Raw genomic sequence first — 50,026 nt, forward strand, 5'->3', positions numbered from 1 at the left:
TAGAGCCATTACCTGACAGGTAGTTATGTCTACATCATTGAGCTGGTTTGCCGTTGGGGCGGGTAAAATCACCCTGGGAGCCAGACCCACAGCTGACTATATGCACGCGTTGCGAAAACAGGGCGTTACGCATATTGCCACTATTCAAACATCAGAAGAAAACAAACCTGAATTAAAAGCAGACGTTACCGCTGCTGCTATGCATTGGTTGTGGTTGCCGTTTAACGTGTCTGATATTTTTGTGCAAAACGACACGGAAAAAGCGTTTTTACAACAGTATTTACTGGAAGTGGCGCAAACATTAAAAGAGGGCGGCCGGGTGTATTTGCATTGTGACGGCACCTGCGAGCGTTGCAGGTTGTTCCTGTATGCGCTGTGTATTTACCTGAAAATACCTGCCAGCAGCGCTTACGCTATTGTACATAGTTTCGGTGCCGACAAAGCAAATCAGCTTTCGCGCCGGGAACTGCAACAAGCCGCAGCGATTGTTTAAACGAACAAAAAGATTCTATGGTGGGTTATTCCGGCACTGTAACCTGAATGCCCTGACCATTGCACAGTTGTGTGAGTGGGCTAATGGCCGGAGCAGGCAGCGCAATGTACATGGTTACTTCATTGGCATATTCGCAGTGGTCTACTACTCCCTGATGTTCGTTAACCACATGGCGCACAAATTGTTCGTGACGAAAATCAGCCCTAACCAGTACCTTGCTCAGGGTAACCTGCTCTTTTACCGTTAGGTTTTCCATTACCTGCTGGGCGGCTGACGAATAAGCCCGCACCAATCCGCCTGCTCCCAGTTTAATCCCGCCAAAGTAGCGCGTTACAATGATGGTGATATCGCCCACGCCTTTGTGTTGTAGCACGTTTAATATGGGCTTGCCTGCTGTGCCGCTGGGTTCGCCGTCGTCAGACATTGCGGCACTCGCCGGTGAGTGCGGATTGCCTAGTAAATAAGCCCAGCAATGATGGCGCGCGTCGGGGTATTGCTCGCGTTTACCGGCAAGGTATTGCATGGCCGTTTCGCGGTCTGGTGTGTATGCCGCAAAGGCAAAGAACTTACTCTTTTTTACTTCAAAGAGTAATTCTAAAGGAGTGTCTGGAACGGGATATGACATAGTGGGCGTAGTGTACACGCTTTTGGCGCGGTGCGGAATGTGTGGCCGCTATGGGTAATAAGCCAAATCTGAAGTTTGTTTGCGTAGGCCCCGGGGTTGCGATTATTTAGATCTCGGCCTGTTAGAGTAGGCCCCGGGTCAAGCCCGGGGTGACGGGAGGGGGGGATCTCCGCAGTTTGCCTCGTCATCCCCGCTACTTTATTCGTCATCCCGCTACTTTATTCGTCATCCCCGCGAAAGCGGGGATCTTGTTTGGCATCGGCACGTTGTTTGCGTAGGCCCTGGGGTTTCGATTATTTAGATCTCGGTCTGTTAGAGTAGGTCCCGGGTCAGGCCCGGGATGACAGGGGATCTTGAATGGCATCGGCACGTTGTTTGAGTAGATCCCGGGACGAGCCAGGGATGACTGAGGCTCTTGTGTGGCTCGGTAACGCTGTGGTATTACATACGGCGTTTATGCGCCATGCATTCCACTTCCAGCATGGAGCCCATAGCCAGGCCGTCTACGCCAAATGCACTGCGGGCCGGTAAGCTGCCTTTCGAAAAATATTGCACGTATACTTTGTTAAAATCGGGCCATTGCGCAATGTCGTCAATCATCACTGTGCATTTGAATACGTCTTCCATATCCAGGCCAATACTGTTGAGTGCGTTTTTAATGTTCTTCATTACCTGATGCGACTGATCGGTAATATTGTCGGCCAGTTTTCCGTTTTCATCGGCGGCAATCTGACCCGACAAATACACTATGTTGTCTACCTGGGTAGCCAACGAAAAAGGCATGTTAGGGTTGGGGTGAGGGTATCGTTTTAAGCCTGCTGATGCCGAGGCGCTCAGACTAAAAATTAAACACATCAGGGTTAACTTTATTAAGTTCACCTTGTACTCCTGTCGTTATGTTTTTATGTATTGTTGAGCGAAATATTGACGCTTGGTTACCTATGTTTGCTCAGGGTGCGGCAAACAACAAGGTTACGCAGTGTTATTTGGGCCAAACAACCGAATTTTGCGGTTATTCGCACCCGACCAAATTACGTCGGGTGCAAATGCGCCAAATGAAAGCGGTTACTTGTTATCGTAGCGCGCTTCGTATCGCAGAATCCTGCTGTTGGGATCGGCTATTACTACATCAAAGGGTGAAATAGACAACGTTACTGGCGAGGTTAAATCCAGTGTTTGTAGTTTGCCATTTACCGACACTTCCAGCGGCATTGGAAATGCCATATCACCTGGCGTTTTCCAGGCAAACGTAACGCTGTCTTGCGTACGGGTTTCTGTTAGTTCGGGTAAGGCTGGCTGATACAGGTAAACATTAAAGAACCAGTCCAGGTTTTGTCCGGTGCGTTTGTTCACAATATCAATGAAGTCCTGGGTATTGCGATACAGCGTGGAAAAATTCCCTGGTTGGGGTGAGTCTGTGCCGTAAACCAGTTCGCGTACTGAACTAAAGAAAGCCTCATCGCCAATCAGGTTGCGCAGTGTGTGTATGATCCACGAGCCTTTGTAGTAAATATCGAGTGCGGGGCCCACGCCGCGTTCGTATACCTGCTCAACTTCCAACAGTTTATTTGACACAATCGGGTGGGTGTTAATTAACCCTTTGCGCTGATTGTTCAGGTAGGTTTTATACGCCACATCGCCCGACAAATACTGGGCAAATAACGGCTGCATGTAGCTGCCAAGCCCTTCGTGGATCCACATGTGATCCCAGTTGTCGTTGGTTACCTGGTTGCCAAAATACTCGTGGGCAAATTCGTGCTGTAATAACCAGTCGAAACCAAATTCATCCTTCTTGTATTCGTTGCCATAGGCGTTAATGGTTTGGTGCTCCATACCCAGGTGCGGGGTTTGCACGACGCCGACTTTTTCATTGCCAAACGGGTAGGGACCAATCATTCGCTCGAAAAACGTGAGCATAGTAGGAATTTCATCGAACAGCACTTTTGCCTGCTGCTCTTTGCCTGGTAAATGGTAGTACACCACCGGGTAGCTGTTGCCATAAATGCTGTTGTACGTGGTTTCCAGTTTTTCGTAAGGCGCAATGTTGAGCGCAATTCCATAAGTGTTGTGCGCTGAACGGGTTTGCCAGTGGTAAGTGCGTGTATCGCCATTGTCGGCTACGTTCACTAACACGCCGTTACTGGCTGCCACCAACGGCTTGGCCACGGTAATGTGTAAATCCGTTTGCGCGGGTTCACCAAAGGGCTGGTCAATACATGGCCAGAACAGGTCGCAACCTTCGCCCTGCACGGCTGTGGCTAACCAATTCTCGCCTTCAGGTGTTTTTTCCCACATCACCCCGCCGTCCCAGGGGGCGCGAACCGGGATGCGCGGCTGACCTTTATACACAATGGTAACGGTGAGTGGGAAGGATACGGCCGACACCGGGGTAATTTGTAATTCTCCCCCCAAATTGCGGTACTGAGTATCGGCCAGGAAGTCGCCATTTACTGCTACGCTTTCTATGGTAAACACGCTATCAAGATCCACAGAGAAGGCTTCTCTGCTGCCTTGGCCTTCCAGTGTGAGTGTGGCATTGCCCATTAGCACTTTGTTACTAAAATCAAAGGCAAAAGATAAGTCAGCATGCTTCACGCTGAGCCCTTGTTGTAATTCGGCTACGTCACCACCACTTTTTAAACTGTAGGGAGTGGATTCCGGCCCACTGCTGGTTTGCAGCGTCTGGTTGCTGCCACAGGCAGACAGGGTGGCAATAGATACGGCCAGTGCTATGGCGGTTAGCTGTTTAATGCGGGTGTTAACCATGAACTATCTCTGTTGTTGTTATGTACGCCAGAGTATACAAAATTGATGTGTAAACAAGGTCAGGATAGGGTCAATTCCCGAAAATTTCTGGTAGAGGGCAGGTATGCTGCAAAGAATCAGCTGGTAGTTATTAATATCCCGTCTGACGCAGTTACCTCAAACGGGATAGTGGGATTATTCAAACAGCTCGCCGCGTAAGTCTTCTAAGGTGCTTAGCGTGTGCTCTTTGAGCAGTGTTTTAACTTTTTTAGATTCTCTGTTCATCCATGCGTCAAATATTTCCTGGTGTTCCCGGAAAGCGTCGGCTTCGCGATCAGGCGGATCAAGGTGTCTGCGCACATAACGTTCCGACAACAGGTGTACTTTAGTTAACAGCTCCTGCGTGATCTTGCGGTTGGCCGGTGCTGTTAAGGCCAGGTGAAACTCGCGATTAACGGTTACTGCCTGAGGAGAAATTTCGTACGCCATACTTTGTAAGCGTTTAAATATTTCTTCTACTTTTTGCCTGTCCTGCTGGGTGGCGCGTTTACAGCCCTGAGCGGCGGCTTCTGGTTCAAGTGTCTTGCGTAACTGAAACACATCTTCGGCTTCTGCCAGGCTAATTGGCCTGACAATAAATCCTCTGTTGGGATGTGAAATAAGCAAACCGTCTTGTTCTAACCGGGTCAGGGCTTCACGAAGCGGTATTTTACTCACGCCTAAATCCTGAGAGAGTGCGTCCTGACGAATGGGTTTTGCCGGGAACATGACATTGGCAAGTATCCGCTCACGAATGATTTCGTAAGCTTGTTCCGACAAGGTTTTAACCACAATTGACATCTATAAATTACTCCTAAGGAGAGTTTTTCTATTATCTTTTTTGTTATCGGCGACTGCACGAAATTGTGCGTTAAACACCATGTCATACAGTATACCATTTGAAAGTGAGTTACACGGCTATATGGTCTAAGTGGTTTATTTTTGAACAGTTGTGAATGATTTTTTTAGATTTGAAGGTATTTCGCAGTAATTTTTCATTCATTTATCGAATTTCCTGGGTAGAAATTTCCCTATTTGGGGGGAGCGTAAGCACATTTAGTTAGTAACTAACCTGTAAAACGCGGTGGGCAATAAATAGACTAAATTTGTTTAATGTTTAAACAAATTGATGTATAAAAGGCAGCTAATATTTGTTGCAATAATTACTTTGGCGACAAGTTATAAAACGTAACGACAGTCACGCCGTAGTGAAATGGATGCCACAAGCCGTTCCGGTGTTAAAAAATCGAATAATACTAAGCAAATAGCGTTGCTATTAAAGCGTTGTAGCGCGGTAAAACGGGCGAAATACAAATGGATAAAGCATCCTGGGAAGCGATCGGGCCTACCTGGCAGGATCGCAGTACTAAATTAAAGCAAATCATTGATATGCAAACCGCCATTGCCAAAGTTGGCATGGATTTATCATCGGTAATGCACCATATAGTGGAGTATTGCTGTGAACTGCTCAAATGCGACGGTGCTGCAATAGAGCTGCGCGAAGACAACCATATGGTATATCGGGCAACCAGTGGGATTGCAAATGCCCATTCCGGATTGCGATTGCCATTAAATGAGAGTTTGTCTGGATACAGTGTAAAAACGGGTGAACTGCAACTGTGCAATGATGTTGAACAGGATCCTCGTGTAAATTTAGCTGCCTGCCAGACCCAGGGCATTGAATCTATGCTGCTCATTCCTCTTGAACACTCCGGTGATTTTGTTGGCGTATTGAAAGTTCTGTCGCGTAAGAAGCACTATTTCACTATGGAACACGCTGCCATTCTGCGTCTGGTGTCGGAGCAGGTGGCGGCATCGATGTATTTTTGCCTGCGTTACTTACCAGATAACCTGGTCTATCAGGCTACCCACGACAGTCTCACCCAATTGAAAAACCGCTCTGCCTTTATGGAACGTTTGCGCCGGGAAGTACACGTAAATGGCTGTCGCTATCAGCATCGATTTGGCCTGATGATTATCGACATGAATGGCTTAAAACGGGTAAACGACGAATTTGGCCATCGGGCTGGCGACGCGATGCTGGGCGAAATGGCCAGACGCTTACAAAACACCTTCAGACCTACCGATCTGATAGCCCGCATAGGCGGCGACGAGTTTGGTGTTGTGGTGAGTAATATTCAAACCAGCGAGGCGCTTACCAGCGCTTCACAGCGCTTGAATGCTGAATTAGCGGCACCGCACAAATGTCATGGAAAGGAATTGAGCCTGAGTGCTTCGGTTGGCAGTGCCGCCTATCCGGATGATGCAAAACATGTTGAGCAGTTAATAGAGGTTGCCGATCAGCGAATGTATCAGCGCAAGCGTGCACATTACCAACAAGAATTTGCATAAATTTATAAATTACAATGGGTTGAAATGTTTTTTGCATTTACTGTACCGAAGGGTAAAATATGCAAAAGTAGTGGTAGCAGGAAACCTTTGTGACAAGTGGCCGTAAACGTGAATTTGACGCTGAAGTAGCGCTTGAAGCTGCCATGCAAGTATTTTGGCAAAAAGGCTATGCCGGGGCGTCGCTGGCCGATTTAATTGAAGGTATGGGCATTAACAAACCCAGTATGTACCGGGCGTTTGGCAATAAAGAGGCCTTGTTTGTGCAGGCCACACAGCGGTATCTTGAAACCCGCATGCAGCCCCATTTACAACTGCTGCAAGAAACGCAAGTACCATTGCGCGAGCGTATTAAAAAACACATGATGTCTATTATTTCCATGCAATGTAACGCGGAGCATGCTAAAGGCTGTTATCTGGTGTTATGTCAGTCTGAAATGATCAGCGGAAATGTGCCACCGGAAGCTGCTGAAATACTGGCTAAAGCCGATGCCTTGCCAAAGCAATTGTACACCGCGTTGTTCTCAGAATCACCCGAAGCGGTGGCGGCAGGCTTGCATTCACATGCTGAAGCGAATGCTCTGGCCCTATATACCTTACTTAAAGGCACCGCGTCCATGGCGCGCTGCGGTGCTGGGATAGCAGAGTTGGAATTCGCCGTAGACAGCATGCTAGATGGCTTATTTCAGCGCGATACCAAGCTCTCCTAGATGACTCACTTCCACCGTTGGCTGGATATCCCAAGGATCAAACACCATTTGCGGGCTGCGTTTAACCCATGCGGTTTGTAGCCCGCATTCGCTCGCCCCAATGACATCAAAAGGGTTACTTGAAATGAGCCAGGTTCGGTTGGCCGGGCAGTTAACCGAGTGCAGTAAATATTGGTAAATAGTTGGGTCGGGCTTAAACGTAGAAACGGCATCGGCCGTGATCACATTCGTAAAATACCCATCAATACCGGCATGCAATAGCAGGCTGTCTACTGCGACTTTTTCGCCGTTTGAAAATGCTACCAGTGTGTATTTCTCAGCCAACGTCTTCAGTGCTGGCTGTACATCAGTAAATGCGGGTAACCTCAAATACTTAGTCAGCAAGGTTTGTTGCTGTTCATTGCTCAAGGCTATTTGCAATTGCTGGCAGGTAAATGTCAGTGCTTGTGCTGTGCACAATGAAAACGGTTGATAGCGGCGCATAAGCCCGCGTCTGAACGAGTATTCAAGCTGTTTGTTTCGCCAGGTATGAGAAAACAACTCTGCTTTGTCACCCACCAGTAATGCCAGATCTGCCAACAGGCCATGGGTATCAATAAGTGTGCCGTACACATCAAATGCCAATACTGATTTCATCGTTATCTTCTCACTCGTCAGGTAGTCAGCTAAAAGTTGTTTGACTTTAACTTACCGATCGGTACAATTCAAATTTCTTTACGTACCGATTGGTACAAAATAGTTTAAAATAAGGAAACAGCAATGACATCTCTCACCATTCACACGATTGAATCCGCCCCTGAAGCCAGTAAACCTATGCTGGAAGAATCAGTGAAGGCCTTTGGTATGTTGCCGAATTTGCATGGCATTATGGCCGCATCTCCTCAGGTATTGGAAGGCTACAAAGCACTGCATGATTTATTTCAAAAAACGTCTTTTAATGCAGAAGAGTTAACCGTTGTATGGCAAACCATTAATGTTGAACATGGCTGCCATTACTGTGTGCCAGCACATACTGCAATTGCCCATGCGATGAAAGTGAGTGCAGAATTGACCGAGGCATTGCGCAATCAACAGCCAATGCCAACGGCAAAGTTGCAGGCGCTACAGGATATGACACTGTTAATAACCCGCAACCGGGGTGTGGTGTCGGCTACTGAATTGGACGCCTTTTATTCTGCTGGCTATGAAGAGCGCCATGTACTGGAAATTATTATGGGATTGGCGCAAAAAGTAATGAGTAATTACATTAACCACATTGGTCATACGCCGGTGGATGCGCCGTTTGCAAAGTTTAACTGGACTAAATAGTTTTTGCGCCAGCACTTTATTATTACCAATACGGCCGGATGTTACCGGCCGTATTGCTTAACGGGGTCGGCTGGATACTCGCAATCTGCGGTTTTCGCGTCAGCATTTACCACATACCAATTATGGCGATGTGCAAAGCCTACCTCAATCGCTTGTTCTGCGTTAAAACAGCTTTGTTGCAACTGCTCATCGGCCAGTAAAAGGTATCGCTTGCCGTCGCCATCTAGCCATTGATTCGCTCCCTGAAGCTGCACGTTTGTTGGTGTGTGATAGCCAAAGTGTGTTACCGGATAGGGTGAAAATAGAATGAATTGCTCCGCAAATTCAACCAGCGCAATCTGCGAATCATCAGGTATGTGTTGCTGCATACTGGCGAACACTGATTCGGGCGTGCGTATCGGGCCCATCAGGTGGTACCCCCAGGTGCTGTACAATATCCATAATCCACTAATGAGTATGGGCCAGCTCTTCCACATCGCTTGCCGGTATCCCACCAATAACGACACTGCACCTAACAATGCGGCAGTGATGAAAAAGCCTGCTGTATCTACATCGTAATCGGCCAGTGCGCGTTTTATCCAGTGCGCGTCGACTAATGCGCTAATACCTGCTGTAGCGAAAATCACAGTGAGCACGGCACATAAGCCAAATATCAATCTACTTAACCCACGGCGGCAAAGTAGCTCTGTGCAATAGGGCGCGGCAATTAACGCTAGCATAGGTACGGCGGGCATAATATAGACGCCGCGTTTACCCGGACTCAGGCTAAAGAAAAGGAGTAACAGAACTATCCAGCCTGCGGGGAGCAGAATACGGGCGTCCATTTGCCGGATGGCCCGCCACCATTTGGGGACCAGCCAGGGTAAAGCCACACTAACAGGCAGCCAGAATACGGGGATCACCGAAGTCAGGTAATACCAAAATGGTTTGATATGGTGCCAGGAGTCGGCGTAGCGGGTAACCGTTTGTTTAAACAGAATGTTATCGCGATACGCATGAAACGCAGGATTGTCGCTAACCGACACCAGGTAGTACATGGGGACAAACCACAGGGAAATTGCAAACAGCATAACCACCGGCCCAAGCCACCATTTTAACGCGGTTGCCCGGTAGGGACGCATTATCAGTGTGTTTTTAGTTTTTATGCGATAAAGCCAGTAGGGCACCAGCATAAGCGCGGGTAAAAAGCCCACGCCTTTTGTTATTACGCCCAGCCCCATGGAAAACCAGGCCAGGTAGTACCAGCGCCATAAGCCGTCGGTAAGCATAAAGCGCAATAAGCCATAGCAACCAAGGGTGATAAAGGCGCATACCAACGCGTCGATTTGAGCCGTTTTGGCTTGCAAGGTAAATTGCACAGTAAACAGCATTAACAAGCCGGCAATAAAGCCGGTGTTCACGTTCCATAAGCGACGGCCCAGATCGTAAACCAGCCATACGGTGGCAAGTCCTGCCAGTGCTGAGGGTAACAAAAATGCCAGTTTCAGATTGCCAGTGAGGGCATAAAACATCGCAATGGCCCACATAAAGACCGGGGGTTTATCAGGGTATATCTCGCCTCCCCGCATGGGGAAAAACCACTGGCCGGTATCTACCATATCGCGGGCGATAAGGGCAAAACGGGGTTCATCTGCAGGCCAGGGATCGCGAAGTCCTAATCCGGTTAAAATCAGGAGTGCGGCGAATGACAGTAATACAACGAGAGGGTACGCCTGATATACGGCAGGCGCTGCCATAGAGGGTGATTTCATCATACAGACTGCGAAGGTGATGTCGTGGAGGCGGCGCTGACTGATGTAGTGGTGTTGGATGAGGATACGCCAAGTCGCTCGGCTTTATATTGCTTATACAAATAAACCCCAAGTAGGGTAGATAAACCAAGCATGCCCACGCTTAAGCCAATTTTCCAGTAGGATTGCACCAGAATACCTTTGCCCATGAGTGCAAAAATAGCCATTTGCGGAATATAGCCAATCATTGAGCCGGTTATAAATACCCTGGCCGGTACATGACTTACACCCGCCACCAGGTTGGTAGCAAGATTATTTCCAAACGGCATCAGGCGGATAACGATGGTCATCAGAAAAGGCTTGATAGCAACGAAGTTGTCGAGTCTGGCAATTTTGCTGGCGTATTTTCTGCGTAAGGTACGTCGCGCAAACGTGCGGGAAAAGGCAAATACTGCGGCGCAGCTAACTGTTGTGCCAATCAGCGAGTACACCAACCCTTCACCGAATCCAAAGGCGTAACCAGCTAAAAATGCAGTAAGCTGACGCGGCAAGCCAATAGCAGTTAATGCGCCAGCCATGCCAACAAAATAGGCAATCCCCACCCAGCCGTTATTGCGTGTATTGACATCCACCCAATCCTGATTGAACGCCGCAACCGCAGGTAAATGTCGCACGAGTTCACTTACACCCACACAGGCAAGCAAGATAAACAGCAAATACACACTGTTTTTCACCATGGGTTGGAACTTATGTTTATTCATCTTCAAACACAACCTGCGCAATTTTGGCGCGTCTTTGTAGCCATAACACGCCAAACATATCAACTATGCCCACCCATAATCGGCTTAACATGGTGTAATTGGATGTGCCGTGTCTGCGATCGCGATGATTCACCGGGACCACTCGAATTTCACCGCCCTGGCGTTTTACCAGTGCAGGAATAAAGCGATGCATGTGATCAAAATACGGTAATTTCAGGAATGTCTCGCGAGGAAACAGCTTAATCCCACAGCCGGAATCAGGCGTGTCATCGTTTAGAAAACGACTGCGAATGCCATTTGCAATGCGGGATTGGAATCGTTTCCATGCGGTATCTTTGCGTTTTTTTCGGTAACCGGCAATACAAAAACACTGGGAAGAAGAGAAGGACTTTGCGGCGTCCAGTAATGCCGGGATATCAGCGGGATCGTTTTGACCATCGGCGTCGAGGGTAACAATCAGCTCGCCTTTGGCATGGTACACGCCGGTGTGCACAGCAGTGCTTTGACCTACAGAACAGGCATGTTTTAACACACGTAACTGGGGAAAACGACTCAGTGCCAGCGAACGTAGTACATGATAGGTGTTATCTGTGCTGCCGTCATCGACATAAATAACTTCAAAGGGGCAGTCGCTCCCCAAAGCAGCAACGATCTCACTGACCAGTGGTTCAATATTGTCCTGCTCATTTTTGGCAGGGATAACGACAGAAAGCAAAACGGCCACACTCTTATCTTTTTTATGTGCCTCAACTATAAAGAGGCAACCTTAAGGTAGGCTTAAGGTAGGATATATAAAACCATTTGTCTAATTACGAAACCAATCGTATTTGCTCGCGCAACCAGCGAATCGCTTCATCCTGCTCACTATTTTCATGCCAGTACATGTCGATATCCAGCCCTGGCAAGGTTACCGGGAGCGCAACAATTTCTAATGTTTCATCAAGCAATCCTTTTGCTATGGAAGTTGGAATAGTAAGTAAGTATTCGCTATTTTTTAATAAAAGCTTAGCGGTTTGATAGCTTTGGCAGCGCAATACCTGTTGGCGGTTAATACTTTGCTGTTGCAAATTGATGTCTTCAATAACCCGTCCGGTTGCCCGGTGACTCACCGTAATATGCTGGGCTGATAAATACTCCTCCTGTGTTAACGCTTTTTGATGGTGCCGACTGCGCAACACCACAAATTCGTCGGTGCTGAGTCGCTGATGTAACACGGGTTTGGATAACGGTAGTGCAACGTCAATGGCGATATCGGCCTGCCCGGTAGCCAGATGTCGGCTAATGTTGGGGCGATCCAGCGGGCGGCAGGCCAATTGCACATTAGGGGCAAGCGAGCGCATGCGGGTGAACAGCGCAGGAATAAACAAGGGTTCTAGTGCATCGTGGATCATAATGTTAAACCGCTGTTCACTGCTGGCAGGGTCAAATCGGGTAAATTGCTGTACCGCCATGCGCAACCCGTTCAAATGCGAGAGTAACAATGGCGCAATACGTCGGCACAGGCTGGTGGGTTGCACACGCGACGCTTTGCGTTCAAACAGGGGATCGTTCATATGCTCGCGTAATCGCTTTACGGCATGACTAATGGCCGACGGCGTGATAAACAGGCGCTCTGCGGCGCGTGTCATGTTTTGTTCTTCGTAAAGCGCTTCAAAAATTTTAAGAAGATTGAGATCCAACTGTTGAAGAGGTTTGTCTGGCATAGTGTGTACTGTGAATTAAATTCATAGTTTGAATGTACTGAATTTCACTTCATTCATCAAATGCAACTGGTTAGACTTGTTAACAAATAAACAACAAGCCGGTTGTGACCTTATGAATTTTGAGCACAGTGAAAGAAGCCGCGAGTACGTGGCTCGCGTCAGTGAATTTATGCAGCGTTACGTGCTGCCAAATGAAGCCCGCATCATGCAGGACAACCATGCGAATAATGGACATGGCAACTGGCGGCAGTGGCAGCTCAATCCCACCGTGCAGGAATTAAAAAACAAGGCCAAAGTTGAAGGACTGTGGAATTTATTTTTACCTGACGCAACGTTAGGGCAAGGGCTAAGTTGCGTGGATTACGCACCCGTGGCAGAAGCCATGGGGCAAAGCTTGCTGGCGCCAGAGATTTTCAACTGCAATGCGCCCGATACCGGTAACATGGAAGTGTTGTATCACTTTGGCAGCGAAGAGCAGAAAGCCCGTTGGTTAACGCCGTTGCTAAATGGCGAAATTCGCTCGGTGTTTGGTATGACCGAGCCCGACGTAGCGTCTTCCGACGCCACCAATATGCAGGTTACCATAACACCAGACGGCGATGAGTTGATTATAAATGGCAGTAAATGGTGGACAACCGGTTTAGGCCACCCCAATGCCAGAATTGCCATTGTGATGGGGCTATCTAACCCAGACGCAGAAAAACACAGCCGCCACAGTATGGTACTGGTGCCGCTGGATACCCCCGGACTCACGATTAAACGCATGCTAACCGCATACGGCGACTACGATGCCCCTTATGGTCATGGCGAAATGCATTTTGACAACGTGAGGGTACCTGCTTCACACATTATTATGGGGCTGGGGAAAGGTTTTGCCATTGCCCAGGGGCGTTTAGGACCTGGCAGAGTACATCATTGTATGCGCGCCATTGGCGCCGCAGAGCGCGCTTTGTCGTTAATGATTCGCCGCGGCGCTTCGCGGGTGGCGTTTGGGCAGCCGATTATCAAATTAGGCGGCAATTTAGAACGGGTGGCCGACGCCAGAATGCTTATTGATCAGGCCCGGTTACTTACACTAAGTGCCGCCTGGAAAATTGATAACGTTGGTGTAAAACAGGCCATGACCGAAATATCGGCCATTAAGGTGGTAGTGCCCAATATGCTGCAACAAGTGGTGGATATGGCTATTCAAATGCATGGTGGGGCGGGCATGTGTGGCGATCTCCCCTTGGCTGGGTTTGCTGCCATGGCCCGCAGTTTGCGATTGGCCGATGGACCGGATGAAGTGCATAAAGCCATGGTATCGCGTTTGGAACTGGCGAAATACAAAACCGCTGACGCCGCGAAATAACCGGGCTAACAAGGAGTAAGACTATGCAGCAACGTGTGGTAGTAACAGGCGGCGCGTCGGGACTGGGCAGAGCACTCGCATTACGTTGGGCCAGGGCAGGTGCCGACATTGTGATTGCCGATATTCACGCCAAGCGTGGGCAGGAGGTAATAGCAGAGTTGACCGCGCTAGGGCGCCAAGCGTGGTATGTGCATTGTGACATTCGCAGCGACAGCGACGTTAAGGCACTGGTGGAGCGGGTAAGTGAAATCTGGCCGTCGGTAGATTTACTCGTTAATAACGCAGGGGTAGCAACCGCAGGAAGCCTGATAGAAGAAGATATAGAACAATGGGCCTGGGTACTCGATATTAACGTACTTGGCGCGGTAAGAATGACCCGGGCCATGCTACCCTTGCTAAAATCGCAAGGCGGTGGCTACCTGCTCAATGTGGCATCTCAGGCGGGGATTACTGCTGCGCCGGTAATGGCATCGTATAACGCCAGCAAAGCCGCGATTGTAAGTTTTTCTGAAACCATGAAACTGGAACTGATTGATGCCAGGATTGGTGTCAGTGTGTTGTGTCCGGGCTTTTTTAAAACCAACCTCGATGAGTCAGTGCGCAGTGCAAACCCGGCCATGAAAGGCGTGGTGACGCGGCTGCTCGACAAAGCGCAAATTGGCGCCGATGACGTTGCGAACTGTGCGTTCGACGGTGTGCAGGCCGGGCAATTTATGTTGCTGAGCCATAAAGAAGGGAAAAAAGCTTACCGCATCAAACGCTGGTTCCCGGAGTATTACTTTAAAATGATGGCCGACCACACCAAACGGTTACGAAAAATGGGGCAATAACACACAATGACTACACCCTACGTAGACAAAGCGGGATCGGTAAGAGCAGGCGAAAACCTGCCGGTTGAGCCGGTACACGCCTGGTTAACGCAACAGGTAAATGGCCTGTCGGGTTTGCCCGAGGTAACTCAGTATTCAGGCGGAGCGTCGAACTGGACGTACTGCCTGAGTTATCCCGAAGCCGAATTCATTTTGCGAAGGGCACCGGCGGGCACCAAGGCTAAAGGGGCACACGATATGGGCCGCGAATTTCGTCTTCAGCAGGCCCTGAAACCGGTATATCACTATGTACCCGCTATGGTGGGGTATTGTAACGACGACAGCCTGATTGGCAGTGATTTTTACGTAATGGAAAAAATCACCGGCGTGATCCCGCGCAAGCATTTTCCCCGCGGTCTTGAAGTCACCGAAGCGCAAAGCCAGCAACTGTGTAAAAACATGTTCGACAGTCTGATTGCACTGCACAGTGTTGATTACAAATCAGCGGGACTTGAGCATCTGGGCAAGGGCGAAGGTTATACCGAACGGCAAATCAGCGGCTGGCGGTCCCGTTATCAGAAAGCCAAAACCTGGAACGTGCCGTCGGGCAACAAGGTTATTCGCTGGTTGGAGAACAACCTGCCGACAAAAGAACATATTTGCTTAACCCACAATGACTTCAGACTGGATAACCTGGTACTGGATCCCAACGATATTACCCGCATTATGGCAGTACTTGATTGGGAACTGGCTACCCTGGGCGATCCGCTTATGGATCTGGGTAATACGCTGGCTTATTGGGTAGAGCCCGGTGATGATTTTATGGCGCAAATGACCCGTCGCCAGCCCACGCACCTGCCCGGTATGATGAGTCGCAAAGAGATTGTCGAATATTACATGTCGAGCATGTCGCTGGATGTGGATGATTTTCGCTTTTACGAAGTGTACGGGTTGTTCAGGCTCGCGGCGATTGCCCAGCAAATTTACTACCGTTACCATCACAAACAAACCCGCAACCCGGCGTTTAAGCGCTTTTGGTTGTTTGTGCATTATTTATTGTGGCGCTGTGAGCGTGCCATTAAGGGTAAGTAGCCAATGAGTTGCGTATATTTACTGCGCCACGGGCAGGCCAGCTTTGAAGCCGATGATTACGATGCGCTGTCTGCGTTAGGCGAACAGCAAGCCCGGCGCACTGGCGAAGACTGGTTGCGCCGGGGGATAGCGTTTGATCAGATAGTGTGTGGCGGCATGCAGCGTCATGGCCAAACACTCAGTGCCTTACAGCAAGGTTTTTCAAAAGCGTTACCCAACGCGCCAATTAACCCTGACTGGAATGAGATTGATCATCACAGTGTACTGGGCGGATTTGACACAAGACTGGCAACCGCCGCGAGTATGCGTAAGTATTTAATGGCTCAGCCACATCCCGAAAAAGCGTTTTTAACTGTGTTTACTCAGGCGGTAACACGCTGGCAAAGTGGGCAATACGACGCGGATTACACCGAGAGCTGGAGCGCGTTTAAAGGGCGGGTGATATCGGCACTGGATACGACGTTCGCTGGATTAGAAAAAGGCCAGCAAGCGCTGGTAGTTACCTCGGGCGGGCCGATTGCACTGGTAGTTGCCAGCCTGATGCAGCTCCCTGAAACGAATTGGTTTAACCTTAACTGGACGTTGGTGAATACGGGGATCACAAAAATCCTGCGCACTGGGGGCCGGTTAATGGTGTCGTCGGTAAACGAACATCAGCATTTGGACACGCCGTCCAGCGGTTCACTGATCACTTACAAATAAAGAGAATAACAATGCGTAACAATATTTTGATCACCGGCGCAAGTTCAGGACTCGGCCATGGGATGGCGATAGAATTTGCCAAACAGGGCTGTAATCTGGCGCTGTGTGCCCGGCGCGCAGACCGACTGGAAGCCCTAAAATCGCAGTTGCAGGTCATTAATCCGGGTATAAAGGTATTTATTCGTTCGCTGGATGTGGATGATCACGAGGCTGTGTTTGATGTGTTTAAAGCCTTTCGCGACGACATGGGCAGCCTGGACCGGGTAATAGTGAATGCCGGTATGGGCAAAGGCGCGTCAATCGGTACCGGCTATTTTCATGCGAATAAGCAAACCGCGGTCACTAACTTTGTGTCGGCGATAGCGCAATGCGAAGCGGCAATGGAAATTTTTCGCGAGCAAAACGCCGGTCATCTGGTGACGATTTCCTCTATTAGTGCGGTGCGCGGATTTCGCAGAGCCATGACTGTGTATGCTGCTACCAAAGCGGCGATCACTTCATTGTCGGAAGGCATTCGCATTGATGTTCGCAACACACCCATTAAGGTCACGTGTATTCATCCTGGTTTTATTCGCAGCGAAATAAACGAAAAGGTAAAAAAAGTGCCGTTTATTGTGGATACCGAAACGGGCTGCAAAGCCATGGTAAAAGCCATCAACAAAGAAAAGGCAAACAGCTATGTACCCACCTGGCCCTGGGCCTGGTTGCACTGGATTTTGCGTATTGCGCCGCAAAGCTGGATTGCCAAAATGAGCTAATCTGGTTCAGTTTAAAAATGATAAAAGAAACCCGCCAACAGGCGGGTTTCTTAATGCTTTGAATAAAGCAGGAATTACATTCTGTAACGCACACCCAGGGAGAAGGTGCGGTCGCGAATGTAGGTATCACGAGGATACAAACGGGCATCGGCTGCAGAGTCGCCGCCGAAGTAATCGTTGGCAACGTCATCGGCCAGGTTAGTGCCGTCGAAGCTGATGGTCAGGTTCTCATTTACGTCGTAGTTCACTGAGAAGTCCAGTGAGCTGATTGCTTCGTGAATCACTGAGCTACCAGGCTGGTCGCCAGCTTCATTGAAGCTGCCGTACCATTCGCTACGCCAGTTGTAAGCCAGACGAACGTTCAGGCCATCGCGCTCATACATCAGGATGGCGTTGTAAGACTTGTCTGATACGTTTGGCAGCGGCTCCATAACGCCAGCTGCGTTTTCCGCTTCGTGATCCATTAACGTGGTGTTCAGTTGAATACCCAGGCCGTCGAGCATATCAGGCAGGTTTTCGAAGAACTGGGTATAAGCCAGCTCAACCCCTTCCAGGGAACCCGCGCCACTGTTTACCGGGCGGGTAATGGAGAACTCGTTACCATTGATAGTTTCAGGTATCGCAACGTATTTCACGTAACCGTCGATATCGCGGTAGAACACGGTTGCGGTTAATGAACTGGCTTCGCCAAAGTACCATTCTGCTGCCAGATCGTAGTTTTGCGACTCCACGGCATCCAGTTCAGGGTTGCCGCCATTACCGTAGCCCAGTGTACCCGTTTCTGAGGGCAGGAAGTAAGTTGCACTTGGGTTGAGGTCTGCAAAGTTCGGACGGTTGATGGTCTTGCCATAAGCGGCACGAACATAAAGCTCGTCGGTAACCTGAAGACGCATGTTCACGGCAGGTAATACCTGGGTTGAACTGGTGTTTACCGTAATTGGCGTTACTACACCATCAGTGATACTGTTACCGTTGAGTTCTGATTCCAGCTTCACTACGCGCACACCCGCTTCACCGTCTAACAGCATGTCGCCAATGTCTGTCGAGAAGTTAGCCTGAGCGTAAATCGCATAGTTGTTTTCAGTGTTGTCGTAGTAGCGTGCTGGCAGGAAGTCCGGATCGGCGCGTGAATAACCCATTGCCTCACGGATATCACCACGGTTGGCTAACAAGTACGACGCGTTAGGCGTTAACCACTGGGTGTTGTTTAGCGATGTAACGTCGCTCATGTAGCCAGCCGGTGAGTAATCTTCCAGTCCCGGGAATTCAGTAAGCAGCACGTCGCGACCAGAGATATTGCCACGGCCACCGGTATCGGCTTCCTGATTAAAGGCTGAGCGCTCATTAACGCGTAAGCCAACTTCAACAGAGTGGATCCAGGAATCCAATGCAATGTTCGCATCCAGTGTCCAGTCAATGGCATCACCTTCCTGATGACCCAGGCTGTCAAAGTTAGTCCACAGGTAGTACTGGCTGAGATCAGTCATATCATAAGGCTGACCACTTGCATCAAGAATTTGTACGTCAGAAATGCCTGCGCCGTTTTTGTCGAAATCATAGATGATGGTGTCGGCAAAAAACGCTAAATCAAGAATAAAGCCTTTGTTGTTGGCCTCTGTGTCGGTGTAAGCCAGGTCTGATTTAATCGTCACATGGTCGAACAGCCATTCGCCGCCCAGTGCAAACTGGTAGGTTTCTGATTCATTAAAGAACGACTGGTTACTGGTAATGGTACCCGGCGCATCAGGGCGAACCACAGATTGCGCCACGTTAGAGCCTTCTTTATATGACTCAACATAGCCATTGCCCCAACCACCCCAGCTAGGAATAGGTACCCAGAAGTTCAGTTGGCTGTTTTGCTCGTATTTCACACCAAACACGTCAAAGTAATAGGTGCTGTTGCTGTCAGGTGCAAACTGGAAGGTGGCGTTAAAGGAATCACGAGTGCGATCACCGTAACGGAAATAACCACCAATCACATTCGGTGCCAGCGCTGGCTCACCAGCCACATTGAGTGGTGCTGAATTCGGGTTGTTTACAACTGAATCTGGCAGTGTAAAGGGCGCAGTAACAAAGTTTACCTGGTCCTGGAAGTCACTGCTCTGATGAGACACGCTTAACATGGCGCCAAAGCGGCCATTGCTGTTATCCCAGTTGTTATTCAGGGTAACACTGCCAATCGGGTTCCATGACTCAGCTTCATCACTGTAGACATAACGCAAACCGCCTGCCGCAGAGAAACCATCGTCAAAATCAAATGGTTTACGCAGTTGGATATCGATGCTACCTGCGATACCACCTTCGATATCAGAAGCGCTGATCGATTTCTTTACGTCAACCGAGTAAACCAGATCGGCTGGCACATCGGTCAGAGACAAAGAGCGGCCGGTTGTAGTGAAGATATTGCGACCGTTCATTGTGGTAACGATGTCTGGTAAGCCGCGAATTAATACCTGAGCCACTTCTCCGTTCGTGCGCGAAACCTGAATACCCGTTACGCGCTGAAGTGCTGCCGCTACGCTGTTGTCAGGTAATTTACCGATGTCCTCGGCAACAATAAGATCAGAGATAGTCGACGCATTCATTTTCATATTTTGCGCGGAGTTTAAGCTGGCTTTAACCCCACGTACGTCGATGATTTCAATAGTGTCTTCGGAAGCTTGATTGGTGTCCTGAGCATACAATGACTGAGAGGCTAATGCCGCAAGAATGGCACTTGCTACCTGTGCACGTTTAAACATGTATCTTCTCCAAGATTGTTTGTAGTTGCGCAACACTCACGGTAAACCACTGCTGGTGATGAGCGTAGGGTTGCACTGAGTAAGGTTTACGACATCCCGATGTCGGGGGCCGCACATGGTTTTGTTATTATTATGGGGGAAGGATAGTATTGTATGATAATAGTACAGTCAACATTTCATTAACGATTTCTGCTTTTAAATAAGCGAAATTTAGTTAATTTGATTTTTTGTTGATATTAATCAATATCTTGAGGTTTTTGTTTTTGATGAGTTTTAAAGTGAATATTACGAAAATTTAAAGATTAACGATTTTTTATACTCAATTCGTTAATTATTTGTATAACCAATGGGAGGGTGTTTAGACTGGTATATAGCAATCTGCTCGGCTGATAATTCCACAGCCAATTGCTAACTGTCTATTTGTTCAAAGTGGTTTCGAACGTGCATGACGTGGGCAAGGGCATATTCGTGTTTGTTCAACGAACCATACGCAAAATGATCGGCCAGCGGGCCTTCATAGTGCTGAAAGCGTTTTAGCGAAGTCATCAACTGCGCAATGGCCTCATCGGGAGACAGCGTTATGGGCGCATCGGGTGCACCAGGAATCGTTTCTTCCAGGTTGTGGGTCATTTCTCGTTTGGCGGCAAAAACTGAAAAAGCAGCAGCGCCCAACGTTGATTTAAACCAATCGGGTTTATGCTGAGGGTAGCCACTGATGGAATAATCCACACTTTGCGCCATGTGATAAAACGTTTGGGCAACTGACCAACGGGTGTCTGAACGGAGCTTGCTGGCGTCCAGCGAGGCCAGAAAATCCAGTAATGCCTGAATACTCAGATCGTCCTGATTAGCGGGTTGGCTCAGCCAGAAACTTCCACCTGCTATTCCAATGGCACCGCAGGACAGCGCAGAAATAAGAAAAGTACGTCGGTTCATAAGGTGTATGTTTTGCATAAAGTAGAGCGAAACAGTATGACAATTGGGACGATCTGTATAGTACTGATGATGTCGGATGGATAAACTTTTCGTGAAATTCAGTTATATTCACTCGCATAGACGATTGCCCTTATCTGGAGGCTGCTCATGAAAGACGCCGATCGCGCAAGTATTATTAAAGCCAGCTGGAAACTACACGATTTGGTTGAGTCGGCATACTTTACTCACCCGGCATCCAAAGGCAGCCCGGATTGGCAGGAAAAGCAGCGTTTGTTGCTGGCCGATATGGCACTGCATTTACTGCAAACGTCGGTAAAACCAGGCGAGATTGATTTGCAAAAGCTCACCAACAACGTGCACGCTATTCTGACTATCTCTGATCAGTTCTTACCCCACGTTGGACTGAAAGCGGCAACCGCATCTTTATACGAGCCTGTTGAGCCGTAATCTGCTCAACGGGTCGTTTCCGCGCGTCTTGCTTAGCCTGGCCTTGCCCGGGCTTTTTTCTATCACTTTCTTAAATGCCCGGGACAAAGCCGACTCAGACTGATATCCACAATCCAGCACAATAGCGAGCAGCGTATGATTGCTGAATTGCAGAGAACATAACACGATCCCCTGCTATTACGCGGCGGGCCAAAGCAGCAGCGCGCCACTTACTATGGCTGTTACTGAGCGAACGTGATTCCAGAATAACCACTTGGTAAGGTAGGTTTGCCAAGTACGTTGTAACGACGCATCCCCGCTTGCTTCTAACAAGGCGTTGTTAAGGGGGACATTCTTTACAAGCGTTACCATAAAGGTACCAATAAAAAATATCAGCCCGGCAAGATAATGGTTAGAACGGGATAACACGAAAGTGAGTGACGCCACAGCCGAACCAAAAAAGCACAGATAAAATAGCGGGTTAAGTATTTCCCGGTTGATCAGTACCATGATCTCTGCCCCCTGTTCAGATTGCCTTAATGCCCGCATTACCGTGCAGGAAAAGATAAAGTAAATGCCCATCATAATGAGCATGCTGAGTTGCCCCAGTGTAGTGAGTACGTTTAATACAAGCATGGTTATGCCTCCGGTTGAGTGATACCGGTATTATGTGCATACGCGCCTGCGCGCACGTGACATTGCGTACACATACACTTACCAAACGTCCAAAATACGGTTTGGACGTTCAGGCTGCTTTTGAAGTGTTTCAGTTGCCTTTAGCCATCGCGAATTTCATACCTTATATCTCAGGGAAGGCAAACAGCCTTGCCCACAACTACCCAGCCGACATTCGGCGATATTATGAGGAAAGAGCAATGAAAGTATTAAACGCGTTAAAACTGGCGGGCCTGGCTGGCTCACTGTTATTCAGCAGTCTGTCGTTTGCATCAGCGGTTAACCTGGGCGAGAACGATGTGGCTATTCACGGTTACGATCCCGTTGCCTACTTTGTTCAGCACAAAGCCGTAGAGGGCTCTGCAAAGTACACTGCTACTTATGAAGGTGCAATTTACCGTTTTTCAAGCGCGAAGAACCGCGACATGTTTAAAGCGGATGCTGAGCATTACGCCCCACAATTCGGCGGCTACTGTGCCATGGGTGTTGCGCTGAACAAAAAGCTGGATGTGGATCCTGATGCGTTTTACATCAAAGACGACAAGCTGTTTTTAAACCTGAACAAAACCGTTCAGAAAAAATGGATGGAAGACGTACCCGGACACCTGAAAACCGCTTATCGCGTATGGGATGGCATCGAAGGTCTGTCGGTTGAAGCGACTAACGCCGAGGACTAAGCACAGATGGAATCCGAGCTGAAAGGCATATTGTCGAACGGCCATGAGTATCCTGAGCAGGTGGTGATGTTGTGGTTCACCGCCTCCTGGTGCGGACCTTGTAAACAGTTAACTCCCATTATCAACCTGCTGGAGCAGGCCCATAAAGGCTCGCTGCGGGTAGTGAAAGTGGATGCTGACGAAGAGCATGGTTTAGCCCAGATGCTGGGAGTACGGGCAGTGCCGACACTGATCCTGATGGATCGCACCAAACGTTTAGACACACACGTTGGATTGTCGAATTACGGCGAACTGAACAAGTGGGTGTCACATCATCTGAATTAATGATTGTAAGGATGTCACTATGAATCAGAAGCAAAAAATCGCTGCGGCTGCGCTGGCCATGGCATTAGCGGCCGCTGCCTCAGCACCGGCGCATGCGGCAGGCAAAGAGAAGTGTTACGGCATTTCTGCAGCGGGTCAGAATGATTGCGGTAACCTGGCGGGTACCCATTCCTGCGCAGGGCAATCTACCGTAGATAACGATCCCGGTGAGTGGAAACTGGTAGCCAAAGGCACCTGTGAATCACTGGGCGGTATGTTGAAAGACGAAGCCAAGAAGCGTTACGACGCGGCTAAAAAAGGCTAATTAGCCTGATGAGTCAATAAGGAGATGCTGATGTCTGCTATGTCACAACACTATGAGCGTGTAGAGAGCACCAGGGTGGGTGTGGGCCTGCGTCACGAGCACTATAACGAGGCGCTGACGCAGACATCTCACTCCGTTGATTTTCTGGAGATTCATGCCGAAAACTTCTTTGCAGAAGGGGGCATGATCCCACCATTTTTAGAGGCAATAGCCGAATACTATCCGCTGAGCATCCATGGCACCGCGATGGGACTTGGCTCGGCCTCTGGCGTGGACAGCCGGTACCTGAAACGGTTTTGCGAACTGGTAAACCGAGTCAATCCTATTCTGGTGTCTGATCACGCGTGTTTTACCTGGGGGCAAGTTGGCAATCAGCGGCTGCATGCCGGGGATCTGCTACCCATTACGTATAACCGGGCGTCGCTGGATATTCTGGTAGACAACATCGACCGTGTACAGCAGGCGCTGGGCCGGCAGTTGTTAATAGAAAATATTGTTAGCTATGTGGATCAGCGCAGCGATCCCATGCATGAAGCCGAGTTTTTGGCCGCCGCAGCTACGTTAACCGGGTGTGGGCTGCTGGTGGACTTAAATAATGTGCTGGTAAATGGCCGTAACTTCCACGCCCATAATCTGGCGCAGTACGCCACTACCTGGCTCAAAACCCTGCCCTCCGGGGCCGTTAAAGAAATTCATCTTGCCGGTAGCAGTGAAGTGCAGCCTGGCGAACTGGTTGTAGATGATCACAGTCAACCCGTGTCCCATGCGTGTTGGGCACTGTATCAACAGGCAATCCATATGTTTCCCGGTGCCGCTACCTTAATTGAGTGGGATAATCAGTTGCCCACCTGGGAGCGTCTGCAGGAAGAAGCCGGTACAGCCCGGTTTATATTAGCGCAAACCCTGATGGAGGCTATGTCATGAATGAGCCCACACAAAATCACGTAGCCGGTAAGCAGGACTGGTCCGGACATCAGCTTACCGGAAAGCGCCAGCATGCACTGGTAACCGATATTTTTACCCAATCGTCGTTGAGTGGCGTGCCGCCCCGCGCGTTGCAAATATACCAACGCAACCTGCAAATGACTGCGGCTCGCAGTTTAACGATTACTTATCCGGTGTTGCAGCAAATGGTGGGCGAACAGGCCATGTTTATTCTTGCGCAACGATTACTGGCCTGGGCTAAACCAACAACGGGTGACTGGGCAGAGTGGGGCGGGCAATTACCTTCTCTGATTGCCAGCAGTGAACTGGCGGCAGATCATCCTTATTTAGCCGGCGTCGCACAGCTGGAATGGGCCGTGCACGAGGCCGGTAGAAGTCGCGTTAGTGCGTTTAACCGCGCCAGTTTGTCGCTGTTAACTGATGAAGATCCCAACCAGATTGTACTTAGCCTGCAACCTTCATTAGTGGTACTTGAAAGTGCGTATCCGGTGCAGCCATTGTGGCAACTGCACCGCCAAACCGCTAACCCGGACAGCCTGTCTACTGAGGCTTTGGAGAGCATTATGCAGAACCGTCAACCGGCAAACTATGCTGTAGTGTATCAGCATCGCAATAAACCCAACGCTGAGGCCATTGATGAACAAGCGTTTGGCTGGCTGCAGGGCGTGCAGCAGGGTATGTCCTTGTCGGCGCTACTGGATGCGTATCCGGGCATTGATTTTGCGCAATGGCTAGCTTACGCCATTGAACATGAGTGGATAAATACGATTTTGTCTCAGAGGTGATCCCACCCTCCTGCTTGCGGCGCAACGCTGATGGACTCCGGCACTACACTCCTGCCCGGTAAGTCAGCGTCAATGCGCCGCTTTTTTATGTCGGTTTTATGGTTGGATATAAAAAGAAAAATGATCGCGTTTGAGCAAACATGGGCTTCAAAAACATCGGGGAAATTGGTTCAGGCTCAGGTGATGCCGCATTATCAAAGACTGCGGGAAGTGCTTAAGAAAAAAGAGGGGCGTGATGTAGTGTGATTGTTGCGACCACCAGGGTGGTCGCAACAATATAGATGGACTAACTGAACTGTTAGCTAATCAGATATACGGTCGGCTATCAAACAGGCGCTTTAGCGCGTGATTTGTATTCGCCGTTACGGGTATCGATTTCAATCCAGTCATCAACCTGACAGAAATCCGGTACCTTAATTGTGGTGCCATTGGCCAGATTAGCAGGCTTCATTACCTTGCCACTGGTGTCGCCACGAGCAGAAGCTTCAGTGTAAGTTAACTGACGAACGATAGTGGTTGGCAGATCAACAGAAATAACTTTGCCGTTGAAGAATACCGCGCTACATACGTCGCTCATGCCATCAACGATATAAGGCAATACGCTTTCGATGTCTTCTTCGTTGAGTTCGTACTGGTTGTACTCTTCATCCACGAACACATACATGTCGTCGGCTTTGTAAGAGTAGGTTACGTCGATTTGATCCAGGATCACTTGCTCAACTTTGTCGTCGAACTTGTATACGGTCTCGCTGGTTGAGCCGCTGATCAGGTTCTTCAATTTCATTTTCATGATCGCACTGTTGCGGCCAGATTTGGTGTATTCAGCTTTCTGAACAATCCAAGGCGCGCCGTCAATAAGGATCACGTTGTTTACTTTAATATCTTGTGCTGTTTTCACGAAGCTACCCAGTGTAAAAGTTAAGGGGGAGATTTTCGCGCGATTCTAGCAGTTCCGCACAAATGTACATAGCTTTTCCGCTAGACTTTGTTGTTCTGATAGCGCAGCACACCAATTTTCTGCATGGCATTGCAGATTTTTACTGTGTTGTTGCCAGGCTAACCAACTGGTGGAGAGGCTTTTTTGTGTGTTCCAGCTCAGCCACCACTGCCTTACAGCCTCTGCGGTAGCTGGGTTTGCGCTGTGCAGGTAACGATCGAGGAACGCGTTGAGCTTGTCGAGATGAATATCATCCTGCTGCTGGTATATGTGCCACAAAAAAGGTTTACCGGCCCATTGCGCCCGAACAAATGAGTCCTCCCCGCGCACCAGATTCAGGTCACAACTCCACAACAGTGAGTCGTACGCTTGTTGGGTAACAAATGGAATGGCCTGAATGGTAACCTGCCCACGTGAGTAACTATTGCCGCTTTCCAGTGTGTCGATATTCAGCCAGCGCGCAATATCTGCCACAATGCGACCGGGCGGTACTAACAACTGATAGTGTTGCTCACCTTCTGCAAGTGTATTTAGCCAACTGTCGATATGCGGATTCTCGTAGGTAAACAGTGAAACCAACATGCTGCCAGGCGCGCGGCTTACTCCCAGACTCAACAGAAAACGCCGCTGCTGCTCAGCATCAAATTGCTGGCGTTGTTGCAGCAGTGTCTGTTCGCGCAGCAAACCGCCGGTGTTGTTAGTAAAACCCGGAAAGTAAAAGTATTTGCTTGGACCGCAAAGCTGCGGAGAGGGCAGTAAATGGCACCCCTCTACCCACGCTTCGGCACTTAAATATTCAAGGTTGATCCACAACGAGGCAGGCGAACGCTCGGCCATTGCTATTTTTATGTGTTGCGGCAGTTCGCAGGCAAAGGCTTCAATGACTATATCCGCTGGTTCAACATGCAATTGCGGTTGCCAATGAACTATCTCAACCCCCTCAACTTGTTGGGTTTGGCATAACGGGTTAACCGGCGGGCACAAATGCCGGAATGCTCCCAGATCATCCACCAGTAAACGCACAGACTGTTTGTACTCTGCACTGAGCTGCCTGGCCAGACGCCATGTCACACCTATGTCGCCATAGTTATCAACGACATGACAAAAAATATCCCAGCTCTTCATCCAACAAACCTGCACAGTGATAAAGCCGTGAGTATAAATGATCCCGGCGATGTAGGAACACATTGTTGTTAGGGCAGCTTGGCGTAACAGGGCAGGTTCAACATTGCAGACGAACGGCTAATTTTGTTAACCGGCTTTCCCCGAAAATAGCGTCATCTGAATTACCTAGGGTGAACGTTATTATGAAAGTGAGCAAAATTAAGCAATGGCTGGGGGCGGTATTTACCGCTGGGATGATTGTTTTATCGGTGCCTTCTGCAGGCATGGCCGATGAAATATCGGTTGACTATATTCGCGGCGAAGGCGATGTGCAGGGGGTAAAACTGGCGTTTCGTCGCAACAGCGATTATTTACACGCGTATTTTCCCTCGCTTGACTTGAGTTTTGAAGCCAGTATCAACCTATGGGAATACGGCGATCCCAGCCGTTACGACAGCAACTTTGTACTGGCGTTTTCACCGGTATTCCGACACACCTTTTACGAAAACTACAATGGTGCCGTATACGGTGAATTTGGCATAGGTGTGTCGCTGTTGGATGATACTCAGTTTGCCGGCAAAGACATCAGCACGCATTTTCAGTTTGAAGACAGATTGGGGATTGGTTATCGGTTTGGTAGCGAGCGCGAGCATGCTGTTACCCTGCGCTATTTTCATTATTCCAACGGCGGTCTGAAAAGCCCGAATCCCGGCTATGACTTCATCAGCCTGTCGTTTTCAACAAGATTGTAGTGCCAACGACCCCGATTCTTTGTGCTTACGGAAATGACGAGAGGATTGGGTCGCATTTTGAGTGAATCGGTGGCTTTTTGGCCATCACTCAGGGGTAGCATTTTACTATCCCAAACCCAACCTGGATTTATACTATGACTGGAATTACTCTGCGCCGCCTGGTTGTGGCGGCGACACTTACCATTACTGCTTCACTTGCCGCATGGTTACCTTTTGCCAGCAGCGCGCAACAAGCCAATTTGGCGGGTGAAGTGTTAGCACCGGATTTAACCTTTCATGCCGCCGATGGCGAAACCTTCTCTTTGCAGCAACGCTGGGAAAAAAAGCCGGTGCTGCTGTATTTCTGGGCTACCTGGTGCCCGTACTGCAAAAAGGCGACGCCAAATGTTACCGCCCTGCATCACGATTTTGGTGACAGCATAGACGTACTGGGCATTAACGTGGCCATTAACGACACACAGGAAAAAATGCACGCGTACTTACACGACTATGGTGTGGACTTTCCGGTGATGTTTGATGCGCAGGCGGAACTTACCAGTGAGTTTATGGTAACCGGTACACCGGTGTTTGTGGTGTTGTCGCAACGCGGCGAGATTTTGTATCGCAGCCACCGCTATCCGGCAGGGATTGAATCCGTATTGGTGAGAAATTTCTGATGAACAGAATAAGCCCCCACATCGCAGAAAACATGACGCAACTGGCAACGGAATCCGTAACAGAACCCAACAGAAACTGCGCCTACCAAGTAAAAAAGTGCAGTAAAGCCGCGCGAAAGATTACCCCGGCATTGTTGGCGGAAGCGCTTAAAACCGCATTGGTAGTGGGCACCATTATTATGGTGATCAACCAGTTTGAAGCCTTTGAGGGAACGATGGCCATTGATATAACCAAAGCGGCGCTGAGTTATTGTGTACCCTTTTGCGTATACCTGTACGGTAGCCTGAAAGTAAGAGATTAACCGCGCCGTATTTACCCCGCCCTCAATGCAACAGCAAAGCCCAAGCCCCGATAGTGTGTAGTGACTCCGGGGCTTTTGGCTTATTAGTACTGAGCCAAAAAAGGTTGAGGCGTTAATACTCGATTTCGAGCTGAGTCAGTTAGAATGAGAAAGCCGAACATACTTCAGTGTGTATGTCACAACCCGCCTTGTCACAACCCGCCTGTGGAAGCACCGATAATGGTTATTCTGTGGAGTCGGGTGCTACTATGAAGTTTCTTTAGTTAATTGTTTGCTGAAAAATATATTGTATTAACGTACGTCTAGGCGTACGATTTTCGTGTGCTAATGGAGATAAATCATGAATACACTTACGGCAAGCGAAGCAAGGGCAAATCTATACAGATTGCTCGATCAAACGAGTGAGACACATCAACCAATTACCATTACTGGCAAGCGAAATAGTGCAGTATTGATTTCATCTGAAGACTGGGAATCAATTCAAGAAACCCTTTACTTGCTGTCTGTACCAGGGATGCGAGAAAGTATTCGCGACGGCATGGCAGAGCCCATTGACGATTGCTCCAAGGAGCTGGATTGGTGACTTGGCAACTTGTGTACACAAAGCAAGCGCAAAAAGATGCAAAAAAACTATCATCATCAGGCTTAAAAGAGAAAGCCAAAGATTTACTTAATATTGTCGCCAACAATCCTTATCAAAATCCGCCTCCCTACGAGAAATTGGTGGGCGACCTATCTGGAGCTTATTCGAGACGAATCAATATTCAGCATAGGTTGGTGTATCAAGTAATTGAAGAGCAGCACACTGTAAAAGTTCTACGTTTGTGGACTCACTATGAATAAATACCGAACTAATTCTGCTTAACGTGTTGTCACTTCAGTGTTAGAGCTACCGTCTTTGGTAGCTATTCGTTTTATGCGTTTAGCTGATTAGTCGGGCGGTCAATTATTAAAGCAAAGTGGGAAAAATGATAAAAGCATTTTGTATTAATTGTGGCGAGGGGAAACAAGATCCTCATAAAAAATGCAGTGCCTGTGGTTTATTACCGAACAAGAAATCGGATATTGTAAAAAGCGTATGGTTATCAACGGAGCGTTGCTTATCCGAAGATGAGTTAGAGGTTGATAACAGGCCAACTATCGAAGAGCTGCAAACCTTCGCAAGCGAGATTAAATACGGCAAACAAGTAGCCTATCCACAAAATGAAATTGAGTTGTTAACAAAACAATTTGAGGAAGTATCTGAAGTATCGTGGTTCAAGGTATTATTAGTGGGTTTACCGTTTATAATTATCCCAATAATTGCAATGGTGTTGTTAATTAGCGAAACCCTCTGAATACAGCCTCATTTGTTCATACACCGTAGTTTAGCGTTAATAGCCAATGTCGCTCAGCAAGGAGCAAGTATGACAAAGTATTTCATTATTATCATCGCAATACTCGTTTCGGGTTGTACCAGTGTTGCTACCACACAGCGTCCAAATGATTACTACAGCCCGGCGAGTAACGAAGTAAGTGATGAACCCTTATTTGGGTCTGTGGGGGCCGCCCTTGCAGACAAAGACATAGAGCGAATTCTTAATTATCGCCTTGCGCTGCCCGCCCAGAATAGAATTGCTATTCTCAGGTTGTCGGACGACAGCTATTGGCGCTACTACTCAAATGATTTCACGCAGCTTAACCATTCCATTGCGGCTGATTTTGTTGGGCAGCTAAAACAATCACCCAGAGTGTATGATGCGTCATTCTTGCCCAGCTTGTTGGTGCCTGAGCAACGAACGGTGCCATTTCTTCGGGAAGCGGCGGCACGTTATCAGGCTGATTTACTGTTGGCCTACCGGTCTACCTGCCGTACCTTTGAAAAGTACAAATTCATTGATCCAAATGAAACAAAGGCTTACTGCACGGTTGAAGCCGTGTTGCTGGATGTGCGTTCTGGCATAGTGCCATTTACGGTTGTATCCACCAACGAATTTGCCGCTCGAAAGCAAGAAGGGGATATCAATTTTAATGAAACCATTAAAAAGGCAGAGATGGCCGCTGTGGCTAAGTCATTGAAAGAGGCAGCATCTCAGCTCAATGCGTTTTTAATGACAATTGGCACGTTGCAGTGAGCAGGTTTTGCAAGGCTACACTGAGTCCCTTCAAAGAGGAGCACAACGCAGTGCTCTGTTCCGTTACTATTTAACAAGGCTAAATGGATAGCGCGTAACTGCGCTATCTGCCAGTATGAATAACCTGCCTCAGGGTTGCACACTAAACGTAGGGTAGTGGCCCGCCAGTTCGCCAAACTCAGACAAACGCGCTTGAATAGTACCCGCCATTTCAGGGGTAACCACATTGGGTACCCGTGCGGCATCGGTAACAAAATTGTACTGTTTAAGCTGGTGCTGAAAACTGCCCGGCGCCTGCTTGTCGGCCAAACGGGTATGTACCGATAACGCCGACAGCTTTTCAACTGATAAGCGATGGCTGAACCTGTGTACGCCCAGGTAAGTGAAAGCTTCGCGCACGTAGCTATCGCTTTTTGCGATGAGCGCGTCCATTAGTGCAAATAGCAGGGCATTAACCGACGGCTCGGGTAACAACAAGGTGAGTAAAGTACCTGTTGTATCACCCAACATGGGGGAAGTGCCACCGGGTATGGAGATGTCTACCAGGATTTGCTGCGACAAACGCTGTTCGATGTTCAGGACATGAACAGGCGAGCTGTCGTAAGTGGTATTTCGCATCAGTGCCGTTACCTGACGGCGAAATTGCATCAGTGACACGGGTTCCTCGTTGTCTAATAAACTGCCGGCTTGCTCAGCGATAAGCCGTGCATCCTGATGGGTGCTGAACGGCGCACTGATGTGGTGTTCAAAGCGAATTTTCAGCAGCTCTCGCACTTCGTGCTCGCGGGCTTTTTTAATCGCCAAAAAGATGGTTTGCACCAATTCAGAGGTTGGTACATTGCTGTCGATTCGCCATTTTCGGCCGTACACAATTTTACGATTTGGCTGAGCAGCTACCGGCAGATAGGTGTCGAACCCAATTAATCCAATCTGGATATATAAACCATGGGTGTCCTGGCCTGCGAATATCAGGGTAGTGTCGTTAAACGCGCAATCGAGCGCCACTTGTTCAATACTGCACTGGGTTTGGGCGTATTGCAGGTAATGCTGAGGCACACAGGATGCACCGCTGTTCAGCAGAACTCGCGGTGCATCGGGTAACGGGCGCTCGGCAGACAGTGCCAGATTGCTCATTGCTTTCTCCCTTATGCAGCGTTTGCCTGGGGCAAGCGCTTGTTATACAGCCATTTTATAAAGTGATCGGCTGATAGTTGTCCTGCACCCCAAAACACAATGTGCGCAAGGATTAAGCCCCAGATCACGTGTCCGTAGAGGGCCGCAGGTGCAATTTCTTCCAGGCTGATCACCGCCACCACATTGACAATACTCAGCACAATGGCACTCAGGCGACTGGCTAATCCGGTGGTGAGTAAAACCGGTACCACCAACTCCGCAAGCGTGGCTAAATAGGCCGCTAACACAACCGGTAAAAAAGGCACGTGATATTCGTATTCAAACAGAAACAACGTGGTTTCCCAGTCAGCGATTTTAGTGAGTCCGGAGGCAAAAAATACCCACGATACGTATACGCGACCGGCCATAGTAAGCAGGGGCTGAGCCGCATTGAAAGCAGCTGACATGCCGCTGATGATACGGCCTGTCTGTAAAACAATGGATTTCATAAAAGTATTCCTTGTGCAAACGTTGTTAAATTGGCTTGTGAACCGGTTTGGGCCTCGTCACAAGCGTAATGTACGACTCTGCGGGTTGCTTGTTGAAACCGGGCGTCCTGCGTTTCATACCAATTAAAACTTATGCGTTGCCACGTAATTTCAACCAGGCCTTCGGAGAAACCCCCAGTTTTTTGCGGAAAATGCGTGCCAGGGCTGAGCCGTGTTCGTAGCCCACTTCATTGGCCACCAGATTCACTGGCTTTTGGTTCAGTAACAGCTCCTGAGCCTGATTAATGCGAATGTCGGTGAGATATTCATTGGGTGTGGTACCTACCACCTCACGAAACGTCGCGGCAAACTTAGAGCGCGACATCGCTGCTTCGCCAGCCAGCGATTCTACCGACCAGTTATGCGCAGGGTTACGGTGCATGGCGCTCATGGCCTTGGCAATCGCCGGATGCGAAAGCGCCGCCAGCATGCCGCCCTGGCTAAGATTGTTGTCCAGCACGTAACGCATTACCTGCAACAAAAACATTTCGCTGAGCTTATCTATCATCACCGAGCGGGTAACTGACTCGCTGAACGCCTCTTCAAACAACCAGGCGGCGGTTTGTCCTATGTGTTTTTCGATGCTCAGTGGCAAACACAGTAATTCCGGCAGGGCGTCGAGCAACAACGCGCGGTTATGCGATTCCAGACTCACGGTGGCACACACTAACTGGGCGTTTTCAGACTGATTTGCCAGGATCCTGTGCTCTACCGGGCCGGGAATAAAAATCACACTGGGTTCGTCGATCACGATTTTTTGTTTCTCGCGCATCAGCAGCGTAAGTCTGCCAGAACGAAGTAAGTGCAAATGCCCTTTGTTGTTGCCTTCAAACGATTGAATGCCACAGAGTCGGCCGCTAAAAAATACATCTGCTTTAACGGCCGTTTTGCGCAGAATGTCTGCAATATTATTCACGGTATTTCCTTTTAAATAGCGGCTTGTGCCGTACTGTTGCGCTTTGCTTGTTGCAACCACTGACGCGGCGATAAGCCCAGCTTTTTCTTAAAAATGCGTGCTAGGGCGGAGCCGTGCTCGTAGCCCACTTCACCAGCCACGTAATTCACTGGTTTGTTGTTCTTCAGTAGTTTTTGCGCCAGTGTGAGTCGCAGGCCGGTGATGTATTCGTTGGGTGTTTGCCCTACCAGGTGTTTAAACTGCTCTGCAAATTTAGACCGGGACATCGCCGCAATACTTGCAAGGTTGTCTAAGGTCCAGTGATAGGCTGGATCCTGGTGAATCTGATTGATAACCCTGGACATTTGCGGATGGTTAATGGCACTGACTGTCCCTTCCTGCAAATTGCCGTGTTCGGTGGCGTGGCGCAGAATTTGTAAAATGAACATTTCGCCCAGCCGGTTCAGCATGGCTTGCTTACCAAAGCGCTGGGTTTGTATTTCGTTGAGCAACCAGCGGGCAGTGCCCGATACCGCGCAGTCAGGGGTAAGTTGTAAATACATGACTTCTGGCAGGGAATTCACCAATAACGACGACTGATTGGCCGAAAACGTAACACTGGCACTGATTAATCTGGCGTCTGCGTTGGTTTGTACCGGTTCAATTCGGTGAGCAACACCCGTAGGGAAGAACACCATAGAGGGGCGGTCCATCAGTAGCTCGCGCTGACCCTTGCGTGTAATACGCACTTTGCCAGACTCCAGTAAATGCAGCTGTCCGGTTGTACCGAAGTGTTTGGCTGCCGATAATGTGCCGCAGTGATTTACTTCACTGGTAAACGTATGTTGATTAAGTAATGCACTTAAATTTTCCATGTCGGTTGTCTCTCTTTTACGATAACAGTCGATGTTGAACCTTCTGTTGCCCGGCTTAAAACCGCTAAATTCGAGCAATACGATGCCAAAGCCCGCTTGTTAACGAAGCAGCCTGGTTTGTCACTACTGCGTATCAACGTGGTGACTGTGCGAATAAGGTGTATGAAAGCTGACGTGACATCACGTCAGCCCGCCAGGTTACAAGCCCAATTCAGATAGCCCGGGATGATCATCAGGACGTCGTCCTTCAGGCCAGTGAAACAGGCGCTCTTCCTTGGTGATGGGGAGATCGTTGAGCGATGCGTAACGATTAACCATCAGGCCTTGCTCATTGAATTCCCAGTTTTCGTTGCCATAAGAACGGAACCAGTTACCGGAGTCGTCACGCCATTCATAGGCATAGCGCACCGCAATGCGGTTGTCGGTAAAGGCCCACAGTTCCTTGATCAGTCGGTATTCCAGTTCTTTTGCCCATTTGCGCGACAAAAATTCCCGGGCCTGATCGCGACCTTCAATGAATTCGGCACGATTACGCCACTTAGTACCCAGGCTGTAAGCCAGTGCAACGCGCTGGGCATCCCTTGAGTTCCAGCCGTCTTCAGCCAAACGCACTTTTTTGATTGCTGTTTCGCGGGTAAACGGTGGAACGGGTGGACGGTATTCATCAATAGCGTGCATGAGGTTGCTCCTTGTGTAAGTGATGCTTAAAACGGGATCACCAGTGGAAAATCCACGTCGGTATCGGCTACGTTATTCACGCTGTTCGTCCAGGTGTTCAGGGCAACGTGAAGGATAATTTCAATGATTTCTGCATCGCTGTATCCTGCTTGCTTTACCGCATCCAGCAACTGATCGTTTACCCGGCCATTAAGCTCAGATACCGCCACAGCAAATTGCAATGCGGCCTGGATTTTTGGATCCTGCGATAAACCACTGCGGTTGGATTTAATTTCGCTGTCGGCCATTTTGGCTAAATTAACAGCAATAAAGCTGTGCGCAGACAAGCAGTAGGTACAGCGGTTCACTTCGGCAATTGCCAGGGCAATGGCTTCTTGTAACTGAATGGGTAATACCCCTTCTGTTAATGATTCAGATAACGCCAGGTAGCCTTTTAGTGCCGCCGGATTATTAGCAACCAGACGGAATAAGTTTGGCACCATACCCAGCTTGGCTTTTACGGCATTAAGTAACGGTTGCGATGCTTCAGGGGCATCATTAATTGACTCAGGGATAGTTAAACGAGACATTATGTATTCCTTGGTTGGTTAAATATTCGTCTTGTTGGTTAATGTAAAGCGACCTGATTGATGCGGGTAGTGGGTAATTGTGTGTAGCACCTACCCATTTTTTGGAGAGATAAATGGATCGACTCAGTGCAATGCAGATTTTCAGTACGGTAATGGAGTGCGGCAGTTTTTCCGCTGCAGCCCGCAAACTGAATAAGCCCCAAACTACGGTGAGTCGGCAGGTAAAGGAGCTTGAAGATCATTTGGGTGTACAGTTGGTGTTGCGCTCCACGCGCAATCTGGTGCTTACCGATGCAGGGGAGAAATACCTGGCATCCAGCCGCGAAGTGCTGTCGATGGTGGCTGAAATGGAACGCGACGCCAAAGGCGAGTATCAGGAGCCGAAAGGCTGTTTAACCGTAACCGCCCCGATCATTATGGGCCGGATGCACGTTTTTCCGCTGCTGGCCGAATACCTCAAATTGTACAGCGACGTAAGTGTAAAGCTGATCCTAACCGACCAAAATATGCACTTGTACGAGGATGTGGTTGATGTGGCTATTCGGGTTGGCAGGTTACCCGACAGCGAGCTGGTGGCTAAACGGGTGGGTGAAGTTCAAAAAATCCTGTGTGCCAGCCCAGGGTATCTGGCCCAGCGCGGCATACCCCAAAATTTAGAGGCACTTGCCAGCCACGACTGCATTACGTTTGAAGGACTGGATTCGCCTAACCACTGGCGTTTTACCGTTAACAACGAAGAGCAAAACGTGCCGGTGAATTCACGGGTTAGGGCAAATTCTACCGACATAGCAGTGCATTCTGCCCGTCAGGGATTGGGCATTGCCCGTGTGCTGTCGTATCAGGCGTTGCCCTGGCTAAAAAGTGGCGAACTCAATCGCGTGTTACAGCCGTTCGCGCCCGAACCCTATCCGGTAAGTATGTTGTATATACGCCAGGATGTGCTGCCGTTAAAACAGCGCAGTTTTATTGATTTTATGACTCCGCGTTTACAGGCAACCTTTCAACGGATCAGTGAAGACTGGCAAGCCTTAACCAATTAGAGCCTTATTGCGGTGTAACTGGAACAACCCGTCCGTATTTCTGTTCCAAGCGTCCGTTTATGCACCTGCGCGGTTGTTGAGTATCCCGATGCAGCGTATGTATGTGGCCATGTTTACAATCACATACTTCGTAATTTATGCGCACTTTGGTTAAATTGTATTTCTACCTGCTCAGCAGAATATGGCCCGCACTGGCGGCAAAACATGCTGGTAGGCTGCTGTTTACTCCACAACTTCCTGCCAGCTTACCGGATATGCCTTCACCCGATGAAGTGGTGTGTGTAAGTGACGATACCTGCGTCATGATTTGGCGGGGGCAGGGAAAAACGGTACTGCTGATGCACGGTTGGTCAGGGGCGGTTGAACAATTTACCCACCTGTTGCCCAGGCTATTACATCTGGGTTGCCGGGTAGTGGCACCCGTGCCAAAAGGGCATCGTTATCAGGGGGAAGGGCGCTCCCATCCGGGCTATTTTATCAAAGCAGTGAATGAAGTACTTACCTACCAGTCGTTGCGCGTTCACGCTGCAATCGGACACTCCATGGGCGGCAGTGCACTGGCGTTGCACGGGGTTTCTCACCTGCAAATTGCCAGAGTGGTACTCATTGGTGCCCCAGCGGGTTTAACTGGTGTACTTAACCGGTTTGGCCATTTTCTTGGGTTTAACCAACGCGCGCAGAACGCGCTGTATGCGTTAGCCGATAGTACAGTTGGTGTGTCGCATGAGGCAATGGATGCCGCCACCCATTTAATGAAAACGGCCCAGCGCGCACTGGTTATTCACGACAAGGACGATCGCGAAGTCCCCTTCAAGGATGCTGAACAGTATGTGATGAAACATCCCGATGCCAGATTGTACTCCACAGAAGGATTTGGCCACCGGCGCATTCTGCAAAACGACGCAGTTATAAACGAAATTATTGATTTTATTAGGTAAATTTTATTGTCTGTTTGCAACACTTTTCACATTTTGTTACCACTCAATACTGGACGAATTGCCTGTTTTTTCGGTATTTCTGTGCAGCATGTTTACTACAGCACAATAAAATTACGCCTTAATAACAGGTAAATGCCTCAGGCGTAACTATAACAAAAGGACAGAAACGAGCATGAAGCGGTTTATTTTTTGGACACTTGGCACACTGGTAATTCTGGTGGCCTGGGTGACTGTTAATTTTGTGGCAACCACCGAAGGTTGGGGGCTGACGCCACTTGCGGAGCCTGGAGACACCATAGGTTTTACCAGAGCCATCAGCAATGAAGCGCGCACCGAAGCAAAAGGCAATCTGGTACTTGCTGTGCTGAACAACGGCAAGGTAGTACACAGTGATGCTATGTCGACGGGCAAACCCGTATCCGACAAATCGGTATTTGGTGTGGCATCGCTCAGCAAATGGGTAACGGCCGTTGGGGTAATGCAGCTGGCGCAGCAGGGTAAACTCGATCTGGATGTGCCGGTATCCACCTATTTAACCCGCTGGCAATTACCGCCCAGCGAATTCGACAACAACAAAGTAACCTTGCGTTTATTGCTGAGTCATACCGCTGGTATCACCGATGGGTTGGGCCACAGTGGGTTTGCGCCTGGCGAACCGGTTCAGGCGCTGGAGTCTCATCTTACCCAGGCCATGGATGCAGACCCGGGCAAAAGCGGCAAAGTGCAGGTGGGTATAGAGCCTGGCACAACGTGGATGTATTCCGGTGGCAGCTACAATTTAACGCAATTGATTGTAGAGGAAGTTACCGGCGAGTCGTTTGCACAATACATGCAAAAGGCGGTATTCGAGCCGCTGGGCATGACCCACTCAAGTTTTATATTGGATCGCGCCGACCCAACTGTGGCGCAGTATTTCGGTGAAAACGGTGTTGAACAGGTATACCCCAATTATACGTCGCTGGCTGCCACGGGGTTGTACACTACGTTGAGTGATTTAGTTCGCTTTGCCAATGCGCAATTACCTTCAACGGTGGCTGATCCTGCCATGCCAAGACTACTGAGCGACAGTAGCCTGGCAGACATGCGCACACCAATAGCCAACATTGACGGACTGGATATCTGGGGCACCGGTATTATGTTGTTCGCGCCAAATGGCAAAGGCGACAATGTGGTAGGGCATGGCGGACAGTCGCCGTATTTAAACAGTACCGTGAGAATCGATCCGGCCTCGGGCGATGGTTTTATTGCCATTCAGTCGGGCAATAAAGAAGCGCTGGCGTCGAACCTGGCAACGCACTGGACCACGTGGAAAACCGGCAAACCCGATATCTACGTGCTGGGTAACACCTTTCCGGCTATGATCATGCGAGTGTTAACAGGAGCCGTTGTTATACTGGTTACTGCCATTGCATTAGGTATTTTCACCGGCTTACGCCGTAAACGGGCAAACCGTTAAGTAATTATTCTAATTGCCCGCATATAAGCGGGCACAGTCGGCTATTTTTTTCTGACTATAGCTCGTAGACTACCCGAAAACTCACGTCATTACTTACGCCATCGGGGCCTCCCCGGGTTTCTTTGGCGGGGTTGAGTTTATAGTAGGCAGATCCACCGGCAATGTGCACGGCTGGACAAACCCATAGGTTTTTGATGGCATCGTCCCAACAGGACATCGTCCATTCCCTTGCGTTGCCGTAAAGGTTGTAGAGCCCTAGACTGCTTGGCAGTTTCATTTTTACCGGTTCAGGGTAGATTGATCTATCGTTGCAAATTTCTGTCGAATCGTCGCTAAATTTGTTAGCAAAAGCCTGGTCACGAATATTAGCGTGAAGACAATTGTCTGTCATACCATTTTGTTTTTCCAAAGCAATCATTTCGTGGGGGGTAGCAAAGGTGAACCACTCACTTCGGGTTGGTAATCGCACGTTACGATTAAGCTTTTTAGACAACCATTGTGTGTACTTTATTGCATCAAACAACGAAACACACACAATGGGATGAGTATTGGTTTGGCGATATCCAGGTGATTCAGAATTGGCTTGTTTGGATCTTTTGGTTTCATAGTTAAATATATTACATCCACCTGAGCGCTGAGACTCACTTCGGTAGCGGGTTTCACTCTGAAACAACTGAAATTGTTCAACTGTGATTTCAGTATCACTCACTCCAAGTCTAAATTGCTGGTCTATAGAAGTTATTTCAATAAAGGTAGGAAACTGTTCGCCAAAGGAGTATTTTGTGGCAGAAAAGCGACTATTAGCCAGTATGTTGTCTGTTTCTTTCGTAACCACGACTTCAGAACGGCTATGCTGCTGAATGTTTTGCTTTATTCTGGGCTCTGGGGCAAGACTCTGAGGGGGAGCTAACTCATGGGATGATTCTTGTGCTAGCATCGGTGTAGCATTTATATCAGCACCAATATCTGTGCCATAACGAACTGCATATACCTCCAACTGCTTTTCATTTTGACCAATTTGTGTGGCAATTGTGTTGAGTTCAGTTTCCTTTTTTACGAGTAAACGACTTTTGACAGAGAGCAGTGTTTCAAGTTTGTCTTTTTGATTTTTTAAATCGTTAACGATGTCGATGTAATCACTATCTACTTCTACTAGTTCCCTCGCCAGATCATACTCACTATCAAGGTTTTTAAGTTCAATTCGCACCTTAATTACCTCAGCCTGTAGGGCAATTAAAGTACTTCTGGTATTGAACAACTGCTCATTGAGTTGATTATTCTGTGATCTGAGTTCGGCGACATCCTGCTGCGCGGATTTCGCCGCTGACGCGGTACTTAATGAATCAAGAAGCAAAAATATAGAAAAACAAATCAGTTTAGATAAGCGAGAAGAAAACATCTTGGCAGTCCTTTAACCAATATGGAGTGAAAACACATAACGCACTGAGGTTTATAAGATATAAGGTTGCCTGCTGCTGTGCAAATATCAATCACATTTCATGGGTTGGTATTACCACTTATCCAATAAGTTTTTCTTAGCCCTCGAAAATTGCATCCGCTACTTCAAATCCCAAACGCGCTGCCAGCCTGGCGGTGCGTTTGTCTATGTCGAAGCCGGGATTCATTTCGGCGATATCACACAATGTCCACTTGTAGTTGAGTGGCTGTTGCTGCTTTGCCAGATAATGAAGCATGTTAATAGCAAACCGCACGTCGATACCCAGCGCACTGGGTGCGCTTACGCCCGGTGCCGCGGAAGCCGGGAAGGCATCCAGACAAATCGTTACGTAGAGCTGGTCGATTTGTTGCAACATGGGGGTAAGCAGGGCGGTTGCGGCCTCCAGCGTACAGTGGGTGTCCAGTAAATAACGGGTTTGGGTGACGTTGGCAAAGTCAAATAGCGCCTGGGTGTTGGCTGCTTTTGAGACACCTAAACAGGCATAGTGAAAAGCGTGCCCATGCTGCTGGCAATGGTCGTATATTTGCCGAAATGGCGTACCTGAACTGGTGTGCGGCGCCGGGCGTCGCAGATCGAAGTGCGCGTCAAAGTTAATAATGCCAATGGTTTGTGGTTCATCAGACGCGTGCTGTAACGCATTCAATAATCCCTGATAGCTACCCCAGGCAATTTCATGTCCGCCGCCTAAGCCCAACACAACTTGTTGTTGGCTGAGCGCTTCAGTTACCGCGTTGGCATAGTGCAACTGTGCTGCGGCTAAATCCTGCTCGGCCTGAATATCGCCACCATCTTGTAACCGGGCATTCCAGTGCCAGGGCAGATTGGCAAGCGCTTCGCGGATGGCATTTGGCCCATTACAGGCTCCTGGCCGTCCTTTGTTGGCTTGTACACCCAAATCACAGGCAAGCCCCACTAGTGACAGCATTGGCAACGGAGTATCCCCAGATTGATTGACTACCTGATGCCAGCGCAGCCCTTTTGCGCCGTCTTCGGTATCGGTGCGACCCTGCCAGTTAAACATGTTGGCCTCCAAAAAACACCTGTGTTGGGCGATGCCCGTTTAAGGTATACACCAGTTCGGCAGGCGTGTTGATGTCCCACAAGGTTAAATCGGCCAGTTTGCCGGGTTTAATTTCGCCTCTGTCACTGAGACCCAATGCGAGTGCCGCATTTAGCGTAGCGCCTCTTAGCGATTCTTCGGGGGTTAAACCAAACAGCACACAGGCCATGTTCATGGCGGTGAGCAGCGACGCGATTGGCGAACTGCCAGGGTTTAAATCGGTAGCGACGGCCATAGGAACATTGTGCTGGCGAAGCGCCGATACAGGGGGCTTTTGTACTTCATTTAAATAATAAAACGCCCCCGGTAATAATACGGCTACGGTGCCACTTTCTGCCAGGTGCGGAATGTCAGACTCGGCCAGGTACTCAATATGATCAACCGATAAGGCGTTGTATTTTGCAGCCAGTACCGCCCCTTTGCTGTCGGTGAGTTGTTCAACATGGGCTTTTACCGGAATACCAAATTGTTGGGCAGCTTTGAACACGCGTTCGGTTTGTGCAGTAGTAAATCCAATGGACTCACAAAACACGTCTACGGCGTTTGCTAACTGTTGTGACGCAACATTGGGCAACACCGTTTGGCACACAAAGTCGATATAGTTTTCGGCGTTATCGGCAAACTCCGGGGGTAATGCATGTGCGCCTAAGTAGGTGGTTGAAATTCTGACTGGCAGCTGGCTTTCGAGGGATTTAGCCACCCGCAACATGCGCAATTCAGTGTCATTGTCGAGGCCATATCCGGATTTAACTTCAACCGTGGTAACGCCTTCCTCGGTAAGGCGTTTGGCGCGCTTTAACGCACTGTTAAGCAGCTCAGCTTCGCTGGCGGCGCGCGTTTTTGCTACGGTGCTTTTAATGCCACCGCCTTGCAGGGCAATGTCTTTGTAGCTTACGCCTTGTAAGCGCAGTTCAAATTCGTTGGCGCGATCGCCGCCAAATACCAGATGCGTGTGACAGTCGATAAAGCCGGGCAATAACCATTGCTGGTGGCCGTTAATGCGGGTGTTTGCTGATAATTCACTAAGGGCGTCAGCGTGATATAGCCCCGCAATTAAGCCTTGGTGTAACGCCACTACGGATTCAGATAATTCGCCGTAGGGCAGGCCATTGGGCTGCATAGACGCAATACGCACATTGTAAATAAGGGTATCGAACTGCACAGACATAAGCGTTCCGTAAAAGCATTCCGGCTGCATAAAAGATGAGATAAGCATACTTGTACATACTTGTATATACAAGTATGCTTGTAACAAATAGTTAACCTGAACGCGCGTATGCAACCAAGATACATTGCCATTAAATCCCTTATTCTGGATGCCATAGAAGCCGGGCACATGAAGCCAGGTGATCAGGTACCGTCTGAGAATCAACTGGCACAGGAGCACGGGGTGAGTCGCATGACTGCCAGACGTGCGTTGAGTGACATGGTGGACGAAGGCATTCTGATGCGCAGTCAGGGGCTGGGCACGTTTGTGTCTGACCATCGTCCCATGAGTTCAATGCTGGAAATTAAAAGCATTCGCGATGAAATTGAACAACGTGGGCACCGTTATTCCAACCGCATTGTATTGCTTGAAACTCGAAGCGCCGACCACAGTATAGCCGCGCACCTTGCGGTTAATGAAGGGGATGACGTATTTCACAGTGTGATTGTGCATAGCGAGAACGGCTTGCCAGTTCAATATGAAGACAGATGGGTAAACCCCGCCTGGGCACCAGACTATCTGCGCAGCGATTTTCACGCACAAACCGCTAACTATTATCTGAATCTGGTGGCGCCATTAACCATGGCCGACCACAGTGTGGAAGCCGTACTGGCGGCCGCTGATATTGCCCACGAATTACACATTCAACCCACAGAGCCTTGCCTGAAGGTGAGTCGCCGTACCTATTCTTCTATTCATTCTCCGCTGGTTACCGCGTCAGGACACACACCGGGTAAGTCAGCCGAGAAGCGAAGAAAACAGGGCGTGGTGAGCCATGCAGTGCTCTACCATCCTGGTAGTCGATACCGACTTGGCGGCCATCTGGATTTTCAAACTAAAACAACAATTACCCCGGAGAAATGATGACACGTTTCGACCCTACCCGTGAGATCCGCGCGCCACGCGGCACCACGTTAAACGCTAAAAGCTGGCAAACCGAAGCGCCGCTGCGCATGCTAATGAACAACCTGGACCCGGAAGTGGCCGAGCATCCGCAAAGCCTGGTGGTATATGGTGGTATTGGCCGAGCAGCCCGCGACTGGGAATCCTTCGACAAAATTTGTGAGGTGCTGAAGCGGCTGAATAACAATGAAACCCTGCTAATCCAATCGGGTAAACCAGTGGGGGTGTTTCCTACCCATGAAAACGCGCCGCGGGTGCTTATTGCCAACTCGAATCTGGTGCCACACTGGGCAAACTGGGAGCACTTTAACGCGCTGGATAAGCAAGGGCTGATGATGTACGGCCAAATGACCGCCGGATCCTGGATCTACATTGGTTCGCAGGGCATTGTGCAGGGTACCTACGAAACCTTCGTGAGCGTTGCGAAAACCCACTTTAATGGCGACAGCAAAGGCCGCTGGATATTAACCGGTGGGTTAGGAGGGATGGGCGGCGCGCAGCCGCTGGCCGCTACCATGGCGGGGTTTTCCATGCTGGCCGTGGAAGTGGATGAAAGCCGTATCGATTTTCGTTTAAAAACGGGTTATGTGGATAAAAAGGCAACCAGTTTAGATGAGGCACTGGCCATGCTTGAAGTGGCTAAACAGGCTGGTAAAGCAATTTCTGTTGGCTTGTTGGGCAACGCTGCGGAAGTGTTCCCGCAAATGCTGGCCCGAAACATAATTCCGGACGTGGTAACCGACCAAACCAGTGCGCATGATCCGCTTAACGGCTATGTGCCCAGTGGCTGGACACTGGAGCAGGCAAAAGCGCAGCGACTCACCGATGAAGCCGGTGTAGTGAAAGCCGCTAAGCAATCTATGGCAAAACAGGTTCAGGCTATGCTGGGGTTTCAAACCGCTGGCGCGGCAACCCTGGACTACGGCAATAACATTCGCCAAATGGCGCTGGAAGAAGGCGTTGCCAATGCATTTGATTTTCCGGGCTTTGTACCGGCTTATATTCGCCCGTTATTCTGCGAGGGCATAGGCCCGTTCCGCTGGGCGGCGCTATCGGGTGATCCGGAAGATATTTATAAAACCGATGCCAAAGTAAAAGAGCTTATCCCAGACAACCCGCATTTACACAATTGGCTGGACATGGCGCGTGAGCGAATTCAGTTCCAGGGCTTACCAGCACGCATTTGCTGGGTTGGGTTAGGCGAGCGTCAGAAGCTGGGCCTGGCATTCAACGAAATGGTTCGCAATGGCGAACTGAGCGCGCCGGTTGTGATAGGCCGTGATCACCTGGATTCTGGCTCAGTTGCGTCGCCAAACCGCGAGACCGAAGCTATGATGGACGGCTCTGATGCCGTGTCAGACTGGCCATTGCTTAACGCACTGCTCAATACAGCAGGTGGTGCAACCTGGGTGAGCTTACACCACGGTGGCGGTGTAGGCATGGGCTTTAGCCAGCACTCCGGCGTAGTGATTTTATGTGATGGCAGCAAAGAGGCCGACGCACGGATTGCCCGGGTACTTCACAACGACCCTGCCACCGGGGTAATGCGCCATGCCGATGCGGGTTACGACATAGCGAAAGATTGCGCTCGTAAACACAATTTGGATTTACCGATGCTGGATGTTGCCAGCCAACAGGGAGATAAATAATGAAGTCGTTAACCCTTATTCCCGGCACGCTGACACTGGAACAACTGCGCACGGTATTTCGCGAACACGTTGAACTTGCACTGGACGACAGCGCCAAAACCGGCATTCAGGCGGCTGAACAAACGGTACTGGATGTGATTAAAGAAAACCGCACAGTGTATGGCATTAACACCGGATTTGGTTTGCTTGCCAACACCCGCATTGACGTAAACGAACTGGAGCTGTTACAGCGCAGTATTGTGTTGTCGCACGCGGCAGGCACCGGTGATTTCATGAGCGAAGACACAGTGCGTTTACTAATGCTACTGAAAATTAACTCGTTGGCTCGCGGCTACTCAGGGATTCGTTTAGGTGTAGTGGAAGCCCTGATCAAGCTATACAACGCTGAAGTGTATCCCGCCATACCTGAAAAAGGCTCGGTGGGTGCCAGTGGCGACTTAGCGCCGCTGGCCCATATGAGCGTGGTGCTGCTGGGCGAAGGCGAAGCGTTTTATCGCGGTGAGCGCATTGATGCAAAGCGCGCACTCAGCATAGCCGGGCTTGAACCCATCGCGCTTGCGCCAAAAGAAGGGTTAGCGCTGCTAAACGGCACGCAGGCATCAACAGCCTTTGCACTGCAAGGCTTGTTCTACACAGAAAACGCGCTGTATAGCGCCATTGGCATTGGCGCGTTAACCGTAGATGCCGCGCTGGGTTCCCGTGTGCCGTTTGACGACCGCATTCACGCTGTGCGCGGCCACCAAACCCAAAGCGACGTAGCCGCGGCGTTCCGTGAACTGCTGGCTACCAGCGAAATTGGACACTCACATCAAGGCTGCACCAAAGTGCAGGATCCCTATTCACTGCGTTGTCAGCCTCAGGTAATGGGCGCTTGTTTACAGCAGTTGCGCTTTGCGCAGCAGATCCTGGTAACCGAAGCCAATGGCGTAAGCGACAATCCGCTGGTATTTGCTGACACCGGCGATATTCTCTCGGGCGGTAACTTCCACGCCGAAACCGTTGCCATGGCAGCTGATATGCTGGCGATTGCGTTGTCGGAAATCGGCGCGTTGTCGGAGCGCAGAATGTCGCTGATGATCGATACCCATTTAAGTGGCTTGCCGCCATTTCTGGTGGAAAACGGTGGCGTGAACTCTGGCTTTATGATTGCTCAGGTAACGTGTGCAGCTCTGGCGAGTGAAAACAAAACGCTCGCACACCCGGCGTCGATTGACTCGTTGCCAACCTCGGCAAACCAGGAAGATCACGTATCAATGGCTACTTTTGCGGCGCGCCGTTTACGTGACATCTTCGACAACGTGGCAGGCATTCTGGCTATTGAATGGTTGGCAGCGTGTCAGGGACTGGATTTCAGAAGGCCGTTGAAAACCAGCAACCGGTTGCAAGCGCTAATGCAGCTACTGCGCAACGAGGTGCCGTTTTACGACAAGGATCGCTATTTCGCCCCTGATATTGAAGCAGCGAAACAGTTGATTAAACGCCATCATTTGATGGACACTACACAATTACAACTGCTGGATAGTGAATAGCAGAATAAAGTGGGTGGGCGGTGTTATGTCGATGCCGCCCCGTTCTTGTAGTAGTTAATGGTGTTGGTTCAAAAGGAAGCGAAAATGCGTATTCAACGGTGTGCCAAATCAGTGGTTTCTTCGGTGTTCCCAATAGTGGCGCTGGCTTGCGCGCTCGGGTTATCAGGCTGTAGCGACAGTGAAGTAGGCGATGTGTCGCTGGGTGTGTTCACTACCAAAGACATTAAAATTGACGCCCTGCAGGACCCGGTAGTAACCGGCGTTACCTGCCACATTTCCAGTATTGAAGCGGATTTGGATTTGTCTGATCCCTCTGATAGCTCTATTGCCTGCCGTCAAACCGGGCCAATCAATGCCGCGATGATAGCCGCTATCGATAAATCAGACTCCGGCGAAGTGATTTTCAAAAAATCCAAGAGCGTGTTCTTCAAAAACATGAAGCTACGCCGTATATACGACGCAAAATCGCAAACCCTGATTTACCTTTCTTACAGCACTAAAGAAACCTCAGGTAGCTACAAGCACAGCATTTCCACCGTACCGCTATGGGATACCGACGCGTTTGTTACTGTGCCAGTACAGGATTAGTACTTACGCAAACGAGCGTTGAGGCATATGGCATATCGCGCGCAGACAACACTGCTGGCTGCGCGCGCATAAAGCGGTTATAAACTGTCGCCCAGTAAATTTGCCCCGATAAAGCCAACCTTCACATAAATCAGCGCGCCTTCATCGCGGGTAAACGGGGTATGTGTTGAATAGCGGGGACTGCGGATCCAACTGCCTTGTGGATACGTGCCATGCTCATCGTAAAAGCAGCCTTCCAGAACCAGAATTTCTTCGCCGCCCGGATGAGTATGCGGGCTAAACTGCGTGTTGGGGGCCCAGCGCACCAGTGCAGTACTCACGCCATTGTGCTCATGTAAAGGCAACACCGACAGCCCATTTACAAGGCCCGGTACAAAGTGTGCTTCGCGTGTATTTAATATTACTGGATGGCTGTCTGACCGGGCGAACTGCCAGAGCTTTACTAGCAAGGTACAGCCGTTTGCAGAATAAGGTGTATGTGCGCTGCCTGGCGGATTGCGTAAATAGGTGCCGGCCGGATAATCACCATGTTCGTCACTGAACGTGCCCGATAGCACCAGAATTTCCTCGCCGCCGTTGTGTACATGAGCCGAATAACCGGCCCCAGGCGCGTAACGCACAATGCTGGTTGCCCTCGCTACTTCGCCACCCACCCGATCCAGCATCATGCGCGTAACACCAGGTAATGGCGAAGGCACATAGGCATAATCTTCAGGTTTAATTACAACACGCTGAGAAAAATCGCCGTTTATTTTCATGTTTACCTCGAAAAGGAATACCAGAGATTGTACTTGAATTTGCCGAAATTGGTTTATTCGAGGATGTATTTGATGTTGACGTGTTTTGCCTGGTATCAAAAAAATGGATACAGCAATTAGGGGACATTCGTTATCCGCATTAAGCGATAGACTTTTGAATTTGAGGAGAGCCTCGAGTGCGTTTCAGTATGGTTGTGTTTTGTCATATTTTTTGACAAAACATGGTTGCCTTTTATCAATTCTGCCAGTGATATCAGGAATAAACTGCTAATGGGGAATTTAATTCACCGAGCTAACCAGAGTATCTACAAGATTGGCTGGTGCGGACCGGGTGCAGATCATTGGTGATTAAAAAGAAAGGGGGGCTGCAGATTAAATAGTAATTTAACGTAATGGTAGTCATGAGTTTTTGAAGCTTCCTATTCATTTAGTAGCATTCCAGCCAATATCGTGCTGATAATTAATGCACAGCTAATTTTAACCTGGTGCGAATTTGATAGAAATATTGATTGTCTATTTGTTGATCGGAACGGTTGTATCGGCTTTATTTTTTGCCGCGCATCTATTTTTTCGAGCCAGTTTAGAGAAGCCATTCCCACTAAAATTACTTATCGCGACGCTACCGCTGAATATCATCTTGTGGCCGATGTATTTATTTGTCCTTTTTCAAGAAAGGTCACTGAAATCAGTTCTTGAATATAAGTCTTACGATGTACTTTCGCTGCCATCAAATGCTGAACTCGAAAAACGAAGAGAGAGAATTCTTGAGTTATGGAACAACCCGCCTCCCTGTGGCAAATATATTTATACAACATCAAGAAACAGCCGGTTTTGCGACAATACGGAAGCAATGTTTGTTTTTGAAAGCGAGCAGGTGTTCGCGCACTTTGCTCACTACCTGAAAGATGAAGTGAGCATTTATGATCACGCTGCGGCAATTAAAAAGTGGGTTGCCCAGGCCGACTCCTCGCAGGATGTTTGCAGTTGTGTTCCTGAGGAATGGGATGATTTTCGGGATATCGAACGAGACCTGATTGCAAAGGGAATTGGCCAGTGTTTTTGCAAACAGTGCAATAAAATTTTTGAAAACAATAGCTTAGTTATAAAGCAAGAAGCGTTAAAGATTGGGTGGAATTTCGAACGTATTGAATGCCCGAACGGACATAGTGTGATCATTACAGAGACAATGCACATATTGTCATCGAAGTCTGACGATTGATAATTGGTATAGCAATTACCGTGCTAGAAGGTGGATTTCTTTGATGATTCAAGCTATCAAAATGGTGGCTCCACCTGGACTTGAACGAGGGGCCAAACGATTATGAGACCACAAGGGCGAGCTTGTAATCCCTTCAATATTGCGGCTGTTACTTTAGCTAAGACCACCAACTTACCGATATTGTTACCACCTATGATTTCTATGGTGTAACTCAAATTGATTCTTACCAGTTATGAACTAAACTCTCCTGTGGTAGTATTAAGTAGGATTTTATCCTTACGAGATGTCTTTCATTGGAGGTAAATTATGGCAATGGTAAAGAAAAGTATCACAGTAACTGATCAACAAGAACAATGGATGCAAGCTCAACTTGCTACTGGCAATTATGCTAGTGACAGCGAGTTATTGCGAGATTTGATCAGAAAAGAGCAAATGCGTACTAGTGAAGTAGAAGTTATTAGGCAAGAACTGCTCAAAGCAGAGCAAAGCGGTTTTAGCTCTCGTTCTCCAGAGGATATTGTTAATGCAGTGATTGCTAGAAAACAAAATAATGGCGAAGTATAGATTAAGTAGTGCTGCCGATCAGGATTTCGAGCAGCTATTTGAATATGGCATTGATAACTTTGGGTTAGCTCAGGCTAAATCATACGTTGATGGGGTGATTATTCAGTTTCAAAGCATTGCGGAAA

General features: G+C 49.0%; 56 protein-coding genes. 32 read left to right on the top strand and 24 right to left on the bottom strand.

Annotated features, from left to right (window positions below; translation table 11 throughout):
* Positions 1-25: 25 nt before the first annotated feature.
* A complete protein-coding gene (locus ACLR2L_RS05925; protein WP_140961616.1) occupies positions 26-493 on the top strand; it encodes a hypothetical protein in 468 nt (155 codons plus the stop codon).
* A 25-nt stretch (positions 494-518) separates the two neighbouring features.
* Here the strand turns inward: ACLR2L_RS05925 and ACLR2L_RS05930 are convergent, their stop codons facing one another.
* From ACLR2L_RS05930 to ACLR2L_RS05945, 4 genes are all read right to left on the bottom strand, one after another.
* Entirely contained in the window at positions 519-1,118 is a 600-nt protein-coding gene (locus ACLR2L_RS05930) for an IMPACT family protein (protein ID WP_413366524.1), read from the bottom strand.
* Between the two features lie 441 nt (positions 1,119-1,559).
* On the bottom strand, positions 1,560-1,997 hold the full coding sequence (locus tag ACLR2L_RS05935) for a RidA family protein (RefSeq protein WP_255438942.1): 438 nt from the start codon (positions 1,995-1,997) through the stop codon (positions 1,560-1,562).
* 186 nt (positions 1,998-2,183) lie between these two features.
* On the bottom strand, positions 2,184-3,884 hold the full coding sequence (locus ACLR2L_RS05940; RefSeq protein ID WP_413366527.1) for a M1 family metallopeptidase: 1,701 nt from the start codon (positions 3,882-3,884) through the stop codon (positions 2,184-2,186).
* A gap of 174 nt (positions 3,885-4,058) precedes the next feature.
* A complete protein-coding gene (locus ACLR2L_RS05945; RefSeq protein ID WP_140956431.1) occupies positions 4,059-4,703 on the bottom strand; it encodes a GntR family transcriptional regulator in 645 nt (214 codons plus the stop codon).
* Positions 4,704-5,216: 513 nt separating this feature from the next.
* Here ACLR2L_RS05945 and ACLR2L_RS05950 point away from each other — a divergent pair.
* Positions 5,217-6,254 (top strand): diguanylate cyclase domain-containing protein, encoded by a 1,038-nt coding sequence (locus ACLR2L_RS05950; RefSeq protein WP_413366529.1) that lies wholly within the window; start codon positions 5,217-5,219, stop codon positions 6,252-6,254.
* Positions 6,255-6,343: 89 nt separating this feature from the next.
* Positions 6,344-6,961, top strand: coding sequence for a TetR/AcrR family transcriptional regulator (locus ACLR2L_RS05955; protein WP_413366531.1), 618 nt, complete (start codon positions 6,344-6,346; stop codon positions 6,959-6,961).
* Here ACLR2L_RS05955 and ACLR2L_RS05960 read toward each other — a convergent pair.
* Entirely contained in the window at positions 6,932-7,597 is a 666-nt protein-coding gene (locus tag ACLR2L_RS05960) for a haloacid dehalogenase type II (protein ID WP_413366533.1), read from the bottom strand. The two genes, ACLR2L_RS05955 and ACLR2L_RS05960, sit on opposite strands and share 30 nt — an antisense overlap.
* Before the next feature lie 123 nt (positions 7,598-7,720).
* Here ACLR2L_RS05960 and ACLR2L_RS05965 point away from each other — a divergent pair, with 123 nt between their 5' ends.
* Positions 7,721-8,269 carry a carboxymuconolactone decarboxylase family protein gene (locus ACLR2L_RS05965; RefSeq protein WP_413366535.1) on the top strand — a complete coding sequence of 183 codons (549 nt, stop codon included), beginning with the start codon at positions 7,721-7,723 and terminating at the stop codon, positions 8,267-8,269.
* Positions 8,270-8,310: 41 nt separating this feature from the next.
* Here the strand turns inward: ACLR2L_RS05965 and ACLR2L_RS05970 are convergent, their stop codons facing one another.
* The 4 genes from ACLR2L_RS05970 to ACLR2L_RS05985 all read right to left on the bottom strand — a co-directional run bounded on the left by ACLR2L_RS05970 (position 8,311) and on the right by ACLR2L_RS05985 (position 12,463).
* Positions 8,311-10,023, bottom strand: coding sequence for an ArnT family glycosyltransferase (locus tag ACLR2L_RS05970; RefSeq protein ID WP_413366537.1), 1,713 nt, complete (start codon positions 10,021-10,023; stop codon positions 8,311-8,313).
* Positions 10,020-10,760: a TVP38/TMEM64 family protein gene (locus ACLR2L_RS05975; RefSeq protein ID WP_413366539.1), complete on the bottom strand. Its 741-nt coding sequence runs from the start codon at positions 10,758-10,760 to the stop codon at positions 10,020-10,022. The genes ACLR2L_RS05970 and ACLR2L_RS05975 overlap by 4 nt, the downstream gene beginning before the upstream one ends.
* Entirely contained in the window at positions 10,753-11,475 is a 723-nt protein-coding gene (locus ACLR2L_RS05980; RefSeq protein WP_413366611.1) for a glycosyltransferase family 2 protein, read from the bottom strand. The genes ACLR2L_RS05975 and ACLR2L_RS05980 overlap by 8 nt, the downstream gene beginning before the upstream one ends.
* 94 nt (positions 11,476-11,569) lie before the next feature.
* The gene (locus tag ACLR2L_RS05985; protein ID WP_413366541.1) at positions 11,570-12,463 is read right to left on the bottom strand and encodes a LysR family transcriptional regulator; all 894 of its coding nucleotides are present in this window, start codon (positions 12,461-12,463) and stop codon (positions 11,570-11,572) included.
* Positions 12,464-12,575: 112 nt separating this feature from the next.
* Between ACLR2L_RS05985 and ACLR2L_RS05990 the strand changes: the two genes are divergently transcribed.
* Genes ACLR2L_RS05990 through ACLR2L_RS06010 form a run of 5 tightly spaced genes read left to right on the top strand, consistent with a single transcriptional unit; the run spans position 12,576 to position 17,175 of the window.
* On the top strand, positions 12,576-13,814 hold the full coding sequence (locus tag ACLR2L_RS05990; RefSeq protein ID WP_413366543.1) for an acyl-CoA dehydrogenase family protein: 1,239 nt from the start codon (positions 12,576-12,578) through the stop codon (positions 13,812-13,814).
* Between the two features lie 23 nt (positions 13,815-13,837).
* Entirely contained in the window at positions 13,838-14,644 is an 807-nt protein-coding gene (locus ACLR2L_RS05995; RefSeq protein ID WP_413366545.1) for an SDR family oxidoreductase, read from the top strand.
* 6 nt (positions 14,645-14,650) lie between these two features.
* Positions 14,651-15,715: a phosphotransferase family protein gene (locus ACLR2L_RS06000; protein WP_413366547.1), complete on the top strand. Its 1,065-nt coding sequence runs from the start codon at positions 14,651-14,653 to the stop codon at positions 15,713-15,715.
* A gap of 3 nt (positions 15,716-15,718) precedes the next feature.
* Positions 15,719-16,417 carry a histidine phosphatase family protein gene (locus ACLR2L_RS06005; RefSeq protein ID WP_413366549.1) on the top strand — a complete coding sequence of 233 codons (699 nt, stop codon included), beginning with the start codon at positions 15,719-15,721 and terminating at the stop codon, positions 16,415-16,417.
* 11 nt (positions 16,418-16,428) lie between these two features.
* On the top strand, positions 16,429-17,175 hold the full coding sequence (locus ACLR2L_RS06010; RefSeq protein WP_140956419.1) for an SDR family oxidoreductase: 747 nt from the start codon (positions 16,429-16,431) through the stop codon (positions 17,173-17,175).
* Positions 17,176-17,249: 74 nt separating this feature from the next.
* On the opposite strand, the gene ACLR2L_RS06015 is transcribed toward ACLR2L_RS06010, so the two are convergent.
* Together ACLR2L_RS06015 and ACLR2L_RS06020 are read right to left on the bottom strand one after the other, a co-directional pair.
* Entirely contained in the window at positions 17,250-19,916 is a 2,667-nt protein-coding gene (locus tag ACLR2L_RS06015) for a TonB-dependent receptor (protein ID WP_413366551.1), read from the bottom strand.
* Positions 19,917-20,324: 408 nt separating this feature from the next.
* The gene (locus ACLR2L_RS06020) at positions 20,325-20,852 is read right to left on the bottom strand and encodes a DUF1569 domain-containing protein (RefSeq protein WP_413366553.1); all 528 of its coding nucleotides are present in this window, start codon (positions 20,850-20,852) and stop codon (positions 20,325-20,327) included.
* A gap of 147 nt (positions 20,853-20,999) precedes the next feature.
* Between ACLR2L_RS06020 and ACLR2L_RS06025 the strand changes: the two genes are divergently transcribed.
* Positions 21,000-21,299 carry a hypothetical protein gene (locus ACLR2L_RS06025; RefSeq protein WP_413366555.1) on the top strand — a complete coding sequence of 100 codons (300 nt, stop codon included), beginning with the start codon at positions 21,000-21,002 and terminating at the stop codon, positions 21,297-21,299.
* A gap of 177 nt (positions 21,300-21,476) precedes the next feature.
* On the opposite strand, the gene ACLR2L_RS06030 is transcribed toward ACLR2L_RS06025, so the two are convergent.
* The gene (locus tag ACLR2L_RS06030) at positions 21,477-21,914 is read right to left on the bottom strand and encodes a DUF1772 domain-containing protein (protein ID WP_413366557.1); all 438 of its coding nucleotides are present in this window, start codon (positions 21,912-21,914) and stop codon (positions 21,477-21,479) included.
* 239 nt (positions 21,915-22,153) lie between these two features.
* Between ACLR2L_RS06030 and ACLR2L_RS06035 the strand changes: the two genes are divergently transcribed.
* From ACLR2L_RS06035 to ACLR2L_RS06060, 6 genes are all read left to right on the top strand, one after another.
* Positions 22,154-22,630: a YHS domain-containing (seleno)protein gene (locus ACLR2L_RS06035; RefSeq protein WP_140956414.1), complete on the top strand. Its 477-nt coding sequence runs from the start codon at positions 22,154-22,156 to the stop codon at positions 22,628-22,630.
* Between the two features lie 6 nt (positions 22,631-22,636).
* The gene (locus ACLR2L_RS06040; protein ID WP_140956413.1) at positions 22,637-22,954 is read left to right on the top strand and encodes a thioredoxin family protein; all 318 of its coding nucleotides are present in this window, start codon (positions 22,637-22,639) and stop codon (positions 22,952-22,954) included.
* 19 nt (positions 22,955-22,973) lie between these two features.
* Positions 22,974-23,258, top strand: a complete 285-nt coding sequence (locus ACLR2L_RS06045) for a DUF2282 domain-containing protein (protein WP_140956412.1) — start codon at positions 22,974-22,976, stop codon at positions 23,256-23,258.
* Positions 23,259-23,288: 30 nt separating this feature from the next.
* Positions 23,289-24,182, top strand: a complete 894-nt coding sequence (locus ACLR2L_RS06050; protein ID WP_413366560.1) for a DUF692 domain-containing protein — start codon at positions 23,289-23,291, stop codon at positions 24,180-24,182.
* A complete protein-coding gene (locus ACLR2L_RS06055; protein WP_413366562.1) occupies positions 24,179-24,988 on the top strand; it encodes a putative DNA-binding domain-containing protein in 810 nt (269 codons plus the stop codon). The genes ACLR2L_RS06050 and ACLR2L_RS06055 overlap by 4 nt, the downstream gene beginning before the upstream one ends.
* Positions 24,989-25,060: 72 nt before the next feature.
* Entirely contained in the window at positions 25,061-25,234 is a 174-nt protein-coding gene (locus tag ACLR2L_RS06060) for a hypothetical protein (RefSeq protein ID WP_413366564.1), read from the top strand.
* 79 nt (positions 25,235-25,313) lie between these two features.
* Here ACLR2L_RS06060 and efp read toward each other — a convergent pair whose 3' ends face one another.
* Positions 25,314-25,886, bottom strand: a complete 573-nt coding sequence (gene efp / locus ACLR2L_RS06065; protein ID WP_140956409.1) for an elongation factor P — start codon at positions 25,884-25,886, stop codon at positions 25,314-25,316.
* A gap of 45 nt (positions 25,887-25,931) precedes the next feature.
* Positions 25,932-27,050: an elongation factor P maturation arginine rhamnosyltransferase EarP gene (gene earP, locus ACLR2L_RS06070; RefSeq protein ID WP_413366567.1), complete on the bottom strand. Its 1,119-nt coding sequence runs from the start codon at positions 27,048-27,050 to the stop codon at positions 25,932-25,934.
* 182 nt (positions 27,051-27,232) lie between these two features.
* Between earP and ACLR2L_RS06075 the strand changes: the two genes are divergently transcribed.
* From ACLR2L_RS06075 to ACLR2L_RS06105, 7 genes are all read left to right on the top strand, one after another.
* Positions 27,233-27,781, top strand: a complete 549-nt coding sequence (locus ACLR2L_RS06075) for an acyloxyacyl hydrolase (RefSeq protein WP_413366569.1) — start codon at positions 27,233-27,235, stop codon at positions 27,779-27,781.
* Positions 27,782-27,915: 134 nt separating this feature from the next.
* Positions 27,916-28,437, top strand: coding sequence for a TlpA family protein disulfide reductase (locus tag ACLR2L_RS06080; protein WP_413366571.1), 522 nt, complete (start codon positions 27,916-27,918; stop codon positions 28,435-28,437).
* Positions 28,437-28,739, top strand: a complete 303-nt coding sequence (nrtS, locus tag ACLR2L_RS06085) for a nitrate/nitrite transporter NrtS (protein WP_413366573.1) — start codon at positions 28,437-28,439, stop codon at positions 28,737-28,739. The genes ACLR2L_RS06080 and nrtS overlap by 1 nt, the downstream gene beginning before the upstream one ends.
* 340 nt (positions 28,740-29,079) lie before the next feature.
* Positions 29,080-29,322, top strand: coding sequence for a type II toxin-antitoxin system Phd/YefM family antitoxin (locus ACLR2L_RS06090; RefSeq protein WP_413366575.1), 243 nt, complete (start codon positions 29,080-29,082; stop codon positions 29,320-29,322).
* Entirely contained in the window at positions 29,319-29,582 is a 264-nt protein-coding gene (locus tag ACLR2L_RS06095; protein WP_413366613.1) for a Txe/YoeB family addiction module toxin, read from the top strand. The genes ACLR2L_RS06090 and ACLR2L_RS06095 overlap by 4 nt, the downstream gene beginning before the upstream one ends.
* A gap of 125 nt (positions 29,583-29,707) precedes the next feature.
* Positions 29,708-30,076: a hypothetical protein gene (locus ACLR2L_RS06100; RefSeq protein WP_413366577.1), complete on the top strand. Its 369-nt coding sequence runs from the start codon at positions 29,708-29,710 to the stop codon at positions 30,074-30,076.
* 69 nt (positions 30,077-30,145) lie between these two features.
* Positions 30,146-30,853, top strand: coding sequence for a hypothetical protein (locus ACLR2L_RS06105; RefSeq protein WP_413366579.1), 708 nt, complete (start codon positions 30,146-30,148; stop codon positions 30,851-30,853).
* Positions 30,854-30,982: 129 nt separating this feature from the next.
* On the opposite strand, the gene ACLR2L_RS06110 is transcribed toward ACLR2L_RS06105, so the two are convergent.
* The 6 genes from ACLR2L_RS06110 to ACLR2L_RS06135 form a co-directional block, all read right to left on the bottom strand.
* The gene (locus ACLR2L_RS06110; protein ID WP_413366581.1) at positions 30,983-31,987 is read right to left on the bottom strand and encodes a hypothetical protein; all 1,005 of its coding nucleotides are present in this window, start codon (positions 31,985-31,987) and stop codon (positions 30,983-30,985) included.
* Positions 31,988-31,998: 11 nt separating this feature from the next.
* Entirely contained in the window at positions 31,999-32,475 is a 477-nt protein-coding gene (locus ACLR2L_RS06115; protein ID WP_413366583.1) for a DoxX family protein, read from the bottom strand.
* Between the two features lie 130 nt (positions 32,476-32,605).
* The gene (locus tag ACLR2L_RS06120; protein ID WP_140956396.1) at positions 32,606-33,430 is read right to left on the bottom strand and encodes a cupin domain-containing protein; all 825 of its coding nucleotides are present in this window, start codon (positions 33,428-33,430) and stop codon (positions 32,606-32,608) included.
* A gap of 11 nt (positions 33,431-33,441) precedes the next feature.
* Entirely contained in the window at positions 33,442-34,284 is an 843-nt protein-coding gene (locus ACLR2L_RS06125) for an AraC family transcriptional regulator (protein WP_140956395.1), read from the bottom strand.
* Positions 34,285-34,482: 198 nt separating this feature from the next.
* Positions 34,483-34,962: a DUF1348 family protein gene (locus ACLR2L_RS06130; protein WP_413366586.1), complete on the bottom strand. Its 480-nt coding sequence runs from the start codon at positions 34,960-34,962 to the stop codon at positions 34,483-34,485.
* A 26-nt stretch (positions 34,963-34,988) separates the two neighbouring features.
* Positions 34,989-35,531: a carboxymuconolactone decarboxylase family protein gene (locus ACLR2L_RS06135; protein ID WP_413366588.1), complete on the bottom strand. Its 543-nt coding sequence runs from the start codon at positions 35,529-35,531 to the stop codon at positions 34,989-34,991.
* A gap of 113 nt (positions 35,532-35,644) precedes the next feature.
* On the opposite strand from ACLR2L_RS06135, the gene ACLR2L_RS06140 reads away from it, so the two are divergent.
* The 3 genes from ACLR2L_RS06140 to ACLR2L_RS06150 all read left to right on the top strand — a co-directional run bounded on the left by ACLR2L_RS06140 (position 35,645) and on the right by ACLR2L_RS06150 (position 38,965).
* Positions 35,645-36,571: a LysR family transcriptional regulator gene (locus ACLR2L_RS06140; protein WP_140956392.1), complete on the top strand. Its 927-nt coding sequence runs from the start codon at positions 35,645-35,647 to the stop codon at positions 36,569-36,571.
* A gap of 137 nt (positions 36,572-36,708) precedes the next feature.
* On the top strand, positions 36,709-37,509 hold the full coding sequence (locus ACLR2L_RS06145; RefSeq protein ID WP_140956391.1) for an alpha/beta fold hydrolase: 801 nt from the start codon (positions 36,709-36,711) through the stop codon (positions 37,507-37,509).
* Between the two features lie 172 nt (positions 37,510-37,681).
* A complete protein-coding gene (locus tag ACLR2L_RS06150) occupies positions 37,682-38,965 on the top strand; it encodes a serine hydrolase domain-containing protein (protein ID WP_413366591.1) in 1,284 nt (427 codons plus the stop codon).
* A gap of 55 nt (positions 38,966-39,020) precedes the next feature.
* On the opposite strand, the gene ACLR2L_RS06155 is transcribed toward ACLR2L_RS06150, so the two are convergent.
* The 3 genes from ACLR2L_RS06155 to hutI all read right to left on the bottom strand — a co-directional run bounded on the left by ACLR2L_RS06155 (position 39,021) and on the right by hutI (position 42,652).
* A complete protein-coding gene (locus tag ACLR2L_RS06155; RefSeq protein WP_413366593.1) occupies positions 39,021-40,364 on the bottom strand; it encodes an SUMF1/EgtB/PvdO family nonheme iron enzyme in 1,344 nt (447 codons plus the stop codon).
* Positions 40,365-40,500: 136 nt separating this feature from the next.
* Positions 40,501-41,445 (bottom strand): formimidoylglutamase, encoded by a 945-nt coding sequence (hutG, locus tag ACLR2L_RS06160; protein WP_413366595.1) that lies wholly within the window; start codon positions 41,443-41,445, stop codon positions 40,501-40,503.
* On the bottom strand, positions 41,438-42,652 hold the full coding sequence (gene hutI / locus ACLR2L_RS06165; RefSeq protein WP_413366597.1) for an imidazolonepropionase: 1,215 nt from the start codon (positions 42,650-42,652) through the stop codon (positions 41,438-41,440). Before hutI ends, hutG begins: the two co-directional genes overlap by 8 nt.
* A gap of 108 nt (positions 42,653-42,760) precedes the next feature.
* Here hutI and ACLR2L_RS06170 point away from each other — a divergent pair, with 108 nt between their 5' ends.
* From ACLR2L_RS06170 to ACLR2L_RS06185, 4 genes are all read left to right on the top strand, one after another.
* Positions 42,761-43,555, top strand: a complete 795-nt coding sequence (locus ACLR2L_RS06170) for a UTRA domain-containing protein (protein WP_413366599.1) — start codon at positions 42,761-42,763, stop codon at positions 43,553-43,555.
* Entirely contained in the window at positions 43,555-45,243 is a 1,689-nt protein-coding gene (gene hutU / locus ACLR2L_RS06175; protein ID WP_413366601.1) for a urocanate hydratase, read from the top strand. The genes ACLR2L_RS06170 and hutU overlap by 1 nt, the downstream gene beginning before the upstream one ends.
* Positions 45,243-46,772: a histidine ammonia-lyase gene (gene hutH, locus ACLR2L_RS06180; RefSeq protein ID WP_413366603.1), complete on the top strand. Its 1,530-nt coding sequence runs from the start codon at positions 45,243-45,245 to the stop codon at positions 46,770-46,772. Before hutU ends, hutH begins: the two co-directional genes overlap by 1 nt.
* 84 nt (positions 46,773-46,856) lie before the next feature.
* Positions 46,857-47,360 carry a CreA family protein gene (locus tag ACLR2L_RS06185; RefSeq protein ID WP_140956384.1) on the top strand — a complete coding sequence of 168 codons (504 nt, stop codon included), beginning with the start codon at positions 46,857-46,859 and terminating at the stop codon, positions 47,358-47,360.
* A 77-nt stretch (positions 47,361-47,437) separates the two neighbouring features.
* On the opposite strand, the gene ACLR2L_RS06190 is transcribed toward ACLR2L_RS06185, so the two are convergent.
* Entirely contained in the window at positions 47,438-48,118 is a 681-nt protein-coding gene (locus ACLR2L_RS06190) for a cupin domain-containing protein (protein WP_413366605.1), read from the bottom strand.
* 493 nt (positions 48,119-48,611) lie between these two features.
* Between ACLR2L_RS06190 and ACLR2L_RS06195 the strand changes: the two genes are divergently transcribed.
* Both ACLR2L_RS06195 and ACLR2L_RS06200 read left to right on the top strand, forming a co-directional pair.
* Positions 48,612-49,337 carry a hypothetical protein gene (locus tag ACLR2L_RS06195; RefSeq protein WP_413366607.1) on the top strand — a complete coding sequence of 242 codons (726 nt, stop codon included), beginning with the start codon at positions 48,612-48,614 and terminating at the stop codon, positions 49,335-49,337.
* Positions 49,338-49,643: 306 nt separating this feature from the next.
* Positions 49,644-49,901, top strand: a complete 258-nt coding sequence (locus tag ACLR2L_RS06200) for a type II toxin-antitoxin system ParD family antitoxin (protein ID WP_413366609.1) — start codon at positions 49,644-49,646, stop codon at positions 49,899-49,901.
* Positions 49,902-50,026 lie beyond the last annotated feature (125 nt).

Source organism: Alteromonas sp. AMM-1 (assembly GCF_047290655.1).
Taxonomy (GTDB): Bacteria; Pseudomonadota; Gammaproteobacteria; order Enterobacterales; family Alteromonadaceae; genus Alteromonas; species Alteromonas mangrovi.

What these genes read in the sequence shown, in the direction of transcription:
- ACLR2L_RS05925 (WP_140961616.1), top strand. Translation starts at nt 26, where the DNA reads ATGTCTACATCATTGAGCTGGTTTGCCGTTGGGGCGGGTAAAATCACC.
- ACLR2L_RS05930 (WP_413366524.1), bottom strand. Translation starts at nt 1,118, where the DNA reads ATGTCATATCCCGTTCCAGACACTCCTTTAGAATTACTCTTTGAAGTA.
- ACLR2L_RS05940 (WP_413366527.1), bottom strand. Translation starts at nt 3,884, where the DNA reads ATGGTTAACACCCGCATTAAACAGCTAACCGCCATAGCACTGGCCGTA.
- ACLR2L_RS05945 (WP_140956431.1), bottom strand. Translation starts at nt 4,703, where the DNA reads ATGTCAATTGTGGTTAAAACCTTGTCGGAACAAGCTTACGAAATCATT.
- ACLR2L_RS05950 (WP_413366529.1), top strand. Translation starts at nt 5,217, where the DNA reads ATGGATAAAGCATCCTGGGAAGCGATCGGGCCTACCTGGCAGGATCGC.
- ACLR2L_RS05960 (WP_413366533.1), bottom strand. Translation starts at nt 7,597, where the DNA reads ATGAAATCAGTATTGGCATTTGATGTGTACGGCACACTTATTGATACC.
- ACLR2L_RS05965 (WP_413366535.1), top strand. Translation starts at nt 7,721, where the DNA reads ATGACATCTCTCACCATTCACACGATTGAATCCGCCCCTGAAGCCAGT.
- ACLR2L_RS05970 (WP_413366537.1), bottom strand. Translation starts at nt 10,023, where the DNA reads ATGATGAAATCACCCTCTATGGCAGCGCCTGCCGTATATCAGGCGTAC.
- ACLR2L_RS05975 (WP_413366539.1), bottom strand. Translation starts at nt 10,760, where the DNA reads ATGAATAAACATAAGTTCCAACCCATGGTGAAAAACAGTGTGTATTTG.
- ACLR2L_RS05985 (WP_413366541.1), bottom strand. Translation starts at nt 12,463, where the DNA reads ATGCCAGACAAACCTCTTCAACAGTTGGATCTCAATCTTCTTAAAATT.
- ACLR2L_RS05990 (WP_413366543.1), top strand. Translation starts at nt 12,576, where the DNA reads ATGAATTTTGAGCACAGTGAAAGAAGCCGCGAGTACGTGGCTCGCGTC.
- ACLR2L_RS05995 (WP_413366545.1), top strand. Translation starts at nt 13,838, where the DNA reads ATGCAGCAACGTGTGGTAGTAACAGGCGGCGCGTCGGGACTGGGCAGA.
- ACLR2L_RS06000 (WP_413366547.1), top strand. Translation starts at nt 14,651, where the DNA reads ATGACTACACCCTACGTAGACAAAGCGGGATCGGTAAGAGCAGGCGAA.
- ACLR2L_RS06005 (WP_413366549.1), top strand. Translation starts at nt 15,719, where the DNA reads ATGAGTTGCGTATATTTACTGCGCCACGGGCAGGCCAGCTTTGAAGCC.
- ACLR2L_RS06010 (WP_140956419.1), top strand. Translation starts at nt 16,429, where the DNA reads ATGCGTAACAATATTTTGATCACCGGCGCAAGTTCAGGACTCGGCCAT.
- ACLR2L_RS06015 (WP_413366551.1), bottom strand. Translation starts at nt 19,916, where the DNA reads ATGTTTAAACGTGCACAGGTAGCAAGTGCCATTCTTGCGGCATTAGCC.
- ACLR2L_RS06020 (WP_413366553.1), bottom strand. Translation starts at nt 20,852, where the DNA reads ATGAACCGACGTACTTTTCTTATTTCTGCGCTGTCCTGCGGTGCCATT.
- ACLR2L_RS06025 (WP_413366555.1), top strand. Translation starts at nt 21,000, where the DNA reads ATGAAAGACGCCGATCGCGCAAGTATTATTAAAGCCAGCTGGAAACTA.
- ACLR2L_RS06030 (WP_413366557.1), bottom strand. Translation starts at nt 21,914, where the DNA reads ATGCTTGTATTAAACGTACTCACTACACTGGGGCAACTCAGCATGCTC.
- ACLR2L_RS06035 (WP_140956414.1), top strand. Translation starts at nt 22,154, where the DNA reads ATGAAAGTATTAAACGCGTTAAAACTGGCGGGCCTGGCTGGCTCACTG.
- ACLR2L_RS06040 (WP_140956413.1), top strand. Translation starts at nt 22,637, where the DNA reads ATGGAATCCGAGCTGAAAGGCATATTGTCGAACGGCCATGAGTATCCT.
- ACLR2L_RS06045 (WP_140956412.1), top strand. Translation starts at nt 22,974, where the DNA reads ATGAATCAGAAGCAAAAAATCGCTGCGGCTGCGCTGGCCATGGCATTA.
- ACLR2L_RS06050 (WP_413366560.1), top strand. Translation starts at nt 23,289, where the DNA reads ATGTCTGCTATGTCACAACACTATGAGCGTGTAGAGAGCACCAGGGTG.
- ACLR2L_RS06055 (WP_413366562.1), top strand. Translation starts at nt 24,179, where the DNA reads ATGAATGAGCCCACACAAAATCACGTAGCCGGTAAGCAGGACTGGTCC.
- ACLR2L_RS06060 (WP_413366564.1), top strand. Translation starts at nt 25,061, where the DNA reads ATGCGCCGCTTTTTTATGTCGGTTTTATGGTTGGATATAAAAAGAAAA.
- earP (WP_413366567.1), bottom strand. Translation starts at nt 27,050, where the DNA reads ATGAAGAGCTGGGATATTTTTTGTCATGTCGTTGATAACTATGGCGAC.
- ACLR2L_RS06075 (WP_413366569.1), top strand. Translation starts at nt 27,233, where the DNA reads ATGAAAGTGAGCAAAATTAAGCAATGGCTGGGGGCGGTATTTACCGCT.
- ACLR2L_RS06080 (WP_413366571.1), top strand. Translation starts at nt 27,916, where the DNA reads ATGACTGGAATTACTCTGCGCCGCCTGGTTGTGGCGGCGACACTTACC.
- nrtS (WP_413366573.1), top strand. Translation starts at nt 28,437, where the DNA reads ATGAACAGAATAAGCCCCCACATCGCAGAAAACATGACGCAACTGGCA.
- ACLR2L_RS06090 (WP_413366575.1), top strand. Translation starts at nt 29,080, where the DNA reads ATGAATACACTTACGGCAAGCGAAGCAAGGGCAAATCTATACAGATTG.
- ACLR2L_RS06100 (WP_413366577.1), top strand. Translation starts at nt 29,708, where the DNA reads ATGATAAAAGCATTTTGTATTAATTGTGGCGAGGGGAAACAAGATCCT.
- ACLR2L_RS06105 (WP_413366579.1), top strand. Translation starts at nt 30,146, where the DNA reads ATGACAAAGTATTTCATTATTATCATCGCAATACTCGTTTCGGGTTGT.
- ACLR2L_RS06110 (WP_413366581.1), bottom strand. Translation starts at nt 31,987, where the DNA reads ATGAGCAATCTGGCACTGTCTGCCGAGCGCCCGTTACCCGATGCACCG.
- ACLR2L_RS06115 (WP_413366583.1), bottom strand. Translation starts at nt 32,475, where the DNA reads ATGAAATCCATTGTTTTACAGACAGGCCGTATCATCAGCGGCATGTCA.
- ACLR2L_RS06125 (WP_140956395.1), bottom strand. Translation starts at nt 34,284, where the DNA reads ATGGAAAATTTAAGTGCATTACTTAATCAACATACGTTTACCAGTGAA.
- ACLR2L_RS06130 (WP_413366586.1), bottom strand. Translation starts at nt 34,962, where the DNA reads ATGCACGCTATTGATGAATACCGTCCACCCGTTCCACCGTTTACCCGC.
- ACLR2L_RS06135 (WP_413366588.1), bottom strand. Translation starts at nt 35,531, where the DNA reads ATGTCTCGTTTAACTATCCCTGAGTCAATTAATGATGCCCCTGAAGCA.
- ACLR2L_RS06140 (WP_140956392.1), top strand. Translation starts at nt 35,645, where the DNA reads ATGGATCGACTCAGTGCAATGCAGATTTTCAGTACGGTAATGGAGTGC.
- ACLR2L_RS06145 (WP_140956391.1), top strand. Translation starts at nt 36,709, where the DNA reads ATGCGCACTTTGGTTAAATTGTATTTCTACCTGCTCAGCAGAATATGG.
- ACLR2L_RS06150 (WP_413366591.1), top strand. Translation starts at nt 37,682, where the DNA reads ATGAAGCGGTTTATTTTTTGGACACTTGGCACACTGGTAATTCTGGTG.
- ACLR2L_RS06155 (WP_413366593.1), bottom strand. Translation starts at nt 40,364, where the DNA reads ATGTTTTCTTCTCGCTTATCTAAACTGATTTGTTTTTCTATATTTTTG.
- hutG (WP_413366595.1), bottom strand. Translation starts at nt 41,445, where the DNA reads ATGTTTAACTGGCAGGGTCGCACCGATACCGAAGACGGCGCAAAAGGG.
- hutI (WP_413366597.1), bottom strand. Translation starts at nt 42,652, where the DNA reads ATGTCTGTGCAGTTCGATACCCTTATTTACAATGTGCGTATTGCGTCT.
- ACLR2L_RS06170 (WP_413366599.1), top strand. Translation starts at nt 42,761, where the DNA reads ATGCAACCAAGATACATTGCCATTAAATCCCTTATTCTGGATGCCATA.
- hutU (WP_413366601.1), top strand. Translation starts at nt 43,555, where the DNA reads ATGACACGTTTCGACCCTACCCGTGAGATCCGCGCGCCACGCGGCACC.
- hutH (WP_413366603.1), top strand. Translation starts at nt 45,243, where the DNA reads ATGAAGTCGTTAACCCTTATTCCCGGCACGCTGACACTGGAACAACTG.
- ACLR2L_RS06185 (WP_140956384.1), top strand. Translation starts at nt 46,857, where the DNA reads ATGCGTATTCAACGGTGTGCCAAATCAGTGGTTTCTTCGGTGTTCCCA.
- ACLR2L_RS06190 (WP_413366605.1), bottom strand. Translation starts at nt 48,118, where the DNA reads ATGAAAATAAACGGCGATTTTTCTCAGCGTGTTGTAATTAAACCTGAA.
- ACLR2L_RS06200 (WP_413366609.1), top strand. Translation starts at nt 49,644, where the DNA reads ATGGCAATGGTAAAGAAAAGTATCACAGTAACTGATCAACAAGAACAA.